This window comes from Desulfovibrio sp. JC022 (assembly GCF_010470665.1).
In the GTDB taxonomy this organism is placed as follows: domain Bacteria; phylum Desulfobacterota; class Desulfovibrionia; order Desulfovibrionales; family Desulfovibrionaceae; genus Maridesulfovibrio.
On sequence record NZ_VOPZ01000015.1, the window covers coordinates 1 to 57,671 of the forward strand.

Here is a 57,671-nt window from a genome sequence, read left to right on the forward strand (position 1 = left end):
GACTTTACGACCACCTTCGGCCTCTTTCAGGATTTTAATAATTTGGCTTTCACTGAATTTGGATTTCCGCATCGAAACAACCTCCTTCATGGCTGTCTTTATCAGAAATCTCTACTTTGCGCTGGGACTAATATACGGGAGGGCTACAAAATCATCACGAATTTGATCGCCAGTATACTTTAATATTTTATTATAGTTTTTTTCTGCTTCATTAATATCACCTAATACACAACAAACATTAGCAATATTACCGCTTGAAATTAGTACCCATTTAAGATCTTCTCTACCAATTCCAATATCTCTAACATTATTATAAGCTAATTTTGCTCCAGCATGATCCCCCAAACGTAACAATAAATGCCCTAACCTATTCCACCCCTCAGCACTATTAGGATCAAGTTCTACAGACTTTTGATAATATTTCAAAGCCTCTTTAGGATTATTCATATAATTCAACGCACCTAAACGTCTATATGCTTGGGCGGCTTTAACATAACTCTCGTTACCAGCTTCAACATTCTTCTTAGCTTCTTCGTTAAAGAAAGCCTTAGCTAAATCAGTATTACCCTTTGCAAGTTCGGCTTCAGCTTGTGCAGCGTAATCAGTCTCTTTCTGTGTCTCTTGCGGCTCACGCAAACCATCAATAACGTCTTTGAGTGCTGTGATTTCTTCGTCTTTAGATAAGATAGTTCGCTGTGCCTCTTTTAAATCTTTTCTTTGATCTTCGTAGACTTTTTCAGCAAGTTTTTGCGAATCTTCCCGTTCAGGAACATTTACGTTTACTTCAACATTCTGCGAAGGACTGTCATTATTTTTCTTTTTAAATTTACCTAGAATATGTGTAACCACAGGATATGCAGCAAGCACTACACCCAAAAAAGATAGCTTAACTGTAAGCCCCAAGCCCCAAAACCAAGCAACACCCGGCACAGCCATAGCAGCATCAAGTATCTGAGTAGAATTAAGCAAGAAAACCTCCCCAATATATAAAAAGCACAACACCAATTATTCCAATCCCATTTTCTAAAATGATTAACGATACGAATACGATCCGTCAATACAGAATGACAATTTCCACCACATCATAAAAAATCCCCCGCAACCATCAGGCTGCGGGGGACTTCTTCAATCTATATTTCCGAATAATTATTTTCTAATTCTGGGAAATCCGGTCAGGATACTCAGCACTGCTACTACTGCAAGGATGAAGCAGTAATGCATGTTGCCGATGATCTCCAGCGGGGAAAGCCCGGAGATGGACCCGGCGAGCAGAATCTGTGCGCCGTAAGGAATAAGCCCCTGCACTATGCAGGAAAAAATATCCAGCAGACTTGCGCTGCGGCGCGGATCAACATTGTGGCTTTCGGCAATTTCCTTGGCCATGCCCCCGGTGAGGATGATGGCTACGGTGTTGTTTGCGGTGCAAAGGTCGGACATTACGGAAAGTGCACTGATGCTGAACTCACCGGCCTTGGTGGACTTAGTACCCTTGGTCAGCTTGGCGATGAAGTTGATAATATAAGTGATACCGCCGTGGAACTTGATAAGCTCTCCAAGACCACCCACCAGCAGGGAAAGTACAAGGATTTCCTGCATACCAGTGAAACCTTTGTAGATATCCTGAGAGAAAGTGAGCAGGTTGAAGCTGTCCATGGAAGCAAAACCGACAGCCCCGGTGAAAACAATACCAGCACCGAGAACGACAAACACATTCACGCCAAGCACAGCCATGATCAAAATGGTGATGTAAGGCAAGACCTTAAGCAGACTGTAACCGCCATCAGCTACTACCTGACCGCCTTCTCCGGCAAAATAAAGAATAATGACTGTGAATATTGCCGCCGGTAGCGCAATGAGAAAGTTCATCTTGAACTTATCACTCATCTTACAGCCCTGTGTCCGGGTCGCTGCGATGGTGGTGTCGGAAATCATGGACAGGTTATCACCGAACATGGCCCCGCCTACAACTGCGCCCATAAGCACAGCGGAAGGGATATCAGTTTTCCCGGCAACACCGACCGCAATAGGTGCGATGGCGGCAATGGTTCCCATGGAAGTACCCATGGCAGTAGCGATGAAAGCAGCAATTACGAACAGTCCCGGCAGAACCATGGAAGCTGGAACAATGGACAGACCGAGGTTAACAGTAGATTCTACCCCGCCGATGGATTTGGCAACAGAAGCGAATCCGCCGGCCAGCAGGTAAATCATACACATGGTGACGATACCCGGCTCACCCGCGCCACGCAGGAAAATATTAATTTTGTCGTTAAGCTTGTCCTTGCCCATCCAGATCGCCCAAGCAATAGCGGGCAGAATGGCAACCGTGGCGGAAAGCTGGTAGAAAGCCATGCTGGTTCCGTTCATGGTCAGGAAAAATCCGGTTCCAATAAAAATCACCAAAAATAGACCTAGTGGCGCTAAGGCCAAACCGTTTGCTTCCTGTTTCATACTACTATATTCCTATATAAAGAGTTAGACATATAGTCCGGACAAAAAAATATTCGTCTAGCGGCACTTCTGTTCGGACTAATTTAAGAAAATCAACGTAAGTGACCACTTATTATTCAAAATAAGTAATATTTGCGCTAAACTTTCCGTTTTTGCGTTACTGCGAGAAATTTAATGCTCACCTTTTGGCTGTTCTGTCAATAAAAACCGGACAGCTTTTCTTAAAGTTACACTTAAAGAAAAAGCTCCTTATGCACCAACCTGGCACAAAAGGAGCTTTTTAATCAAACAATACAAAAAAATTAGTACTCAATTTCCACAGCGGAAGAAGCGCGGATGGCGCGGGCTTTCGCGTCTTCCACATCATCACCGAGGGCAAGGGCTACGCCGAGGCGACGCACGCCGTCGCATTCACCCTTTCCGAAGAGGAGTACTTTGGTATCAGCTTCCTCAAGAGCCTTGTCCACATTGGCAAAAGCCGGAGCCTCGGACTTTCCGTTGGAAAGAATTACGCTGGAAGCCGCAGGACCGTACTGGCGAATCGCCGGCACAGGCAGGCCGAGAATAGCGCGCACATGCAGGGCAAATTCACTCAAATCCTGAGAAATTACGGTCACAAGTCCGGTATCATGAGGACGCGGTGAAACTTCGCTGAAAATGACTTCCTCACCTTTGACGAACAGCTCCACGCCGAAAATACCCCTACCACCAAGAGCGTCAGTAATTCTAAGAGCGTAATCCTGTGCATTGGCAAGAGCTGCATCAGTCATGGGCTGGGGCTGCCATGATTCACGGTAATCACCGTCATCCTGACGGTGCCCGATGGGTGCGCAGTAAGAAGTGCCCCCGACATGGCGCACGGTAAGCAGTGTGATTTCATAGTCGAAATCAACAAAGCTTTCTACGATAATGCGCCCTTCCCCGGTCCGTCCGCCGGACTGGGAATAATCCCAAGCATGATCAATGTCCGCTTCAGATTTCACAGTACTCTGCCCTTTGCCGGAGGAACTCATAACCGGTTTGATTACGCAGGGGATACCGATTTCTTTCAACGCTTCAAGGTATTCTTCCTTGGTATCGGCAAATTTGTAAGGGGAAGTTTTCAGACCGACTTCCTCAGCAGCAAGACGGCGAATCCCCTCGCGATCCATAGTCAAACGGGTAGCGCGGGCAGTAGGGACAACATTGAAGCCTTCTTTCTCCAGCTCAAGAAGAGTCTCGGTGGCGATGGCTTCAATTTCCGGCACGATGAAATCAGGCTTTTCAGTTTCGACAACACGGCGAAGTTCCGCAGCATCAAGCATGGAAATCACATAACTACGATGCGCGACCTGCATAGCCGGGGTATTTTCATACCTGTCCACGACAATGACTTCAACGCCTAGACGCTGGGCTTCGATGACAACCTCTTTACCAAGTTCACCGCCGCCAAGCAGCATCATTTTGCGGGAAGAAGCGGTTCCGGCAGTACCGAGAGTGACCATAAATATTACTCCGTAAGGTATTTTGTCTTGTGGGAAATTTATTCTGTGTGGGTGCGTTTTTAGTCTCATAAGGTGGGCAAAATTTCAAGGAATTAGATGCGCCCTTCTCCTTGTCATCAATACTCCCCTGTTGTATTTTTATCTTCTGTACTGACCAGCCCTTAAAAGGAGTATCCTTACTAATATGGACAAGAAAAAAGTAATCCTCGCCGCCAGCGGTGCCAGCGGAACCATGTATGCGGTAAAATTGGCCCAGCATCTAGGCTCTCTGGATAATATTGAATTGCATCTGATTATTTCCGATGCCGCCCTGAAGGTGATGGAGCTTGAAACCGAATTCAAACCTGAAAACCTGACCGGACATGCAAATTTCGTATACAGGCAGGACAATATAGCTGCTCCCCCGGCCAGCGGATCATGGCAACATGCAGGGATGATCGTCTGCCCCTGTTCCATGGCTTCACTTGCAGCGATTGCACAGGGGTTGGGCAACAACCTGATCCACCGGGCCGCAGATGTCTGCCTTAAGGAACGGCGCAAGCTGATTCTGGTCACCCGAGAAACCCCGCTGAACCTGATCCATATCCGCAACATGGAAACAGTAACTCTTGCCGGAGCCACTGTAATGCCTGCGTCACCGGGATTCTACCATGCTCCCAAAAGCATTGAGGATATGGCAGCGCACATGGCAGGAAGGGTCCTTGAACAAATGGGAATTTCACACGATTTATACCGCCCGTGGGGCGAAGAATCAGCGAGGTAAGCTATGAAACACGTATTCATTTGGAACGGTCATTCAAATTTCACCATCCAGTCTGACGATAAGACCGTAGTCATCGACCCCTTTTTCGAAGGTAACCCCAAAGCTTCCACCACATGGGAATCCATCAGCAAAGCAGATGTCGTGCTTGTAACCCACGACCACGGAGACCACATTGGTCAGGCGGTGGAAATCTGCAAAGCTACCGGAGCCACGCTGGTCTGCATTTTTGATCTACTGGAAAAGATGATTGAGCAGGGTGTGGATCAGGAAAAGCTAATCGGTATGAATATTGGTGGAACGGTTTCCGTTGCTGGAATCAAGATCAAGATGGTTCAGGCTATGCATTCCTCAACAACCGGGGCACCAGCCGGATATATCCTCACATACGAAGATAATTTCTGTGTCTACTTTGCCGGGGATACCGGACTTTTCGCCAGCATGGAGCTCTTCGGCAAGCTGCACGATATTGATGTTGCCCTGTTGCCCACCGGAGGATGGTTCACCATGGATTCAAAAGATGCGGCCTACGCCTGCAAGCTTCTGAATTGCAAAACCGCCATCCCCATGCATTTCGGCACCTTCCCAATTCTGGAGCAGGATACTGTAAATTTTAAAGAAGCATGCGCCGAGCTGGCACCGGAATGCAAAGTAGTTGAATTGGAAATAGGAGAAGAACAAGAAATTTAAACATCCCTAAAAGCATCAAAAATCTGCTGAGCGCGCTTCTTGCCGATCCCCTGAACATTAGAGAGGTCTTCTACGGAGGCCTCTTTCATCTTCAGCACTGAGCCGAACTCATCCCAGAGCAACCGAGCTGTCTTGGGACCGATTCCGGGCAAGGAAAGCACTTCACTCTGCAAAACCTTCTTCTTGCGTGACTTGCGCTGCCTGCCGATGACAAAACGGTGCGCTTCATCACGGATTCGTTGCAAATAAAGGAGTTCCGGGCTTCCCCCTTTAAGCGGCAGATGATTCTTTCGTCCGGGCCTGAAAATACGATCATCCAATTCACCGGCCTTACGGGTCGGTCCCTTGGCGATGGAAGCCAGATGCGGGATAGGCTCAGAATGCGTCCAGTTCTCGGCAAAAGCCTTCTCTACGGATGCAAGCTGCCCCTTACCCCCATCTATTAATATAAGGTCCGCCCATGGAGGGCCGGAATCAATGCGCTTGATCACCCAGTGAAATAAAGCGGCATAATCATCAGACGAATGCTCCAGTTCCGGGAAAGCATAGTTGCGATACTGGGATTTTTCGGGTTTGCCTTCCTCGTAAACCACCATACCAACTCGCATGCCCTCCCCGCCTAGATGAGATGCATCAATGCATTCAATGCGCTGCGGCGGACCTGAGAGCTTTAGTTTTCCGGCAAGCAGGTCGAGAATATTGTCATTCTCTTTCTCTTTGAGTCCAAGAGCAGCATTCTTGCGGGCGATTTCCAGCAGCCGTTTTTCCTCACCGCTGTGTGGGGTTACGATCCGCACCGTGGCTTTGCTGCGCTCACTGAGCAGTTCAGCCGCCCCTTGCATATCAAATTCAAAGGGCACAAAAAGTTTCGGGGGAATAAATTTTGTTGATGAATAAAACTGGGAAACAAAGCTGTTCAGAATTTCCTCGCCATCTTCAAGGCTTAGCCCCGGCCAAAAGAAATTCTTTTTATCGAGCAGCCGCCCTTTTCTAATGAAGAGCAATCCCAATCCGACGCCCTGCGTAGATTCCGCCAGAGCGATTACGTCAATATCCGACCGCTCATTAAGCACCACGGATTGTTTCTCTACAGTCTTCTGAATGGCCTTGATCTGATCACGGAATTTAGCGGCATTCTCAAAATCAAGCGTATCCGAAGCTTCCTCCATCTGACGACGCAATGAACCTATCAAATCTCCCGCTTTGCCGGAAAGAAGCATCTCCACCTGATGAACCAGCCCCATATAATCCTGCCGTGGAACAACATTCACGCAGGGGCCAAGACATTGCCCAATGTCATGATACAAACATGGCCGGACCCGGTTACGAAAAGCTGAATCAGAACATTTGCGCAGGGGGAAAACTTTGCCCAGCACCTTCCATGTCTCGCGGGCAAAATAACTGGAGGTATACGGACCGAAATATACTGATCCGTCACGCACAACCTTGCGGGTCATGCGCAGCCGGGGATATTCGGATTTCTTATCCAGCTGGAAAAGCACGTACTGCTTATCATCACGCAGGACTACATTGTAGCGCGGACGATGCTTTTTGATCAGGCTGGCCTCAAGCAGCAGTGCTTCCTTCTCGGTCCCGGTAACGAGAGTATCAATGGAATGGATTTTTGAAACCAGCACCCGGGTCTTAGGCGTATGCTTGTGCATGGCCCGAAAATATGAAGCTAATCTTTTGCGCAGCTCCCGCGCCTTCCCTACATATATAATACGTCCCGATGAATCTTTCATCAGATACACACCGGGCAATGCCGGAAAATCAACGCTGTTGAATTCAAAACCCATTGATACTGCAACCTTGTTTGAACTGACCTGAAAGTGGATATCCAGAACTAACCCCGGCCCTACCCCATGTCAAATTCAGAATCGGGCAAAAAATGATTCTCGCCGAGTAGTTAGAACATTCCGTGAACAGCTAGACAGAACCGTAAAGACAAGCGTCAGGTATTGGTTAACAACATTCAGCAATTGAAGGAAAATTCATGAAAAAATTAACACTACTCGCAGTTCTGTCATGTATGATTCTAGGGCTGGCCGGAACAGCTTCCGCAGTAGATTTGGAAGGTAAAGGACAGTTCATATTCAGCATGAACCTGATGGACAACAGCGATTTCCTTGCTGCGGACAAAGATGGAGACCAGGAAGATGACCTGAACTTCTGGTTCCGTGCCCGTACTGAATTCCGCTTCATCGCCAACGAAAACCTTTGGGCTGTACTGTACACCCAGTATAAAACCCGTATCGGTTCTGACAACAACAGGAACGTAGACGGCAACGATGGCGGAGACGGCTCACAATTAACTGTTAAACGTGCGTATCTTCAGTATCGCTTTCCGGGTACGGAGATTATGACCACCGCTGGTTTGGCCCCGGTAGACCTGCCCGGAGCAGCGGCAGCAAGCATGGTCCTTGCCGGGACTGAGCGCGGCCTGTTCAGCGTATCAACCCCCATCACCGACCAAATTGCCATTGCTGCGGCTTACATCCGCAATACCGACCGTTTCCAGACTGATCCCGGCACAGATAACCAGAAAGATGAGCTGGATCTCTTTTATGCTGCACTGCCCATCACCATTGATGGAATCAGCGCGACTCCTTACTTCGCATACAGCATCGTGGGGCAGCATAGCTATGTAGACACACCGCTCGGCCTGCGCGCCCCTGCCGGAACAGCGTATACCAAAAATGCCAATGCTTGGTGGGTTGGCACATCCTTCTCCATGGATATGTTTGATCCCATCGTATTCAACGCCGACCTTGTATACGGCTCTGTTGATGCAGACGAATCCCGCAATGATCGCTCCGGTTTCGGCATGGACGCATCTCTGGCATATACCGGACTTGACTTTGTTCAGCCCAAATTGGTTTTTGCCTACACTACCGGTGAAGATGATGAAACCGACAACGGCTCCGAACGTCTGCCCACAATTGAAAACGATTTTGCATTCGGCACCTATTACTTCGGCGGTTCAGCCTTCACTTCATCCGACCTTGATAACGCCAACCAGCAGGGTTTCTGGACTGTAGGTCTTTCTCTCGAAAAAATATCCTTTTTCGAAAAACTCAGCCACGACATCCACGTGCTTTATATTCAAGGTACCAACGACAAAGATCTTATCAAAGACGGAACCAACGCGGCGGCGGTTAATGCCGGAGCCAGCGGCATTGATGCAGACGGTAACTTCCTGACCACCGAAGACTATGCAATTGAGATTGACGTAAACACGACCTATCAAATTTATGACGAGCTATCCGCAATTGTTGAATTCGGCTATATTAATATGAATCTCGATAAGGACACATGGGAAAATTACCCCTCTGCCCAAGGCCAGGCACGCAAGGGTGAAAATTCTGACGCTCTTAAACTTGCAGTAGGCCTCATCTACTCGTTCTAAACACAATCAAATAAATCCTGACGCAAGGGGGCTGGAAGTTAATCTTCCGGCCCCCTTCTTTTCGTAAACGCATGCTTGCTGATAAAAAAATGACACTTGGAGCAGGGAAAACAATACTTAGCCCTGCTGTAAAATTTTTTAAACCACCCGTGAACAAGGCCAAATCAAAACTGATCTCACAGTTTACCGCATAAATAAAAGGCTTGCACCTTATTCGAAAAAATCTAGAAAATATCTATACTTCAGTACCAGCTCTCAGGGTATAAAATTTTATACGGTAAAAAAAATTTTACCCTTGTCAAAAAAATGTAATTTTTCGCTTGCCATGAGATTCACGAAAAGCTAGAACTGTTCCTGAAGGTAGGCGTCAGGCAATCGTGCTTAAAATCATTTATTCAGCAAAAGGATAAAAACAATGAAAAAACTTGCTATTCTTGCAGTACTCGCATGCATGGTCTTCGGCTTTGCTGCTTCTGCATCTGCAGTTGATCTGGACGCTAAAGGCCAGTTCCAGTTCCAGATGAACCTGATTGACAATGCGGATTTCCTTAACGACAAGGACTCCACCACCGGCGTACGTGGCGACGACGACCTGAACTTCTGGTTCCGTGCTCGTACCGAATTCCGTTTCATCGCTAACGAAAACCTCTGGGCAGTTCTGTACACTCAGTACAAAACCCGCATTGGTTCCGCTAACAACGCTAACGAAGACGGCAACTCCGGTGCTACCGGTTCTCAGCTGACCGTTAAACGTGCTTACCTGCAGTACCGTTTCCCCGGTACCGAACTCCTGACCACCGCTGGTCTGGCTCCTGTTGACCTTCCCGGCGCAGCCGCAGGTAACATGGTTCTCGCTGGTACCGAACGTGGCCTGTTCATGATGGAAACCCCCATCACTGACCAGATCGCTGTTGCAGCTGCTTTCATCCGTAACACTGACCGTCTCCAGGACGACGGTGGCGTTAACAACCTGAAAGACGAACTGGACATCTTCTACGCTGCTCTGCCCATCACCATCGATGGTCTTGCTGCTACCCCTTACTTTGCATACGCAATCGTTGGTAACCAGGCTGCTGCTGGCGGCGCTGCTGTTGCTGGTCTTGCTGCTCCTGCAACTCTTGCACAGACCAAAAACGCTAACGCTTGGTGGCTCGGTACTTCCTTCTCCATGGATATGTTCGATCCCATCGTATTCAACGCTGACATCGTTTACGGTTCCGTTGATGCAGACGTAAAACAGAACGATCGTTCCGGTCTGTTCTTTGATGCTTCTCTTGCTTACACCGGTCTGGACTTCGTACAGCCCAAACTGGTATTCGCTTACGGTACTGGTGAAGACGACAAAACCGAAAACGGTTCCGAGCGTCTGCCCGTTATCGCTAACGACTGGGCTTTCGGTACCACCTACTTCGGTGGTTCCGCTCTGACTTCTGCTGACCTCGACAGCAACGAACAGACTGGTTTCTGGACCATCGGTCTCTCCCTCGAGAAGATCTCCTTCTTCGAAAAACTGAGCCACGACGTTCACTTCCTGTACATTCAGGGTACCAACGATTCCGATCTCATCGAGAACGGTAGCGCAGCTATCACCAACACCAACATCGCTGCTGACGGTAAATTCCTGACCACCAAGGACAATGCTTTCGAAGTTGACCTCAACACCAACTACCAGATCTATGACGAACTGGCAGCTATCGTTGAACTCGGCTACGTAAACATGAACCTTGACAAAGACGTTTGGGATGGTTCCCAGGTTACCGGTGCGGCTGCTCGCGCTGGTAAAGATGCTGACTGCTTCAAATTCGCAGTTGGTCTCGTCTACAAGTTCTAAGAAATCTTAGAAATTTAGCATAGCCTTGACGCCGGGGGCCGGAAGTTTGCAAACTTCCGGCCCTTTTTATTTTGCCTTACCTCCCTCCTATTCTGCTCGACTTTTGATAAGCATTGCGATAAGGGACAGACACATCAGAAATACTTCTCTTCGTAAGTATCATACTCACCAATCACATCTTAAGGACACTTCTATGCCTTGCAGAGATATCACCTATTCCGGACAGCAGGACTGGCCGGAAATCAAGAAATGGCTCGAACTTAGAGTCAACCCGGACAGTAAAGTTGACTCCATTGTCAAAGACATCCTCTCTAAAGTAAAATCCGAAGGCGATCAGGCTCTTGTGGATTACACCAAACAGTTCGATTGCCCGGACTTCACTCATTCCATGCTCAAGGTCAGTCGGGATCAGCGCGGGCTAGCCTATGCGGAAATCGAATCTCATGACCTCGAAATAATCGAGGAGGCTATCCGCAATATTAGAAATTTTCATCGTAAGCAGGTTGAGGAATCATGGTGGACCACCGGAGAAGACGGCACCATCCTCGGTCAACTGGTACGCCCGGTTGACCGTGTTGGCCTGTACGTGCCCGGCGGTCAGGGCGGTGAAACCCCGCTCATCTCGAGCATGATAATGAATGCCGTACCTGCACAGGTTGCCGGGGTTAAGGAAATCGCTGTAATCTCCCCTCCCCGTAAGGACGGAACCCTGAACCCGTATATCCTTGCCACTGCGCAAGAACTGGGTATTACCGAAATTTACGCCTCCGGATCTGCATGGGCTATCGGCGGTATTGCCTACGGAACCGACACCATCCCCCCCTGTGATGTTATCGCAGGACCGGGTAATATTTTTGTTGCGACCGCAAAAGGCCAGCTGGTTGGTGAAGTAGGCATCGATATGATTGCCGGCCCCAGTGAAGTTGCCATTCTCGCGGATGGAGATTCCGATCCGGCATGGATCGCAGCAGACCTGCTTTCACAGGCTGAGCACGACCCGCTCGCATCTTCCATCCTTGTTACCTGGGATGATGAGCTTGGCGTAAAAGTCAAATACGAACTTAAGAAACAGGCCGAACTCCTCCCCCGTGGTGAAATCGCCCTTAAATCTCTTGAGGACTGGGGCGCAATTGTCAAAGTTCCCAATCTTGAAGCCGGAATTGATTTTGTAAACAAAATGGCTCCAGAGCACTTGGAGCTGGCTTTTGAAGAACCATGGGGAGCTATCGGCCAGATCAAACACGCCGGTGCCATTTTCATGGGCCACTTCACCCCTGAACCTGTAGGGGACTATTTTGCTGGCCCCAACCATGTTCTGCCCACTGTAGGGACAGCAAGATTTTCATCTGCTCTCTCAGTGGAGACGTTTACTAAAAAGACAAGTCTGATCTATACTGATCAGAATTATATCAACCGCCACGGCGGTAAAATTGCGAGACTGGCAAGGCTTGAGGGATTAGAAGCTCACGCCCGTTCTGTCGAAACAAGATTAAAATAAGAGGATACGCGGATGTCCAAGCATGTTGTTGAAACTGATATCAAGGAACTGAAACTTCTTTCACGCGGCAAAGTTCGCGATATTTATGAAGTGGATGATGACAAGCTTCTGCTGGTTACCACCGACAGAATCTCCGCTTATGACGTCATCATGCCCAACCCCATTGATGACAAGGGTAAGATCTTGAACCAGATCACACTCTTCTGGATGGACATGTTCAAAGACATCGTTCCCAATCATTTGATCGCCTCAAAGGTGGACGATTATCCTGAAGTGCTCCACAAGTACCGTGATCAGCTGGAAGGACGTTCCGTACTGGTCAAAAAAGCCAAACCTCTGCCCATCGAGTGCATTGTGCGCGGCTACATAACCGGTTCCGGCTGGAAAGATTACCAGAACACCGGCGAAGTCTGCGGCCACAAGCTGCCCGAGGGACTCAAAGAATCTGAAATGCTGGAACAGCCGCTCTTCACGCCCTCCACCAAAGCGGAGCTGGGTGAACATGATGAGAATATTTCCGTAGAAAAAGCTACTGAAATGCTCGGCAAAGAACTTTTTGACAAAGTCCAGGAAGCTACTCTTTCCATCTACAAGCGTGGACGTGACTATGCTCGTGAAAAAGGTATTATCATTGCGGACACAAAATTTGAATTTGGTATTTATGACGGCGAACTGATCATTATTGATGAAGTGTTGACTCCGGATTCATCCCGTTTCTGGCCTGTTGAAGGCTACGAAGCAGGCAAATCCCAGCCCAGCTTCGACAAGCAGTTCCTGCGTGACTGGTTGACTGAAATCAAATTCAACAAGCAGCCTCCGGCTCCAGAAGTCCCTGAAGAAATCGCAACCAAAACCCGCGATAAATACATGGAAGCCTTCACCCTCTTGACTGAATCAGAACTTGACGCTTAATAGATTTAAAAATTAAGTAGCAAAATAAGGAGATCTCAATGCTTCTGAAAGGTAAAAAAGCACTGATTTTCGGTGTTGCTAACAAAAAAAGCATTGCTTACGGCATCGCCAAGCAGTTCAAAGAACAGGGAGCCGAACTGGCTTTCAGCTATGTTAATGATGCCATCAAGAAACGTGTCGAACCCATTAGCGAAGAACTGGGCGGCGCATTCACTTTCCAGTGTGACGTACAGAGCGATGAAAGTATCGCTGCTTCCGTAGCAGAAGTGAAAGAGATGTGGGGAGACTTTGATATCCTCATCCACTCAGTTGCTTTCGCTAACCGCGATGACCTTAAGAAAAGATACATCGAAACTTCCCGCGACGGTTTCCACCTCGCCATGGATGTATCTGCCTACTCTCTGGTCAGCCTCTGTAACGCCTACGAAGACATGATCAAGCCCGGCGGTTCCGTCATGGCTATGACCTATCTCGGATCAAGCAGAGTCATCACCAATTACAATGTAATGGGTGTAGCCAAAGCGACTCTTGAGGCCAGCGTTCGTTACCTTGCCGTAGATCTCGGCGAGAAAAATGTCCGTATCAATGCCATCAGCGCAGGACCTATCAAGACCCTTGCAGCTTCCGGCATTTCCAGCTTCAAAGACATTTTCAGACACATTGAAGAGCGCGCACCGCTCAAACGCAATGTAACCACTGAAGATGTTGGTAAAACTGCTGTTTACTACGCATCCGACCTTTCCGCCGGTGTTACCGGGGAAACTCACTTCGTAGATTGCGGTTACAATATTCTCGGAATTTAATTCCATCGGTTCTTGAATCCTATTGCCGGAAGCTTTTTTAAGGCTTCCGGCTTTTCTTTTTTTACGATATATTCTCTTTCTTGCTTGACAGAAGTGAGCCCAGGGAATAATGATCCTTTTTTGCCTTGCCCTTATATAGGAAAGGGCCACAGACCATAAGGAGGTTTTATAAATGCTCAGAAAGTATGAAGCACTGTTGCTTTTGAGCCCTGAACTTGCGAGCGACAGCCGCAAGGAACTCGTTGAAGGACTCATCGCAATCATCGACCGCGAAGGCGGCAAAATGGATGAGATCGACGATTGGGGTTCCCGCCAGCTGGCTTACCCTGTCCAGAACCAGACTCGTGGATACTATGTCCGCCTCGTATTCGACGCACCCGGCCCGCTGGTTGCTGAACTCGAGCGCAACATTCGTATCACCGATGGAATCTTCAAGTTCGTTACTGTCAAACTTGATGAAACCGTAAAGGCAGAGGAGGCTTAATCATGGCGTTCAAAAGAAAATTCACACCCAAAAGAAAGTTCTGCCGCTTTTGCGCGGATAAGAACCTTCCTCTCGATTATAAACGTCCTGACATTCTCAAGGACTTCGTAACCGAGCGCGGCAAAATTATTGCCCGCAGAATCACCGGTACATGCGCTAAGCATCAGCGTCGTCTGACCACTGAAATCAAACGTTCCAGACAGATGGCACTCATGCACTACACTACTGTGCATAGCACCGATGTTAAGAAAAAGAGTATCTAGGGGGACTACATGAAACTTATTTTACGTGCCGATGTAGACGCTCTTGGTAGTCTTGGTGACATTGTTACCGTTAAAGCTGGTTATGGCCGTAACTACCTGATTCCTCAGGGACTGGCTATGCCCGCTTCCGAAGCTAACCTCAAGCAGTTCGACCTTGAGAAAAGAAAGCTTCAGGAAATGGCTGACAATCTCCGCACTCAGGCAGAAGGTCTCAGAGACAGACTGGCTGAAGTTGAAGTTAACATTGAAGTTCGTGTCGGTGAAGGCGAAAAACTGTACGGTTCCGTAACCGCAGTTAACATCGCTGACGCTCTCGCAGAAATGGATTTCGACATCGACCGCAGAAAAATCCTGCTGTCCGATCCTATCCGTTCCCTCGGTGAGTACGACATCGAAATTAAACTCCACCCCGAAGTTCGCGGTGAAGTTAAACTGGTAGTAGCCAAAGTTGGCGGACCGGTTGAAGAAGAGCCCGCAGAAGAGGTTGAAGCACCCGCTGAAACCGAAGCACCCGTAGCGGAAGCAGATGCAGAAGCAGAAGCAGAAGCGTAAATCAGGCTCAGACTACAATTCGGGCGGAGCGTCTAACGACGCTTCGTCCGATCTTTTGCGTAAGGTCCCTCCCCATAACCTCGAAGCCGAACAGGCTGTGCTTGGCGGAGTCTTTTTAAGCAACACCATTTTCAACGACCTTGTTGATATCGTCAAATCAGACGCATTCTACTCCCCTGCCCATCAGGAAATTTTCCGGGCCTTTGAAGATCTCTACGGTCGAAATGCGCCCATCGATCTGATTACTGTCAGTGAATATCTCACCGCTAAAGGTACTATCGATTCAGTAGGTGGCCCTGTATATCTAGCTGAACTTGCCAACTCTGTTGTAAGTTCCGCAAATGCTCTGCATCATGCTGAAATTGTAGCGGAAAAAGGTATCCAGCGCAGTCTGATCGATACCGCTGCCAACATCATCAATGAAAGCTTTGAAGCTCAAGACGTCAAGGAACTGCTGGATCACTCCGAGCAGGCTATCTTTGATATCACTGACTCCAAAAAGACTACCACCATCAAAGGTAGTAAAGCTCTCATTCAGGAAGTATTTCAGGATCTTGAAAATAGAGTCGCCCAAAAGTCATTAGTTACCGGCATAACTACCACATATCACAAATTCGATGAGATGACTGCGGGGCTGCAAAACTCCGATCTGATAATTATCGCCGGACGTCCCAGTATGGGTAAAACCGCGTTTGCTTTGAACGTGGCCATGCGTGCCGCGCTGCATTCCGGAGTTACCACCGCTGTCTTTTCCCTTGAAATGGCAATGGGACAGCTGATGACCCGTATGCTTGCCTGTCACGGCAAAGTCGACCTTTCCCGACTCAGAACCGGACAGTTGGACGACGAGGACTGGGCCAAACTCTATGACGCTGCTCAGGACTTGACAGAAGCACCCATTTTTATTGATGATACACCCGCTATTTCTACCATGGAACTGCGCGCAAGATGCAGGCGCCTTAAATCCCAGCACAACCTTGGGCTGGTGATGGTAGATTACCTGCAACTTATGCGCTCAAGTGCGCGTGTTGACTCTCGTGAACAGGAAATTTCCGATATTTCACGGACACTCAAAGCACTGGCTAAAGAACTGAATATTCCAGTCATCGCCCTGTCGCAGCTTAACCGTAAAGTTGAAGAACGTACTGACAAACGTCCCATGATGTCTGACCTGCGTGAATCCGGTGCTATTGAGCAGGATGCTGACATTATTCTCTTCCTTTACCGCGAAGATTTCTACAACAAAAAAGAAGACAAACCTATCACCAATACTGCGGAAGTTATCATCGGTAAGCAGCGTAACGGCCCTACGGGTATTGTTGAGTTGGCCTTCTTCGGTCCTTATACAGCATTTGAAAACCTTGCTGCCGATCCATATCCGTCAGAATATGACGATGAATAATCGGATATTATTTATGACGTGATGCACTGAAAACATCTACACGGAGAAAATTAATGTATTTTCATGAAGCCGAAACCCTTGAGAGGGGCAAACTGGAAGAACTTCAAGTTCAAAGACTGAAAAAAACCATCGAGCTGGCTGCAAATTCTCCGTATTATAGTGAAGTTTTCAAAAAAAACAGCATCGATCCATCTATCATCAAAACAGCTGGTGATGTAACCAAGCTTCCCTTTACCACCAAAGACGACCTGCGCTCCCAGTACCCTTACGGATTGCTGACCCAGTCGCTGGATAATTTCGTGCGTCTGCACGCTTCCTCCGGTACCACCGGAACCCCCACCGCAGTCCTCTACACCCAGAAGGACCTTGATACATGGGCCGACCTCATGGCCCGCTCCATGTACGCAGTAGGTGTGCGTAAAAGCGACGTACTTCAAAATATGTCCGGTTACGGCCTGTTCACCGGGGGGCTCGGTATCCATTACGGTTCCGAACGTCTCGGTTGTTTGACCGTACCTGCCGGTGCCGGTAATACCAAACGCCAGATCAAGCTTATTCGCGATTTCAATGTAACCGCCCTGCACATCATCCCCTCTTTCGCTCTCTACTTTGCGGCTAAAGTCCGTGAAGAAGGCTACAATCCAGCTGAAATGCCTTGGAAGGTAGCCCTGATCGGTGCGGAGCCACATACTGAGCATACCCGCCGTAAAATCGAAGAACTGATGCACATCAAAGCTTACAACTCCTACGGGCTGTCTGAAATGAACGGTCCGGGTGTAGCTTTTGAATGTATAGAGCAGGACGGCATGCATGTCTGGGAAGATGCTTACATCGCCGAAATCATCAACCCCGAAACCGGGGAACACGTTGCTGAAGGGGAAGTGGGCGAATTGGTCATGACCACCCTGACCCGCGAAGGTATGCCTATTATCCGTTACCGCACTCGCGACTTAACCCGATTTATTCCCGGCCAGTGCAAATGTGGACGTACTTCACGCCGCATTGACCGCATCATGGGCCGCGCTGATGACATGCTCATTCTCAAAGGTGTGAACATCTATCCCATGCAGATTGAAAAGATCATCATGGGCATCCCCGAAGTGGGCCAGAACTACCTGATTGAGCTGTACAAAGAAGGTCTCATGGATCAGATCAGGGTCAAGGTGGAAATCAAGGAAGAATATTTCATCGAAGACATGCGCGCGCTTCAGGGCATTCAGAAGAAGATTGCCGGAATGCTCCGCGATGAAATCCTCATAACCCCCAGAGTCGAACTGGTTCAGCACAATTCCATTCCCAAAGCTGAAGGAAAGGCTGTACGTGTTGTAGATCTCAGGGATGAGGAATAGAATATGATTACTGCATTGGCAGTGCTGGTTATCCTGCTTATGCTGTGCTCGCTGGCACTGCATATATTCGGGCTTCCGGCAAACTGGTTGATTCTGGCTCTTGTAGCGGGATGGAAATTTTATCAGCCTGAAACAATGACTTGGAACTTCATCATAATTCTGGGAGTCATCGCCCTTGTTGGCGAACTCCTTGAATTCGGTGCCCAGTATTTCGGCGGTAAAAAGTACGGTGCAACCGGACGCGGCAATATCGGAGCATTCATCGGAGCCATCGGCGGAGCAATCTTCGGAGCACCGTTCTTTTTCGGTCTCGGTGCTTTGCCCGGTGCTTTGCTAGGCTCCTTCGGAGGCTGCCTTGTACTGGAACTTACCCACGGCAGATCTTTTGACGAAGCCAGGCATTCCGCATGGGGCGCATTTTGGGGCAAAGCCTTCGGTATGGCCCTCAAAATCAGCCTCGGTGTCTGGATGTTTGCCATGAGTGTACCGAAAATCTGGCCCAGTTAAGGAATTTGATGCGCTTCGCGTTTTTGATAATTTGATTTCGCCTCCGGCGGCCAAAGGGGATAATCCCCTTTGGAATCCCTATTAGTTTTAAAGAGGATGAACCATGAGTTTTGCTAATAAGTTTCCTGAATATCGCGGTAAAATGGAATATCACTGTCTGGGTTGTAATGCCCGCTATGACATTAACGAACTTCATTACACCTGCCCTGAATGCGGTTCTGTTTTCATCCTCGAAGACCTGACTTTCGACGAACTCAAAAAAAACAGCGGCAAAGAGTGGCGCGAAATATTTGATGCCCGTTGCGGGACTAAAAACGACAGCCTGCGCGGTATCTTCCGCTTCTACGAACTTTTCGCCCCGGTCATGGACGAAGAAGAAATCCTTTACCTCGGTGAAGGCAACACCCCTATTGTTGCATCAAGTCCGGCCCTCAATGAAGTAACTGGAATCAAGACCGCCTACAAAAACGACGGTCAGAACCCCAGTGCTTCCTTTAAAGATCGTGGCATGGCCTGTGCTTTCAGCTACATCAACGCGCTGATGAACAAAAACAGCTGGGATGAAATCCTGACCGTTTGTGCTTCTACAGGCGACACTTCCGCAGCGGCAGCTCTTTATGCCTCCTACATGAAAGAAGGCGTTAAATCCGTTGTTATCCTGCCGCAGGGCAAAGTTACTCCGCAGCAGCTGGCTCAGCCTCTCGGTAGCGGCGCAAAAGTACTGGAAGTTCCCGGCGTATTTGATGACTGCATGAAGGTTGTGGAAAATCTGGCTGACAACTACCGTGTGGCCCTGCTCAACTCAAAGAACTCATGGAGAATTCTGGGACAGGAATCATACGCATTTGAGGTTGCCCAGTGGTACGATTGGGATCTCAAAGACAAATGCATCTTCGTGCCCATCGGAAACGCAGGCAACATTACTGCCATCATGGCCGGTTTCCTTAAGCTTTATGAGCTGGAAATCATTACCGAGCTGCCCCGCGTATTCGGTGTACAGTCCGCTCATGCCGATCCGGTTTACCGCTATTACTCCGTAGAAGAGGAAAGCGAACGCGAATACAAGCCCGTAAAAGTACAGCCTTCTGTTGCTCAGGCGGCAATGATTGGAAACCCTGTTTCTTTCCCGCGTGTAAAACATTTTGCAGAAAAATTCGAAGCCATCGGTGGCAAAAAAGCATTTCAGGTGATTCAGGTCAGCGAACAGATGATCATGGATTCCATGCTGCTGGCCAACTCCCACGGACACATCGCCTGTACTCAGGGTGGCGAATGCTTTGCCGGACTTATCCGGGCAAAAGAGCTGGGCCTTATCAGCGAAAACGAGAGTGCTGTGCTTGATTCTACTGCACACCAACTCAAATTTGTGGGCTTTCAGGACATGTACTACCAAAATGATTTTCCTGTTGAATATGAAGTGACTCCGGATGCCAGCCGCGCCAACAAGCCGGAGCTTGTTATTGAAGGTGCAGAAAAAGAAAAGATGTCCGAAGCTGATTACATTTCTAAAGCAGCGGAAAATGTCGTTTCCATGCTCGGTCTGGAGAAAAGATAAGTGGCGAAAAAGGAACGCGCGGATCAAATGCTTTTTGCTCAGGGACTCTCTGAGAGCCGTGAGCAGGCCAAGCGCATGATTATGGCCGGACAGGCCCACTATCTTAAAGACGGGCAAAAAATCCCTGTTTCAAAACCGGGAATGCAGCTCGACCCCGATCTGGAGATCGTAGTCAAAGGCCGCGACCGTTTTGTCAGCCGTGGCGGCTACAAACTTCTTACTGCTATTGAGGAACTGGGCCTTGATCCGAAAGGTAAGGTAGCACTTGATGCCGGAGCTTCCACCGGAGGTTTTACTGATTGCATGCTCCAATTTGGAGCTGTACGGGTCTATGCCGCTGACGTGGGTTACGGACAGCTGCACTGGAAATTGCAAAAGGATGAACGAGTTACGAACCTTGAGCGCATTAACCTGCGCCATGCTGAAGAAGACCTGATTCCTGAGAAAGTTGATCTGGTTGTCTGTGACGTATCCTTCATTTCCTTAACTAAGATACTTCCTGCGCTTGTGCGTTTTCTTAAGGGAAGCGGTGAAATTGTCTGCCTGATCAAACCGCAATTTGAGGTCGGCCCAGGCCAGACAGACAAAGGCGTTGTTCGCGATGAGGATCTCAGACAGCAGGCAGTTGATATGATAGTTAATTTCGCTTCATCCGAGTTAGGATTGCATCTGAAAGGACTTGTCCCTTCAAGCATTAAGGGACCGAAGGGAAATCAGGAATACCTCGCGTATTTTGTTCGCTGATTATTTAAATCTATAGATTATTGTAAAGGCAGTCGCTTTCAAGTGACTGCCTTTTTTATGTTAGTCACGCTAACTGATTGGGCAGCCAAGCCAATCAATAATGCATTGGACAAATATCAACATTAAAACTGTTTTAAACAGCCAGTCTTCATTATTCCTTTTACCTTGTTTCTATTCATTTCCACTGTTGTTTATGTAAAAATACAACTATTGCACATTGCAAAATAAACATCATACATACTTTTTGACACTAATAGCTGCTTTACAACAAACAAACATACACAGATGTATGCAAAACAAGACCACTTCAACCTTATATTATTTCTACAACAATTTACATTTGCGTCAATTTTACTTTACTTAATTTAACATTCAAGATAGTCAGTATATGCATTTTCTTGAGGGGATGGCTTTATCTTAGCAAAGTCATTAAGCATTTTCAGCATTTTTTGAAGGAGTGTATATGAGGACTAGATTTACAGCATGTTTCAGCGTGCTGATCATTTTAATGGGACTGGCAATAGCCCCCGGATTCAGCAATAAAGCTGAAGCGGCAGGGTTTGCGATCTACGAATGGGGAGCTCGCGGCAACGCACTGGGCGGCGCAATGATCGCCAAAGCAGACGACCCGTCTGCCATTGCATGGAACCCTGCGGGTATTACCCAGCTGGAGGGTACACACATACAGGCCGGTGTAGCCATGATCTCTCCCATGATGGATCTGAGCACCACCTATAATGGTGTTTCCACTAAATCCAGTGGTACGAAAAACGTATTTTTTCCGCCCAACGCATACATCACACACCAGATCAACGACAATGTCTGGCTGGGCGTAGGTACCTTTACCCGCTTTGGTCTTGGAACTGAATTTGATGAAAAATGGAACGGTAGATACGCTTCCTATAATACAGCGATTGAAAGTTACTCTTTCAACCCCAACCTTGCATACAAAATCAACGAATACGTATCAATTGCAGGTGGACTTGAATTCATGAAGGTCCGTGCCGACCTCAGAAAGAAGCTCGATGCATCCGCGGCAAAAAACCCTACCACTTACAATACCGACGTAGACCAGCGCATTCTAGTTAACGGCTTCACCCCCGGCGCGAACGCTGCTATCCACATCACACCCAATGAAGAGTGGTCCATCGGCCTTTCATGGCGCAGCAAGATGAGTCATTCAGCATCAGGGTCCGCAAGCTATGTGGTATCTCCCGGAGCTGCTGCTCTTGCTCCCGGATCTTTCACTGATTCAGACATTAAAATGAGCATGAAAACTCCGCATATGTTTTTTAGTGGAATCGAATACAAGCCGCTTAAAAACCTTAACTTCGAATTCGACGCAATTTTTTCCATGTGGAGTGACTACAGTCATATTACATATGAATTTGAAAAAATCACCGCAGTCGGTCAAAATACTGTAATCGCAGACAAAAAATGGAATGACGTCTGGAGATTCCAGGTTGGTGTTGAATATCTGCCCATTGAAGACCTCGCTCTCAGAGTCGGTTACTTCTACGACCAGAGCCCCATCCCCGATGGTTACATCGACTACATGCTGCCTACCAGTGACCGTCAGAACCTTTCTTTCGGTATCGGCTGGAAGTATGAAAAATTCAAAATCGACGCTGCTTACAACTATCTCTGGATGAAAGACCGCACTATCGAAGCAAGACCTACCGAAGGTATTCTCGATACTGAAATCAGCAATTCCCGCACCCACATTGTGAGTTTGGATATGGGATTTGAATTCTAAATCCTGACAAATACAGCAAAGTAAAAAGGCCCGCTCCATTTGGAGCGAGCCTCAGATTGATGACAAAGTCCTCGCCTTTTGGTGAGGACTTTTTTATATTATTTGCATGTTAAAAAAGCCCGAGCAAAAGCAAGTCACTGTTGAGCTGGTCACAATTGAAGAACTGGTTCCTAAAAGCCATTTACTTCGAAAAATAAACAAATTTATCGACTTCGCATTCATTCGAGAGAAGACCAAGCATCTTTACTGTGACAACAATGGTCGTCCAGCAATTGATCCTGAAGTTCTCTTTAAGATGCTTTTTATCGGGTATATATTTGGAATTCGTAGCGAAAGACAGCTTGTCAAAGAAATACAAGTTAATATGGCTTATCGCTGGTTTCTTGGATTTGGCATCAAGGATAAAATTCCAGATGCATCAACGATAAGTCAAAATAGAAGAAGACGATTTAACGGAACTACAATTGCTCAGGATATATTTGATAATATCGTTTTTCAGGCTATGAAACGAAAGATGGTTGATGGTAAAACACTTTATACAGACTCTACTCATCTAAAAGCCAACGCTAACAAGAATAAATTCATCGACAAGATCGTTTGCAAAAGAACTCAATCGTATTTAACAGAGCTTGATGAAGCCGTGGAGGAAGACCGAAAAGCCCACGAAAAAAAGCCTTTAAAGCCTAAGCCAGCCTCAACTCCCATCAAAAGAGTCAAAGAAAGCACGACAGATCCCGATGCTGGCTACATGTTCAGGGACGGAAAGCCCAAGGGATTTCACATGCTGGCCCACCGCACAGTCGACGGTAAATTTAACATAATTACTGATAGTTATATAACAACAGGGGCAATAAATGATAGTGTGCCTTACTTGGACAGATTGGATCGGCAGATTAAACGTTTTGAATTTGACGTAAAAGCAGTTGGACTCGATGCAGGATATTTTACTTCACACATTTGCAAGGGTTTGGAAGATAGAGATATTTTTGGTGCGATAAGCTACCGCAGACCCAACAAACGCAAAGTTTTTTTAGCGAAACGATTCTACAAATATGACCATGAAAAAGATTGCTATGTGTGCCCTGCCGGACATGAACTTCAGTACAGAACAACGAACAGGGAAGGCTTTCGTCAGTATGCATCCTGTCCAAATATTTGCGTAAAATGTGAATTGTTAGCTAAGTGTACGTCCAATCAAAAACACGTAAAAGTTGTAACCCGTCACGTCTGGGAAGATTCAAAAGAAAAAATGATAGAGAACCGTCTCAGCCCGCGCGGCAGAAGGCTATACAAACGCCGAAAAGAAACAGTTGAGCGTAGTTTTGCCGATGCAAAAGAGCTGCACGGGCATCGCTATGCGCGGATGCGTGGGCTTTCGAAAGTTCAGGAGCAAAGTCTTCTGTGCGCAGCTTGCCAAAACATGAAGAAAATGGCGCTCATCCTGAGCGCAACACACTTGTTTTTAGACATTTTTTATATATCTACCATTCAAAAGAGCATTCGAAGCTTTTTGAGGCTTGATTCTAGCTTTTAACAACTGAATTTGAACTTTTCAAACTAAATCGAACTGGAACGGAAATAATAAACCCCGCTTTCCGAAAAAAGCGGGGTTAGTCATCAATCTGAGGCCCGCTCCATATGGAGCGGGCCTTTTTTTTACTTCGTTTAGCCCCCCCAAAAAATCCCCCCCATTCATGACGACTCATTATAAATTATCACCTCTTGATGTTAATCGACCTACCCTACATTTTTTCTACAAATTTTAAACAAATTCGACTAAACGGGAGTCGATTTTTGTTTTGCTTAATAAAATTATACTGAAGTGCCCTATAGATGACGGATAGTCTCTGAGAGGTTAAAGTCAGCTCATGGAGAGACAGTCATGAGTAACCGAAAGTATTCAGAAGAATTTAAGAAGTCCGCCGTTAAGCTCGTCACCGAGTTGGGCTATTCATACAACGAAGCTGCGGAGCAACTTGGATGTAGTTCCTGGTCGATCCGGCAATGGGCTAAAAAGTATGGCAAAATAAAAGACGTGCCACCGGAATTTGAGCATATTTCTGCTGCTGATGAGATGAAAAAGATTCGGGAAGAAAACGCCCGACTCCGCATGGAGAATGAAATTTTAAAAAAGGCAGCGGCGTACTTTGCCAAGGAGTCCCTATAAGGTACGCGTGGATCGCTAGACAAGAAGGACTCTATCCAATCGTTTCATTGTGCCGCGTTTTGTCTGTCAGCAGAAGTGGTTATTATGACTGGCAAAAACGGTTGCCAAGCGAACAGCAGAAAAGACGGGATAAAATCCGGCAAGCGGCCAGCACGTCTTACCGAGAAAGTGACGGAGTGTATGGATACCGAAAGGTGCACGAGGACGTAATCGAAGCTATCGGCTTTTACTGTTGTCCAGAAACCGTAAGGCGCGTCCTTGCCGCTGAAGGGATGAAATATCAAACAGTGCGTAAGCACCGTAACCCGAAAGCACACCGGGATGAGCACTACGCACCGAACCTGTTGTCGCGGGAGTTCACTGCCAGTGCTACAAATGAAAAATGGGTTTCGGATATTACGTACATCCCTACAGGCGAAGGATGGCTCTATCTGGCAATTGTGCAGGACATTTTTTCTAGAAAAATAGTCGGCTGGTCCATGTCCCACCGAGTCGACGCAGATCTGGCGTGTAGCGCACTGGATATGGCGATCAGCAACCGACGTCCTACGGGAGAGGTGCTTTTCCACTCAGACCGAGGGAGTCAGTACACCAGCTCCTCTTTTTCATCGGCTCTTCACAGGCACGGCTGTGTAACCAGTATGAGTCGTCGAGGAAACTGTTGGGATAATGCTGTCGCAGAAAACTTTTTTAGCAAGTTGAAAAGGGAGCGGGTAAACCGTAACCGTCAGAAGAGCCCCACCTTTTCAAAATATTCTGATTGGGTATGCTCAGGATGCGTTCTTTGAAATAGCCTGTGGCAATAAGGCTTTGAGATCGTCTTCACCCTTGGCCTGGGGCAGCCGTTCAAACACATGAAGTAGGTATTCATAAGGATTCAGGTCACAAGCCTTGGCAGTCTCTATGAGAGAATAAATGGTGGAACTGGCTTTTGCGCCTCGGGGAGAACCGGAGAAGAGCCAATTCTTTCGGCCTACGACGAAGGGGCGAATTGCGTTTTCAGCTACGTTGTTATCCGGCTGTAGACGACCGTCCTTAAGGTAAACTTCTATCTTTTCCCACTGGCCGAGGGCATAGGTGATAGCTTTCCCAAGAAGACTCTGGGGAGGTGTTGTTTTCGCGCGGGAGTCGAGCTGCTCCTTAATCTTGTCCACAATCGGCTTGGCCTGCTCCTGACGCATGACCAGAACCGCATCGGGATCAAGCTGCTGTTCCCGTGCTTTCTTTTCCAGCCTGTAAAGCTTCCCGATAAGATTCAAAATCGTCTGGGCGGTTCCCGACTTCTTCTTGGAGCCGGTTTTGATTATATCATGAAATTTGCGCCGCACATGGACCAGACAGCCGACATGCTTGATTCCTTCGCGCTCACCCAGGGCTTTGTAGCCGATATAGCCATCAGTTTGCAGGAAGCCGTTAAAATCGCCGACGATTTCTTCGGCCACCTTCCCGCCCCTGCCGGGGTCATAATGGAAGAGCACGGCGGGATGCTCAGGATCACCGCCACGGGCCACCCACATGTATGATTTCGAAGTATTCTTTCTTCCAGGTTCCTTCAGGACCTGCACCGTGGTCTCATCCATGTTGATGATCGGTCCGGAGCGGATTTGCTCGTAAAGTAACTCCAATAAAGGGCTACACGCTTCAGCCGCCCGCAATGTCCAACCGGACATTGTCGCCCGGGAAAGATCCACTCCAAGCCGTTTAAACATGTTCGATTGCCTGTAAAACGGCAGCCCGTCGACGAATTTGTTGGTCAGAATATAAGCCAGCAGTCCGGGAGTGACTATGCCTTGCGGGATCAGTTGGGCTGGCATGGGAGCTGTTTTGATGGTAGGGCCATCATCTTCTACACCCTCGCAGGAACGACAGGCATATTTGGGCCGGATATGACGGATGACTTAGATTTTCTGCGGAATGATGTCCAGCTTCTCGCTGACCTCTTCTCCGATACGCGTTAAAGCGCAGCCACAGGGGCAAATATTGTCCTCTTCAGGAATGTCATGAACGACTTCTACCCGAGGGTATGCTTCGGAGATAGGGCGACGTCCATTTTTTGTGATCCAGATTTCCGGCAACAGTCCTGACAGATAGAATATCATCTCTTTGAGCTGCAACAAGTAGAGCTATTGCTCCGCCGCCGGAATACCCGACAAGATGTATTTTCTGTGCCTTGGCCTGCTGCTTCACCTGCGAAATGGCTTCATCGATGGCTTGAACATTTTTTTTGCTGAATCGCCCAGAGGTCCAACAGGACACATCGCAATTTCTCGCCTCTGTACCGCCTACAAACTGACAAGGACGGGCCAGATATACAACGGAAAGAGCCGGGTCCAATGCGGCCAGCATAAACCCGAGCGGGTTATGCGGAGTAGGGTCAAACGAAACTCTGGATCGAGTTCTCCATGCCTGTCCGTCTCCTTCGATGTATATTGTCAGGTTTTCAGCCCCAGGCTCAATACGGGAATATGTGACCAGATCAAAATCTATTGTTCTGATTTTTTCATATTGAAAGTCAGTGCCCTGCACCAAAAGCTGCATTCTTTCAGTTGGATTGAGGGTGGAGGCGCACGAAGTGCTTAGCAATAAGAAAAAAAGAAACACCAGATAATTAAAAATCGCTCTTGCGTTAAAACATCCCATACACTACGCCCTAATTCTTGTTGAAAAGTTAGTTCATCCTTTTACTGTTGTTTATCATCCCCTTTTGCTTATCCCATTACTCAACTCTCTAAAAATTAGCAAAACGACAACAGAATAGCTGCAAAGCTGCACTCAACCTGACCATAAAACCTCACTGTCTCAAACACCAAAACAAAAAGCCCCACAACGTGCTAACACACTGTGAGGCTTTACTTTTTCATGGAGCCAACGATCGGAATTGAACCGACGGCCTGCTGGTTACGAAAAAGATGAAGCGGACTAATCTTAAAAGTAATTCTCCCTACTCACCTTTCCACCCCAAAGAAACCATAATCTAATAGAAAAGAACGGGGGTTAAACTCCTGAAATAACAGAAACTAAATTCAATTTCGTATCCAAAGACTTTATTATATCTCATCCTTCCTCCACTTCAAAGCCAGCCCGGAAATAACCAGCAGAACAACATCTCTGACGATGGTCATCTGCATGTCGGATGCACTTGAAATATCAGTGGAAAAACAGCCGCAAGCCACATCTATGCCCCGGTAAAGATTGGCGGAGAGAGCAGCTATGAAGACCAGCAGCATTGCCACAAGAATTGCTACAGCTGTGTCGATGAACACGCCGCAGACCAGCATAGCTCCGCAGACAAATTCCAGCCATGGCAAAAAGAAAGCCACGGGGCCGATCATCATTTCCGGCAGGATCTGATAATTCTTGATGATCTCAGCGAAAGCTAACGGATCAACAATCTTATCCAGACTGGCGACAATAAAAACAATCCCGAGAATAATGCGAGGTAATGCTCTAAATTCCATTAGTTTGCCTCCAAATCCATTCCGGCTCCGATCCAGCCGTCTATGCCTTCAGTATACACTGAAACATCCTTAATACCCTTCTCGACCAGTTTCTTAGCTACAATCAAGCTCTTACCGCATGAAAGCCCGTCACAATAGATGATTACCGGGCGGCTTTGATCAATCATCGCTGCCTGCACCGCCAGTTCATCCCCTTCCATGTTAACGGTAATATTTAGCGCACCGGGAATATGCCCCATGTCGAACTCCATACTGCTGCGGGCATCCACGAAAGAATACTTACCCGCTGTAAAGTCCTGCAACAGGTCCACAGTGCCAACCTCTCCAATCTCAGGAGGCTGAGGATGACTTAATTCCGCAAGGGTGTGCGGCTTGGGACGAGCCGTATTGAAAGCTACAGCCAATCCGCCAGACAAAAGACATATGAGCAATGCCTTAACCAGGAAAGATGCAAAAGTACCGAACTTCATCAGAAAACGCCTGAGTTTGAAATAATATTCATATCCCGCAGGATTCTTATTAACAATTGGAAAAGATTGCACGGTTTCAAATCGAAATGCAAGAGCAGGCTGGGTTTATGGCAATAAAAAAGGGTGTGTTCATTTAGAACACACCCTTCTTTCAGCGAGACCGGACACCCGGGATAAACCGTTACCGCTGCTTCCTTTCGGACCTGACGGGGTTCACAGCGCACCCGCCATCCGGCCTCTCTGTCAAAGATTTCGTCGTTGCGACGAGGAGAAATAACTATTTATTCCGGCAGACTTTGTCAAGCCTTATTGCTAGAAATTTAAACTTATTTTAAAAAAACTTTAAATAACGCCCGACTACCCTCCAATCCAAACACTTTCATAAAAATATTACACTTTATCTCACTACCTGTTTCTGTTTAACTGAACAAACTCAACCGCACAAGTTAATCTCAATTCGGGAGAATAGAATGGACGCTAAAAACATTAAAGATGTCGAAGGTATTAAAGTTCAACAGATTGGCTACAAAGGTGAAAACCATGAAGTAAAAGGCGTAACCATCCGCTGGCTCTCCAAATCCGGTAAAGACGCAAATGGACAGCCGGAATACGGCCTGCGCCACTTCACAGTAGAACCCGGCGGTGAAATCCCGACCCACAACCATTTCTATCTCCAGACCGTATATGTAGAAAAAGGCCAGTTCGAATGTTTTGCCTGCAACCCTGAAACAGACGAAGTCACTGAGAGCAAAATATGCGGTCCCGGAGACTTTGTCTTTTCCGACTGCATGGAACCACACGGCATGCGCAACATCAGCGACACTGAAGAAGCTACTTTCCTATGTTGCATCGGCTGTGTCTACGAAAAATAGCCAGCCTAATGATTCAAGCAAAAAGCCCGCTATCAAATAATGATAACGGGCTTTTCGTTTAATGTCGGTGTTGATCCAAATTTGCCGGTTTGAATCAGATGTTAGAGTGTCAATCCTAAAAACTGCTTGCCATAACTATACATCATGATGCTTTTTTAGCAAACTCAATTCTGTAATTAATTATGTCATCTACGGTCAGCACAGGCATGTCGTGTTTCCGGCCGAATTCAACAATCTCCGGCAGCCTTGCCATAGTTCCATCCGGGTTGGTCAGTTCACAGAGAACACCGCAGGGATTAAGGCCCGCGAGGGTCATCATATCCACAGTAGCTTCGGTGTGCCCTTCTCTCTCCAGAACACCACCGGAGCGGGCGCGCAAAGGAAACACATGTCCGGGTCTATGCAGATCCGCAGACTGTGCTCCATCGGCAATGGCGGCTTTGACCGTGGTCACACGGTCAGCTGCGGAAACGCCGGTAGTAACACCCTTGGCAGCTTCGATGGTTACGGTGAATCCAGTCTGATAACGACTGGAATTGGCTTCGACCATCATGGGCAGATCAAGCTGCTCTATTTTTTCTTCGGTCAGGCAAAGACAGACGATTCCGCTGCATTCACGGATCATCATGGCCATCTGCTCATCGCTGAGCTTTTCCGCAGAAAAAATGAGATCGCCTTCATTCTCGCGACTTTCATTGTCAGTCACAAGAATTCCACGACCTTCACGTAAAGCCTGAAGACCTTTCTCTACCCTCTCAACAGGGGTACCATACTGGGACAATAGATTCTGATTCATGGTAAATCTCCAATATTAAGTTACCAGAATCAGGGCGATAGAATAGACAGCTGTCCATATAAGAACAGCGCGCAAGTGTAGGGAAGACCACATGCGTGGGAACTGTCTCACTCTCTTTCATCCGGACTTTAACCGTCGGCTCCGGAGTCACACCGGATCTGCTGACCCTTTTCACCGATTGAAAAGGCGCTCGCGGGCTGTCTTTAAAATTAAAGAATCACCGCCGGTGGGGAATTTCACCCCGCCCTGAGAATTAAGATAGCTTTTTCTACTGAAAAAACCGTCTCTTAGTCAAGGGCAAAAAAGAACCCCGCTCCAGATGGAGCGGGGTTCTTAAATATCATGTAGAAAAGATATTCTATTTGAAGCTGTCTTCAAAAAGCTTTTCAATGGCTTTTTTACCGGACTCTTCCAAGAAGCGGGTTCCGGTAGCGGTGAAATGCCTGTGTGTGATTTTAGGATCAGCACACTCAGCCCACTTTTCTTTTTCCCAGCAGAACCAGCAATTCTTGTCCTGAGAAAAGACGAACAAAGGCTTATTGCATATTTTTGCAAACTCAGCACCCCAACCGGTTCCACCTTTTACGGTACCATCATCAAGGATATTACCAATGATGAAGATTTCATGCCCGCTGTTAACCTGCCAGCAGATTGATTGCAGCACCTTACGAAAGATAGGTGCACGGGTGAAGTTACGGTTCATCAATTTGGATACATAAGTGAGACTGACATCTTTGCTTTCAAGTTCCTTTTCAGTAAGAACACGCAGGCCACGCTGACGGGCATTCTGGTGACCTTCAAAACTGTAGTTAACTTCCTGCAAACCATACTTTTCAGCATTCACTCCGAACTCGCTTTCTGTGCCGGAAGCACCGCCACTATATAAAATGAACTCTTTAGGATTACTCATTTCTTCCTCCAGTGTTAGCTTGTCTAGATTCGTGAAAACGACTGATACATAAAAATGATCAAGTCCACAATCAGGATTTTCGGTAGAACTACAATTTGCACCTGACTTGTTGCATACGATAAAATTTTGAACTTATCTACATAAAACAATGATTTTCACGGATTAAGAAATGTTCCAATCTTTCTTAAGTAACTGTTTGTTTGAAAATTGATGTACAGAAAGAAATTTCGCCTATCGCTATGTTCAAACAATATAATTCAGCTCTTTTCTATTCTGAAAAGGAGGATATGCATTAAATATTAATGTACAAACACAAACGAATCACTTGTTACAAAATTCACAGAGTTCGATACAAACTTTATACACCTACAAAAACAGGACAAACCTGTCACTCATCACATAAATCAAATCACGTGATTTTTTTTCTCACCAATGCGGCCTAGACAAAACCTAAAAATAGTGTATTATCGTCTTTGTTGATTCGGGCTGGAAAATCTCAAGACGAAAGTAGCTACGGCCAAACCGTATAGGAGGTTTTTATGAACAAACACAGCAGCATCGGAGAAAAACCGGAAGCTTTGAAAAAAATGGAAAAGAACGATCCTCACAAATATCGTTCTGTCAGCGGTCACATCGCTGCCATGGTCAAATCTCTGGACGAACAGGAAAAGAACAACTCTTCCGATCCCAAAGCGGAAGAAGATCAGGACTAAGTCCTGCACCTCAATCTCTGACTCAATCTCACAAGTTGTCAACAAATCCGCAACTCTCTAACGCGTCTGACTAGTTTGAATCAAGCCAGGCGGAAATACTGTTGACAAAATCGCCGGATAAGCAATCGATCCACTTTTGGTCTGTCCCCTCTCTGCCCGTAGCCGGGCAGTCTTCATCAATCATGACGATTTGATGGGGGGCAGACTGGAATCCGGTCAGCATCACCGGTACCACCCTCTTCCAGTCGACACTGACACCGCGAAAACCGATGAAAGTCGGTAAACCGTCAGCCAGAACAGACGCGAGCCTTTCTGGAAATAGACGTCCATCAGGATGATCTATGGTCAGGATGACAAATTTAAAAAGCCCCGCAGGCAAATCCATGCGGGGCATTTTTTTTGCCCCGTAACCTCTGGCCCAGACACCTATCCGCTCAGGCTTAACCTTGGAATGCCCCTGCAATGCATCATAAGCTTTACGCAACTCATCAGAACTCAAATTTTCTGCGCACAAAACAACCACATTCCGTCCACAAAGATGGCGCGCAACCTCGGCAAACTGCCCGTATGGAATATCAAGACCGTAACGAACCAGCACCACAGCCGGAAACTTTCCCTTTGCCGCAGGCACAAACAATTCGCAATGCTCTGCATCATCCTCAACTTCATAAGCATCCACACGCCCTTTTACCGGATATTCAGCAGGCTCACCATCAGGCAGCCACATGAAGCGGTGTATCCAGTGTTCATCACCGGGCAAGAAGACCACCGAACCCTGAACAGGTTCATCTTCATCAAAAGAAGGACCGTAGGTGTAGATGAAATCGCCATATTCAGATTTTTTCAATTTACGCAGCAACCCACTTTTACGATCATGCAGAATCAGCCGCCCGTACTCGGCACGAGCATCAAGAATGACCACCTGTCGCCCAGTGGATGTTTCATAATGTCCGCGAAAATCATCCTCACCAAATTCATAAGCCGCCAAGGACGAAAGAGACCGAGCCTCCGACCCACGCTTGAGCACCATAGTTGAGTTCCCAACGGTAATGCCCTTGCCCTGCCGCAGAATCACAGCATCAGGACTAACAGAATTACCGATTCCCATATCAGGATATGATTTGGCGGTCTTTTTCTCGCTAGCACTGTATGCCTCCCTTAAAGGAGATCTCTCAGCAGGGAAATTTTCGCGAGACGCTGACTTTGGAATACTCTTTTGCGCAAGACGCTTTGTCGAAACATCAGGCCGGGGAGACTTCTTTATTTTTATCGGCTTATTTTTAACTTGGGTTTCAAGTTTGGGCTCAACCTTTTTCGCAAATAACTTTATTTCCCCCCTCTGCTCCTTCTCAACAAACGAAACAAGTTCAATACCAAGACCATTTCGAATTTGATCATGAGGGAGTTTCACAAAATCGATGAAGAAAAGCACAGCCAAAACGTGCAAAAGAATTGAAAACAAAGCCGCAAGGTAACGCAAAGATCCTCCATGGTCTTGAAATCAACTTTATTCCTGAATAAATATTTTTTCAACACCTGAACCATTTTTTTATTTTATTCCAAGGTGATATATTTTTATTTTCTTTACAACTGAACAAGCGACCAAATAATATTAAAGTAATAATTTGAAATTATGGTTGACACTTACGGAGATTCCACATAGACCTCTCTTCACTTGAGTCGGGATGTAGCGCAGCCTGGGAGCGCACTTGAATGGGGTTCAAGGGGTCGGAGGTTCAAATCCTCTCATCCCGACCACAAGAAGGAACCCCGAAAAGCCACTGAGCAATCAGTGGCTTTTTTCTTTTTAAGCCAAAGCCATCAACCTAATCAGTTTATTCGAAAAGCCGCTGAGTCGATCAGCGGCTTTTTTATTTCTGAACAAACACGCCATATATAAATACATATATATTATTGACTAAATCCATAAAAAACATCTAAAGCTATAGTAAATAGGAGAGGTCAATTGAATTTAAAGAACAACACAGAAAAAAAAGACATACTAAAGGTATTCTCACAAACTATCGATTTAATGAAAAATATTGCCATCATAGCCACATTGGCTGCAATTTTCATCAATAGCGACCTTATAGAAACCTACATATACTCAGAACGTGTCAAGCTGCTGAAAACACTACCCTTCGTAAAAATGACCAACGATGGCTACGAACATTACTTCCACACTCACAAACCCGACTGGATCGCAATATATAAAACGACTCTCACATTTTGCAATGAATCAAAACAAGAAACAATTACTGTACAGAATAAAACAAGCATTGAAAAAGCTGAAGTAATTAAAATTTTAAACAATATTGGAGGGCTAAACGGGAGTGGTGTAAAAAAAACAAAAGTATTTGTTACATTTGAAACAAGCCTTGGACAAATCGATGGCAGCATGAATCCATACATATTCGAATACAAAATCAACTCAAGGGGGGGATATGATTCGCCAATGTTTTATAGGGACGGTGTGTTCAATATTATTAATTTTTAGTTCTATTGCCAATGCGACAGTAACTCTCCAAAACAAGGATTCACTAATTTTAAAACCACAGAAAGCAACCACAGACTCAATACCCGAAATTCTCTATATTCCGACCAGCTACTATAACAAGCTCAAAACAAAAGATGTCGTAATCACAAAACCTTACCAAATCCAATTGCAAGGTTTATTCACATCTAAACATGAACGCGATCAATATTCATTTCGTGGCCCAAAAGGGATAGACATAACCCGAGAAATATTTGAGGCAAACAACAACTATAAAGAATACGAACATATTGTCACGAAGGATCAATACCCTGACCATATAGAATTTCAGGTCGCACCAAGCAAAAGACAAAAAGACAATTTCACATTAGACATCAAAATACCGTTGGTAAGCAAATATGTAACAATAGACCAAAACAAAGACATGCTTTTCAAGTTTCGCATTTACAACAATGTTTCAGAGAGAAAAGGAGACCATATTGCGTTTCTCATAAAACCTTGCGCACCTTTTTTTGATGACATAACAATCGACAACCACGAAACTATAAAATTAAAACTCGATTTTAAATCAAATATAAAATACACTATTGAATCACCCACAAAACGTTATACATACAAACCATCAAATTTAGAAAGCTTCGAATTTGATTTATCTCCACAACTGAGAAAGGCAAAAGGCACTAATGAAAATGCCGAGTGCATTGTTATGATGACACCCGTATTTGACAACACATTTTCACCTCAACACATAAAAGACGACATTTGCAGTATATCCGTAGGACACAGCCGAGACACAAACAATGAAAGCAATAATAAAAAATTCAATGAAAGCAAAAAGAACATACATAAATCTAAAAGAGACACTGCACCCAAGACTTCTGCAAATGAAACCAAAAAAACACCTGCAAAGCCACATTCTCCTCTCGAAACTCAAAGACCACCCGACCCCAAAGAAACTCCCAAAACGTATACACAAAACTTAATAAAAGGTATTTATGCATACCAAGACACTAAGAACCTTTATATAAAAGTTGGACGAGGACAAACATTTGATTATATAGCAGATAAAATACACAATGTTTATGGAATCAGCAAAAAACAAATCATGAGCCTCATTATTACGAACAATATTAACAACAAAACATTTGCCAACCAGGTTCCTGAAAAGAAAAGTAGAAGCCGGAAATGGATCAAAGTAGGCAAAAAAAGATATGATCCAACTAAACTTCAAGTTAACTTAAAGTTCTACATACCTCTGGAACAACTACTTGAATAATCCGAACGCAAAAAAGCCGTGGACAATTCCACGGCTTTTTTGCGTTCAAATATATATTCACTCAACCTACTCAGGCACAGCAACCTTACGCACAGTAATCTGGTAGTTCTCAGGAATGCCGTCCCCGGCCCTGTTAAACATAGGATCAAGCACAAGATATGCTTCCTGTCCGCCATCAGCGCACTGTTTGAGCATAATATCTTTCGGTTCAATTTCCAGGTCAGTATGAAATGTTACAATCCTGCGCATGGAAACAACAGCCTTAAGCCCTTCAACACGCTTACCGTCTGCCTTAACAAGGACCACGTCATCTTTAGCCATTCCGGGTAAAATCATTATATTTTCCTCATTTTTGATAAGTAAAAGAACCGCGCTATCATAGGCTTGTGGGGTGGAATGTCAAATGCAAGACTATGCTAACAACTTCTCTTAAAAACGTGTTTCAATACCAATGCGGTACCTGCCCCATACAGCAGGAAACCATGACAACTTACATCTTACGCTAAAGGACAGTGATTGCACATTTCATAAAAAATCCCCTGCTGCATCAGCAACAGGGGACTTTTAAAATTTCCTATCTAAACAAACAGCTACGAAACCTTACACCCATTTCCAACAGGCGCGGAAACGCTAAGCAGCTGCATCTCTTCGCCGTTACGCACCGCGAGGATCATGCCCTGAGACACTTCTCCACGCAACTTGCGAGGCTTGAGGTTTACAACCACAACAACCTGACGGCCTTCCAGATCTTCCGGTTTGAAGAATTCAGCCAATCCGGCCACGACCTGACGGGGCTCATCTTCGCCGGTATCAATCTTGACCAGCAACAATTTGTCTGCATCAGGATGTTTGGCTACGGAAAGCACGGTACCAACACGCATATCCACTTTCTGGAAATCAGGAAACTCGATAACTCCGGGAATCTCTTCCTTGACCTGCTTGGACTGCTTCTTGGATTTCTTTGCTTCCTTTTTCTTGGGAGCAGGTTCTTCCTTGGACAGCTCAACACGCGGAAAGAGATTGGACTTCTTGGCTACTTCTGAGCCGGGATCAAGCAGTCCCCAAACGTCAATTTCGCCCTGCAAGTTGACCTTTTCAGGGGCGAATTTAATGCCAAGCTGTGCAAGCATCTGTTCACTGGCATCAGGCATGACCGGCCAGAGATGGACCGCTATTTTACGCATGTTCTCAAGCAGAACATACATAACAGTACCGAGCCGTGACATGTTCTCTTCTTTGTAAAGAGCCCAAGGCTGGGTGGTATCAATATATTTATTCAGACCGCGCACAAGTTCCCAGAGTCCTTCGAGTCCACGGGAAAATTTAGCGTCCATAAAATTATTCTGGAATTCAGCCATGGCCTTACGACCGAGACTCTTGATTTCGCAATCCTCATCAGCTTCATCACCCTGAGCAGGAACCTTACCCTCAAAATATTTGTGGGTCATGGACAGGGTCCGGCTGAAAAGGTTGCCGAGATCGTTAGCAAGATCAGCATTGAGACGGCCCACAAGAGCTTCCTCGGAAAAGCTGGAATCATTACCGAAAACCATTTCACGCAACAGGAAATAACGGAATGCGTTAACACCGTATTTCTCGGCCATTTCCAGCGGGGAAACAACGTTACCAAGAGATTTGGACATCTTGGTGTCTTTGATCAGCCAATAACCATGCACATTAAGATGCTGGTAAGGCTCAATCTCGGCAGCTTTAAGCATTGTAGGCCAGAAAACTGCGTGGGGCTTGAGGATATCCTTGGCAACAAGATGATTGGCTTTGGGCCAGAATTTTTCAAATTTCTCGCCATCAGGATATTCAAGTGCTGTAATGTAGTTGATGAGAGCATCAAACCACACGTAGGTCACGAAATCCTTATCAAAAGGAAGCTCAATCCCCCACTCAAGACGACTCTTGGGACGAGAAATACAAAGGTCTTCAAGAGCACCGGACTTAAGCAGGCTCAGGACCTCATTGCGATACCTTTCGGGGCGGATAAAATCGGGATTGGCATTGATATGCCCAATGAGCCAGTCCTGATATTTGGACATTTTGAAGAAGTAGTTCTTCTCTGCAATATATTTGGGAACGGTTTCATGCTGCGGGCATTTCCCGTCAACAAGTTCCTTTTCGGTATAAAATCTTTCACACCCGAAGCAGTAATGACCGCCATACTCACCGAAGTAAATATCACCTTTGTCATAAACTTTTTGCAGAACCTCCTGAACGCACTTGATGTGCCTGTCCTGGGTGGTTCTGATGAAATCGTCGTTCTCAATCTGCAAACCGGGCCACAGGCCGCTGAACAGAGAGCTTATCTCGTCGACGTATTCACGGGGTGTCTGACCGCCTTTTTCAGCGGCCTGCACAATCTTATCACCGTGTTCGTCTGTTCCGGTGAGAAAGAAAGTTTCATCTCCCAGCAGCTTGTGAAACCTGTTCATGGAATCAGCAAGAATTGTTGTATAAGCATGGCCGAGATGCGGCTTAGCATTAACATAATAGATGGGAGTTGTAATAAAAAACGAATCCAAAATCAGTCACTCCTGTTAAGGTGATAACAATCGGATTTAGTAAAGATTATATAAAACGGCCACTGCCGCATGCAAAATCCGAAGTGAATATAGCGTAAAAAACCTAACAGCCGGATGAGAACACATACATTTTCAACCGGCCGCAAGATTGATTACACTTCACGGGCAGAACGCATATAGCGAAGAACCCGAATATAAGCAAATATTTCTATTCTTACGAATTAATCGCTTTTATTCTTCCGTGGACCGGAAGGCTTGCGCTTACGCCTACGCCTTGAAGGACGACGACGCGAAGACTTTTTGGGCTTACCGGAATCATCATTTTCACCGGATTTAGCTGGAGCGGATGGCTGTTTATCCTGCTCTGGCTTATTTTGTTCCGGCCTTCCCTGAGGACGCTCCCTGCCTCTGGGAGGACGCCTGCGGCGATCCTGCTGCTTGGAATCATCCTTACGACGCTCCTGCCTTGCTTCAGGCTTGTCCACTGAAGTTCTGGTCTCATCACCCTTTTCCCGTTCTGCGTTAGCACGCTCCGGTCTAGGACGATCGGACTTAGGTCGTTCTGACTTAGGCCGCTCGCTTCTTGAACGGTCAGAACGCCCTCTTTCAGGCCTTGAACGATCAGAACGTCCACGGTCAGAACGAGACCTTTGCGGCCTTGCGCTGCCACCGTCACGATCACCCCAGCTTTTATCCCTATCCTCAGAACAGGCTCTGCGAGGTTCATCAGAACGGAAATCAGAATCCCCTCTCCGATCATGCCCGGCAGCCTTAATCGTATCCGGCCAGTCATCAAGAGGAATCTCAATCTCATCCCCATGTTCCGGCAGAACAGTCAGGGTATTCCTGAAAAAATTGGTGCGGGTTACGCGGACAGTGCCGTGTACAGTATTGTATTTTTTACCGGTCTTAGGGCTTTTACGATGGAATTCCTCGTAATTTTCCTGCTCAAAGGAAAGGCAGCAAAGCAATCTGCCGCAAATCCCCGAAATCTTGGTCGGATTAAGAAAAAGATTCTGCTCTTTAGCCATCCTGATAGTTACAGGCATAAACTTACGCATAAAGCGACGGCAGCAACAAATCTGACCGCAGTTCCCGATAGCTCCCAGCATCTGGGTTTCATGGCGCACACCTATCTGGCGCAGCTCAATACGGGTCCTGTATTCCTTAACCAGATCTTTAACCAGTTCACGGAAATCAATCCTGCCCGGAGCGGTAAAGTAAAAAATCATCTTACTGCGGTCAAAAAAGACCTCAACATCCACAAGCTTCATCTCAAGCTTCTGACGCTCGATGCAATCCTTGCAGAACCTATGCGCGGTACGGGAAAGATCCTTGTTTTCGGCCTCAGCCTCAAGATCTTCCTCACCTGCAAGGCGGTAGATGGTTTTAATTGAATCTTCGGTTACATCTTCCGGCAGATCCTGCTGCACAACGAAGACCTTTCCTAGCCCCATGCCCTGCTCAGTCTTCACAATGACTGAATGTCCTTCACGGACAACAAACGGGCCGGACGAAAAATAGTATATCTGTCCGAAATCGTTAAATTTAACACCTAAAATCTGTGACATTATTAAAAAACCTTATATAAAACCGCATTTGACGGCGGATAAAACTTGATATGAAGCAGACACAATAGACCACTTCCAAAGGAACTTCAATTCCGTTTTCTATCTCTAATAGGCTTGAATAAAACAATTTTTAATATTTAGCAAAAAAAATCCGCAGCAAATGCCGCGGATTCAGCCCGGAAATAAGGGCAAAAGTATTAAAACAGGACTTTATTCATGTCCTGAAAATTTAAAAAAACAAGCTAAACCGAAAAACCTAGATTTTTAAGCTCATTCACAAGCTTGATCTCTTCAATAGGCTTGACCAGATACGAAGTAGCCCCGCCAAGAAAGAAAGCATCGTGTGTTTCCTTACGGTCATCAAGCATGGTGGTCACGATAACTTTAACCGCACCATCTTCCTCGACCTTGAAATCCTTCTCAATGGACCTGATTTCACGTAAAGCCTGCTGTCCGTCCATTTCCGGCATAACGAGATCCAGACAAACCAGATCATAAGCATTACCGGACTCAAGCCCCTTCTTAAATGCAAAAACAGCCTCTTCACCGTTAACGGCAATATCGCACTGTGCATATGGCTTCATGATCTCATGCAACATATTGCGGCAATAAAAATCATCATCAACAATCAGCACCCGCATGCAGACAAACCTCCATTCATCATAGGCATCACACAAAGACTTCTGTCAATGGGTAGACTCTGTCACTTTTGCACATGAAAATCAAGTTTCCTGTGCAACAATAACAAGAAAAATGTATTTTAAATCAAGGGGCAGTTACTACCTCTCCTGCATTATTCCATTCTACGGTAAGTATCCCGTATGCAGAAGTCGTATACATACATATCTGTCTTTTATCCAGTTCACGCACAACTTTTTTTGAAACAAAATTAAAGCGATTTAAAAAACCGCAAGCGGCAAGGACAAACTCCGGGGCGACACGCTCATACAATTCAGGTGAATATGACCCGGCACTGCCATGATGCGGCAGGATCAGAACTTTGGAATCAAGCTCATTTCCACTCTTAAGCACAGCCCGCACCCCCTTACTATCCAGATCACCTGAAATGGAAAGCAGGGGATGCCCATTCCAGAGTAAACGCAAATAAAGAGAGCGGTCATTGCGGCTACCTTCAAAACGGGAAGACGGATGCAAAATCTGCATAACCAGCCCCGGCTCAAGAACAACCTCATCTCCGCCGCGGAGAACTTGCGGAACTATGTCCTTTTCTTTAAATGCCGCAACAAATCGTTCCCCCACCCGACCACTGGGAATATCTCCATTGGAATAAAAACTGCCCACGGCAAACTTTTCAAACAGAAAAGCAAGCCCTCCGGCATGATCCCGGTCACCATGGGTCATGAAAACGTTATCCACCCGCGGGAGATGCCCATAAGCCAGCCACGGCCCGACAATGGATCGTCCCATATCAAAAGTCCTGCCGAAACCGCCGCCACCGTCCACAACAGTGCGAGTTCCAGCAGGTCCGCTGATAACCACGCACTGGGATTGCCCGGTATCAAGAATATCCATACGCACCCGATCCGGTCCGAATTCCCCTGAAACACGCAGTCCGAACAGCATAACAATCGGAATAAGCAACAATTGCGCCCGCTTTATTTTACCGTGCCAACAAAGAAGCGCCGCTCCCAGAACGAGATAGTAAATCAGCAGCCCTTCCCAGTGAGGACGGTAGAAAGCATATTCAGGCAGCAATCCGGCACTCACTGCCTCCCGCACCAATTGCAACAACCAATCAAAGACCTTTGCGCCCCACATAAACAAAGCCTGCGAGAGTTCCGGGCTAAAATAAGACGCCACCAGCCCACCCACTCCGCAAACAGGCAGAATGACCGAACCAAGAACAGGCACAAAAAGAATATTGAAAATAAAATTGGGGGTGAGCACCCCGAAATTCCAGATTGTAATCGGCAGCAAGGCAATATTGGCCGACAGACTGACATAAAAGATAGCCAGCACGAACCGGGTCATTTTAATAAATAAATTGTGACCGGAAGGCATCAACCGCGCAAACAACGGATAAAGCAGAGCAATTCCGCTCACTGCCAGCACAGATAGCTGAAAGCCCAAGTCAAAAACACTGAGCGGAGAGAATGCCAGAATCACAACAACAGCCAGAAAAAGGCCATCCAAAAGCACCCTGCCCCGGCTGCAAAACATGAGCAATCCCCAGAAACCGAACATGCACACTGCCCGCATGAGTGATGGACTGAATTGCCCCAACCAGAGATAAAGCAATACCGGAAGAACAGAAAAAAGAACGCCCAGCCGCATCCGGGGCACCCGCAGATAAATACGGGGAGAAACAGCTCCGGCCAGCCACGCCAGACCAAATCCCATTGCCACAATGAACCCGACATGAAGCCCGGACAAGGCCAGAATGTGCGAAACTCCGGCCCGGCGGATAAGTTCAACACTGTTGCGGGAAAGATAGAAGCGGTCCCCGGTCAGCAGCGCCGGAAAGATTGCCCCGCCATCTGTGGGAGGTCCGTTTTTAAGAATATGTTCACGCAGGGAAGCCCGTAATTTCTGCAAGCCCTGCGGCTCATACGGCACCAAACCACCATTTTTAATCACCCCTCGGGTGTAGGTTCGGTAACGGATATTCTTGATGCGGCAATAAAAATCGTAATCCCAAAGTCCGCTGTTGCGGAATCCATGAACAGGCTTAACCCGCACATAAAGCGATACCGACTGCCCAACAAAGGGGAATTTATCCGGCTTATCCCATGTCCAATTCAAATACCCGGAAAGCGAAGTATATCCCGTTTCGCTCTGACAAGTGACATCTTCAAGCAGGATTTTTAGACGATTTCCCGGAGCACCTTTGATGCTGTGGATTATTCCGCTAAGCTGCACCTTTTCGCGGGCTGTCATCCACTCTTCCATTGGCCCCGGACCGGGCGGCAGGACAAAAGAACCATACCAATTGCCAAAACCGAACAGAATCAAAAGTAGAACTGCGGCACCTTTCTCAGGCCGAAAAATATTAATAATAAAAAAATAGACCAATAGAGCGGTCAAGGAAGGAAGCATCCATTTTATGGACAGGATGCCAAAAACAAAGGCGGGAACTAGAATCTGCCAGAAAAACAGGCCCGGTAGTCCGGGCCTGTTTTCAATAATCAAATTATCCGCAACCTGATTCATGATGCGGGAGGAAACCTATTCTTTCTCGCGCCAGACCCTTGCGCCGACAGCGGAAAGTTTGTCTTCCAACTTCTCATACCCGCGATCAAGATGATAAATACGCTGAACATCAGTACGCCCGGAAGCTGCCAATCCGGCAACAACCAAAGAAGCACTGGCCCGCAGATCGGAAGCCATAACCGGGGCACCGGTCATTCTTTCAACACCGCGGATCATGGCAGTACGACCTTTAAGCTTGATGTTCGCACCCATACGCACCAGTTCCTGCACATGCATGAAGCGGTTTTCGAAAATCTTTTCTTCAATAGTTCCGGCACCGGTGGAAAGACACATCAAAGTCATGAGCTGAGCCTGCATGTCAGTAGGAAAACCGGGATAAGGCTGGGTGGTGATATCCACGCCGGAGATAAGGCCGTTGGTACGGCGCACGCGGACTCCGCCTTCCTCTTCCTCAAGAAAAACGCCCATCTTGCGCAACTTATAGACAACAGACTCAAGTTCTTGAAAGGGACAATCCTCGATCAGAAGCTCGCCGTCAGTCATTGCTGCGGCAACCATGTAGGTTCCGGCCTCAATGCGATCCGGCATGACCTTGTAATCACAACCTTTAAGCGAAGGCACACCCTGAACAGTGATGATGCTGGTCCCGTGCCCGGAAATTTTAGCTCCGCAGGCAATAAGAAATTTGGCAAGATCGACAACTTCAGGCTCACGGGCAGCGTTCTCAATAATGGTCTCCCCTTCCGCAATGGAAGCAGCCATGAGTACATTTTCAGTACCGCCCACAGTGGGGAAATCAAAATGAATGTGCGCACCTTTAAGCTTGTCACATTTTCCGTGGATATAGCCGGAATCAAGATCAAAAGTGGCACCCATCTGCTCAAATGCGGTCAGGTGCAGATCAACAGGACGTGCGCCGATGGCACAGCCGCCGGGAAGCGCAACCTTGGCCTCACCCTTCAGGGCCAGCAGCGGACCGAGACAGAGCACGGAAGCACGCATGGTCTTAACCAGATCGTACGGAGCTTCAATCTTAAGATCCTTTACCTCGCTGCATACAGTATTCCCTTCAAATGAAGTTTCGCACCCGAGAATATCGAGCAGCTTGAGCGTAGTATGAATATCCCGCAAACGGGGGACATTGCTGAGACAAATCGGCCCCTCTGGCAGGATGCAAGCCAGCAGAATAGGCAGGGCTGCGTTCTTGGAACCGCTGACCCGAATCGGGCCATTCAGGGAAACTCCACCTTCAATAACTAATTTATCCATCTTAATTCCTTATATTTATCAGGTATGAAGCCACCATCGTCAATTTCTTAAAATTAACATCTGGTGACCGGGTGAAAAGACATTGCCTTTCCGCGACCCCTGATTGCTTTCAGTATCAAAAATAACAAAATGTTTGTGGCACAAAATATCTCTTTAGTGAAGACCGCGTATAACCTATTTTTCTATTAAGACCAAAACTGGTTTTATAAACAAGTTAATCATATCTTTTACTTGCGGGATTTAAAGATTACAAAAAAAATGACCTTTTTTTCAAAAACTTCTTGACCATCGCACCCAGCTTAGTTAAACACTCCTCTCACACGACGCGGTGGGTGTAGCTCAGTTGGTAGAGCACTTGGTTGTGGCCCAAGTGGCCGAGGGTTCAAATCCCTTCACTCACCCCATTTGACATTTCAAGGGATCAGGAATCCCTGACCCCTTTCTTAAGGTGGGTGTAGCTCAGTTGGTAGAGCACTTGGTTGTGGCCCAAGTGGCCGAGGGTTCAAATCCCTTCACTCACCCCATATTTTCAGGACCGGATTTATCCGGTCCTTTTTTTTGGCCTTTGCAACATTCCAGCCGCTCAACACTTGGGAATAAAAGCACAAAGTTTTCTTTCAAAACCCCATTGACATGAAATAACAGCGGCATTATCTGATTCTTTTTTCCGCGCGTGACCCAGCCTCTGGCCAATTCTTTTTTTCAATCATGACCACCGACTGAGCCCCACGGAGACACCACCAAAAACAAGGAGGTTTCTCAATGGACACTTACGTCTGTTCAAAACTAAACCGTTTCATCCCGACCAGCTTTAAGTTCATTAAATCCGGCTGTTCACCCGCCACCATCAGGCAGGATATTGCAGCAGGAATTACTGTCGGGATCGTTGCCCTGCCGCTGGCTATGGCCTTCGCTATAGCTTCAGGAGCAAGCCCCGCAACAGGACTGTTTACCGCCATCATTGCCGGATTCATCATTTCAGGACTGGGAGGCACCCGCTTCCAGATAGGCGGCCCCACCGGGGCATTCGTCATCATCATATCCGGAATTATCGCCCGCCACGGCTATGAAGGTTTAATCCTCGCCACTGCCATGGCCGGAATAATTTTACTGATCATGGGCTGTCTCGGACTCGGTAAACTGCTGCAATATATCCCTTACCCGGTCACAACCGGATTTACTTCCGGCATCGGTATTTTAATTTTCTCTACCCAGATCAAAGACTTTCTCGGCCTGCGTATTGATCAACTTCCGGCGGATTTCCTGCCCCGGATAAAAGCCTGCGCAGAGGCACTGCCGACTGTAAATCCAAGTACTTTAGGGCTGGGCATGCTGACCGTAATTTCAATGCTGCTGGTTAGAAGATTCATCCCCCGAGTTCCAGCTCCGTTTGTAGGCATTGCTTTGGCAAGCACGCTCACATGGATAATGGGCCTTCAGACAGAAACTATCGGCAGCAGGTTCGGAGGAATCCCCACAATCCTGCCTGACCCGGTTTCATTTAACGGCCTTGACCTTATGCAACTCAAAGCCCTGATCCCGGAAGCCCTGACCATAGCAATTCTTGCCGGGATCGAATCACTTCTCAGTGCAACCGTGGCAGACGGCATGAGCGGTGACCGCCACAACTCATCCAATGAACTCATTGCTCAGGGACTTGCAAACATCGGTTCAGCACTCTTCGGCGGATTACCCGCAACAGGAGCAATTGCAAGAACCGCCACAAATATCCGCGCCGGGGCACACTCCCCCTTAGCGGGCATTACTCATGCACTGACCCTGATTCTGTTCATTAAGGTCTGCGCTCCGCTAGCCTCCATGATTCCGCTGGCCAGTCTTGCCGGGGTACTCATGCTGGTAGCCTGGGATATGAGCGAGGTGCACCGCATCAAACGTTTGCTATTCGCCCCTAAGTCGGACTCACTGGTTATGCTTATCGCTCTGCTATTAACTGTTTTTGTCGATCTTACCGTAGCAGTGGAAGTTGGTGTGGTCATGGCTGCTATGCTGTTCATGAAGCGCATGAGCCAATTAACAGACATCCACAGCCTCGATACCGGATTGCCTGAAGATGATATTATCGACCGTACTAACGGACATGAAAAAGTAGTTGTCTATGAAATTAGCGGCCCCATGTTTTTCGGCATGGCCCAGAGATTCGTGGATGTTATGAGTTTTACCCGCAAGAAACCGGAAATCATCGTGTTCTGCATGCGCCTTGTTCCGACCATGGACGCCACAGGGATTGAAGCCCTTGAGACCGTAATCCGCCGGGCACATGCGCAAAATATAAAAATACTTCTCTCGGGAGTAAATCCGCGAATCAGCAAAATCATGACCCGTCTGGGGACGGATAAATTAGTCGGGTCTGAAAATATCTTCCCGGATTTTTCCACTGCGGTCGCCAAAACGGTTCTTCACGTTGATGAAGATTCAGGATTACCCCGCTGCACTTCAGCAAAAGAACTATCTACAACAACTTAAAAATGACGCAAAAAAGCCCGGACTCTCGCGAATCCGGGCTTTCAATTTTCTATTCAATTCACTTAACTCTGCTTACGCAACCTGCGCTTATCACCCACTCGAATGGTGACCTTTTCTTTGTCCATATATTCAAGCAATGGAATGGAAAACTTACGTGACAACCCGACCAAAGTCTTAAAATCCTGCGGGCCAAGCTCTTCATTTTCTGCAAAGTACCCTTCAAGGGTCTTCTGCAAGCCATCAACCGCGGACTTAGCGAAATACATATCGTCCTTGATTCTGACCAGCAGACCTTCATCCTGCAAGAGCTTGTAAACCGGTGCAGCCTCTTTAAAAACCAGATCAAGCGAATCAAGTACATCTTTCAGGTTCGGAGGGGTCAGACCGCCCTTTTCGTAAGTATTCATCAGGGTATCGCGCAACTTCTGCTGATCCGAAGCTAAGGAAACCTTGTGTCCGGGCAAATGCAGAATTTCCTGCGCTGCTACGATTTCCTTTTTCTTGAGCAGACGTTCCACGATTGAGTGAAAAAGTTTTTCCGGCAATCCCTTACCGTACGTGGACCCGATCTCCCCGCGCGAAACGCCCGGTTTCATGGGTTCATTCTTATGAAAGTCCTCAAGGTGATGAATCAGTCCTTGTACCAGATTTTCATAGTGTGTGCCGGAAACATAACTGCGGGTTTCCTTATCATACAAGAAAACCTTCTGCTGTCCGCCCATAGTCTGGAGCATTTTCTCCAGCGGTTTGGATGCCACGTTGCTCAGTATAGAAAGTTCCTGAAATGTAAGCCCAGCTCTGCCCGCCAATTCAAGCTGAGTCAGCACTAACTCTTCCGGTTCGGCACCGATTAGCGTTTCCAGACGCTTAACATCATCGGAAAAACGCTTAACCTTACGACCCAGCGGGTTGATGATGCTACCCCCGGCGATGGTCCGCAACGGAGAAAAAGAACGCAAAACAACGCGATCGCCATAAACCCCGGTCATAGGTTTATCAAAACGAATCTGGCAGACAGCTCGTTCACCCTTTTCCAGTTTTTCGCGATCAAGGAAATAAACCTTAGCCATCACTTCTTTGGAGCCATGATGGAAATGAATTTCCTTACGATGCTTCAAGCTTTTCGGGGAAGAAGGCAGGCAGGTTAGTTCTACATCCCATACAGTGGACGGGAAAAGGGTTCCCGGACGGCCCAGCACTTCACCGCGATCAATTTCCTCAACCTCCACACCGTGCAAGTTGATAGCTGTCCTGCGCCCTGCCGGGGCGGTTTCCACAGATGATCCATGCGATTGCAGGCTACGCACTTTGGTCTCGGTCATCTTCGGATAAAGCACCACGTCATCGCCCACGGAAAGCTGCCCGGAAATCAAGGTTCCGGTCACAACCGTACCGTGTCCTTTCATGGTAAACACGCGATCCACAGGCAGACGCGCAAGGTCGGTTCTACGTTTCGGAGCAAAACCTTTCATGAAATTCGCGATTTCACCGCGCAATTCATCAAGCCCCTGCCCGGTATGCGAAGAAACAGCATGGATCGGGGCCTCAGCCAGAAAGCTCGGCGCTAGAAATTCCCGCACATCTTCCTGAACCATCTCCATCCAGTCTTCATCAACAGTGTCAGCTTTGGTCAGGACCACGAAACCCTTTTCAATGCCAAGCAGAGTGCAGATTTCCAGATGTTCACGGGTCTGGGGCATTACACCCTCATCAGCGGCAATGACCAGCAGCACGAAATCAATCCCAGCTGCCCCGGCAACCATGTTTTTCACGAATTTTTCATGGCCCGGAACATCGATGATGCTCAAATGTTCATCACCGCCGAGGTCAAGGCTGGCAAAGCCAAGCTCAATGGTGATGCCGCGTTTCTTTTCCTCTGCCAGACGGTCGCAGTCCGTCCCGGTCAGTGCTTTAATCAGGCTGGTCTTACCATGGTCAATATGACCGGCAGTTCCCATTACTACGGGCATTAGTGCTCCTTTGGGATGCCTCCGGCGGCTGGGGAGGCCCAAACAAAAGGTTTTGGGAGTGTCCAGAGAACCCTTTTGCAAAAGGGTTCTCTGGACCTCGGAGAGCCGCCGGAGGCATAATCTTTCAATTCTTAAAGCGCAAAGCGCATCAAACTAATTCTTCAAAAAAGTACGAAATGCCAATTCAGTAGCATACAAATCAGCCTTGCTGGTCAGCTCGAACGGGCTGTGCATGGAAAGCACAGGAGGACCGAAATCGATCACATCCATGCCGTAGAGGGCGAGAAATTTGGCAACAGTACCGCCTCCTCCAAGATCAACCTTGCCGAGTTCAGCCATCTGCCACGGCGCGCCTGCTTCGTTAAGGATATTGCGCAACCAGGCCACAAATTCGGGATGAGCATCGTTTGCACCGACCTTACCGCGATGCCCGGTAAATTTGCAAAAGCAGGGACCGTAGCCGAGATAAGCTGAGTTAAGCTTCTCGTGAGCGTCCTGATAATCAGGGTCGATTGCCGCATGAACGTCAGTGGAAAGAGCCTTACCGGCCATCATAACGCGCGACATTTTAGCGTTGGGCTCCCAAGCTTCGATCAGGTCTTCGAGGCAATATTCAAAAAAGAGTGACTTGGCTCCGGTGGAACCTTCAGAACCGACCTCTTCCTTATCGTAAAAAAGTACAATCTGAGCATGCTCAGGCTCGGGAGCATTGAGGAATGCTTCCAGCGCGAGAAACACGCAAGAACGGTCATCCTGTCCGTAACCGCCAACAACAGACTTATCGAGTCCGACGTAACGGGCCGGACCAGCGGGCACGATATGCATTTCCGCGCTGAACAGGTCTTCTTCAACGATATCGTATTTTTCGTTGAGCAGCTCCAGCACCTTACGCTTCGTGGAAGGTTTGCCGTTATCTTCTTCCCCGTCTTCATCATCCTTGGCAAAAGACAGGGAATGGCCCATCAAAATATTCAGCTTTTCAGCTTCAAAAGCATCGCTGACCTTTTTGGTAACCTGCTTTTGGGCAAGGTGCGGCAGCAGATCGAGAATGGAAAGGACCGGATCATCTATGTCTTCACCGATCACAACGTCAACTTTGCTACCATCTGCTTTAACCACTACCCCATGCAACGAAAGAGGACGCGCCAACCACTGGTATTTCCGGATACCGCCATAGTAGTGGGTCTTAGCCATGGACATACCAAGATCTTCGTACAAGGGATGCTGTTTCAGATCGATACGGGGGGTATCGGCATGCGCGCCCACCAGACGGAATCCTTCAGAAAGTGGCTTTTTACCCTTACGGGCAATAAAAATTGTCTTATCGCGGAAGGAACGGAAGCACTGGTCCGCGCCGAGGTAATCTTCAAATCCGGCTTCCGTAAGTTTTTCTTCAACGTATTTAATCGTCTCACGTTCGGTCTTGCAGCGGGTCAAAAAATCGATGTAACGGGCTGCGAGGTCATCCATACCCTGCTGGTGCTCTTCGTCTTTGAAAATTTCCCAGCAGCTTTTCGGTTCATGTTCAAGTTGTTTATTCATGTATAATTATCCTTTCAAAATCTGAGATATTGCGTCAGCGCAGAGTTTGTATTCTTCGCGGGTAAGAGTTCTTGGATCAAGGCAGAATGCGTCTTCTTCGATCCGGCCTACGAGCGGAGGTTCGGTTGAGAGCAGACCTTCTTTTAATTCTTCAACCGTCACTTTAATATTTGGAACAACAGTTACCAGAAAAGTTTTCAAATCCTGTTCCGGAAATGCTCCGCCACCTACACGGGAAACACCCTCGCGCACGCCAATCTTTGCAGTTTCGCCCAGTTCGCGACGCAGTGCGCGAGTTAAAGATTGAGCCTGCTTCTTAAGATTTTCCGGTTTCTCGGTGATCATGCGCACAGTGGGAACTTCACGCTTGGCTGTCTCGGGATCGAGGTAAAGCCGCAAAGTCGCTTCAAGGGCGGCAAGGGTCATCTTATCAATGCGCACCGCACGGTTGAGCGGATTCTTCTTGATCATATCGATAAACTTCTTCTTACCGACAATGATCCCCGCCTGCGGTCCGCCCAGCACTTTGTCGCCGGAAAATGAAACTACATCCACATCCTCAGCCACAACTTCCTGCACTGTGGGTTCACGCATAAGCCCCAGCCCGGAAAAATTGGTCAGGTTTCCGCTGCCGAGGTCCTCATAAACCGGAAGATCATGCTTACATCCCAATTCAGCAAGTTCACCACCGGAGACTTCCTTAGTAAAACCGATGACCCGGAAATTAGAGGTATGCACCTTCATTAGCAACGCAGTCTCTTCATTGATAGCATTCTCGTAATCGTGCAGGTGGGTGCGGTTGGTGGCCCCCACTTCACGCAAAAAAGCCCCGCTCTTGGTCATCACATCCGGGATACGAAACGACCCGCCGATCTCAACCAACTGCCCACGTGAGACAATCGCCTCACGCCCTTTAGCAAGAGTTTCAAGGGTGATCAGCACCGCCGAAGCATTATTATTGACCACCAAAGCGGCTTCAGCTCCGGTAATCTCGCAGATCAGCTTTTCCACGTGGCTGTAACGGCTGCCCCGCTCTCCGGTCTTAAGATCAAACTCAAGATTGGAATAACACCCGCAGGCCTCGGTCACGGCCTTAACTGCGGACTGCGCCAACAAAGAACGCCCGAGGTTGGTATGCACAACCACCCCGGTTCCGTTGAGCACCCGCCTAAAGTGTGGTTTGGCCCCGGCCCGAACATGACAGGTCAAACGCGGAAAAAGAGTTTCCGGGGAAAGCTGTTTTTCCTCGGTAATAATCCCGCCCTTGATTTCCTCACGGCAGACATCGAGAAAGCCGTTAACCAGATCACGGGAAAGGGTCCTCGGCAGTCCATCAATGACGCCCTCATCTTCAAGACGAGTCAGGACGGAATCAACAGACGGAAGATACTTAAATAAGTTGGACAAATTATTCTCCAAAATCTACTTTTCTAAAAATTCTGGGTATCTTGTATAAAAAGCTGCCAGCAAATACAAGGACCCACAGATTAGAACTGTTTTATCACCGGAATTAAGCATTGAAAGAGCTTCGTCAATGCCCTTGGCAGGTTTTGCCCGCTCTCCAAGGACCTTGGCAAGCTCATTGAAAGGATACGCCCGCTCGTTGTTCTCAATACCACAAGCTATGACCGGGCCATCGGTCAAACGCAAAAGGGTTTCCTTCACCGGATCAAGATTTTTGTCCTTCATGCAGGAAAAGATAATCGCATCCGGCCTTAGCCCAGACCGTGCCAGCTCGGCTTCAAGTGCCTCAAATGCATGAGTGTTGTGCGCCCCGTCAAGAATACAAGTCCTATCAGATTTAATAACCTGTAGCCGTCCAGCAATAAACGCCTTTTGCACTCCGCCACGAACCTTATCAGCATTAACCGCAATACCAGACCTGCCGCAGAACAACCGCCACGCACATGCCGCAAGTTGCGCATTCTGCTTCTGATGTGCCCCGGCAAGAGACGGACTCAGATCCGCAACAACTTCCTGTTCATCAACCCAATAAAGCTTACATCCCAATTCCTTGGCCCGTGACTCAAGAACCGCCATAGCTTCAGGAACCTGTATGGCTGAGATTGCAGTTCCATTTTCACGCATGGCATCAGCTTTATCTGCTGCAATAAGATCAATAGTTGCCCCAAGCACCTTCTCATGATCAAGCCCGATAGGGGTAAATACGGTCAAATCAGGATCAACCGTATTGGTAGCATCAAAACGCCCGCCCAGACCGGCTTCCATCACAGCCAGATCGACTCCGTTATTCTTGAAAGCCACCAACGCCATGCAAGTCAGCAATTCAAAATAGGTAAGCCCTACATCCGGGGCAATCTCCATAACCTGATTAGCAACCTCGCACCACTCTTCCTCAGAAAGCATCACCCCATTAATGGTTATCCGCTCACGGGGAGTAACAAAATGAGGAGAAGTAAATGTCCCGACTTTAAGCCCGTGTTCGCAGCCGATGGAGGTTAAATAGGATGAGGTGGAACCTTTTCCGTTGGTACCCACCACATGAATAACCGGAAAGCAGGATTTACCGCCCCAATTACGCACAAACTCTTCCATTCTGCCGAGACTCAGATCCATATGAAAAAGGCCCAGATCATCCAAATAAGTACTAAAATCTATAAAATTTTTAAATTTCAAAACATTTTCCTGTTTTTTTACTTGACCGTCGAGTAAGGTTTGTATAGATATCCATTTCTCGAGCGGGGCAGTAGCTCAGTTGGATAGAGCAACGGCCTTCTAAGCCGTTGGCCGAGGGTTCGAATCCTTCCTGCCCCGCCATGATATTTCAAGGGTTTATCTTCTTCGGAAGGTAAACCCTTTTCTTTTTGGTTTTCCTTCCCCCACACTATCCCCCACAGTTGGGATGAAAATTGATGCAAATCCATAAAAAAGCCCTCGTTCGTTTGAGGGCTGGAAATACACGGCTACCTGACAGAGTTCAAGGGTAAAACTTTTCCTTGTTCGATGCACAGGCCTGTTCTCTTGCGAAGCTTTTTATAGTAATTCAATTCGTCTTGAATTTCATATTCGTCATATCCATCACTTATTAATTCACACAATTTTTTTTCCTTAACTTTAACCCCAAACCAATCTTGCAAACATAATTTTTTACATGCATCTAAAAATGAAAACTTATCTTTCTCCGGTACAAAATTTATTTCGTCCCATAGAAACAATCCGATCATACGAGCTCTATTCTCAGACCGATATTTCGCATGCTCACCATTCTGCCTAACAACTCGCCCCCTCTTTGCTCCTTCAAATGCTTCTTCTGCAAAGGTCTTGACGGGCTTAAAGCACTGATTTCCCCTTAATATTCCTGAATAGAACTCCCTTTCAGGGAATACCTCATTAGAAATCAAAATATTGTTAATTAAATTTGAATCCGCTAAAGAAAACAATTCGTATGGATATAAACCGTATTTCTCCACAAGCTCAAAACAAAACACTGAATCTATAGTATAATTTTTCCAGCCTAGATTAACATTTTCTGCTATAGCCATAAAATAAGGAGCTGAACCATCATCATGAAGCCCCCTTGCTAAACCAACATACTCAACTTGATGTGAACAAAAAACTTTAAATTTACAACACGCCCCTCCGCACCCCATATCCTTGAAGACAAAAGGCCAATCTCCATAATTATCCCTTTTACTCTTTCTCCATAAACATTTACCACATGGGGTTAAAATTGAATTATCCAATAACTTAAAGGTCTTATTCATTTCCTCAAATAATCGCTGAACTTTCTTGGCATATTCATTGTCCGCTGAAATATCTTGAATAAATCTCCTCTTAGTATATTCATATCCCCAAAAATTAATTTCAGCTTCTTTCTTTAAAAAAATATTTATCTTGGATTGTACATCAAAAACGCTTTCTATAGCCTTACGAAGCGACACTATCAATTTATTAACTTCTCGCTTTGCAGCTTTCCCCTTAACAAAACTCTGACCATTTAAATTTTTAATATCTCCACCAAGTAATAAATCTAAAAATATCATACACTCTGGAGATTCATGAAACTTGGCATCTTCCTCATTAATTAAGACTTCTAGCCCATCATCCACATGCCACCTACGCACTTGATTCTGTGTCAAAGCTAAATATGCGAAAGAAAGACAGAACTGTTCATCATCACTAAATTCAGTACGAACTTCGCCGAAAAATTCAATTCCACCTGACTTATAATATTTGCGTATTATTCCTATAAACTTTCTGACCTTACGAATATCTTCAGATGAAAAAAACTGTACGGCTTCCAGCTTCCGCATGACGGCATCCGTACCAATAGCCTTTCCGTCCTTTAGAAAGCTCCCCCCCATCAAGTGGTACAACGCATCTCGCCTGCCTCTCGTATAAGTTTTTTTTGACGGCCCAAATCTCACTATTTACCCTTATATCAAATGGTTAAGTATAAAATAATTATTTTTGAATTTAATCAATTTATACATGAATTTTGAATTCGCCTAGAAAAGTCCCATGCGCAAATAAAAACCATGAAGGTCGACCTTCCCCATGAGGAAAGCATGGAAACAGAACATTACATTACTGAACAGCAGGTTGCAAAGATAACGGCTCTATCGCTCTCGAAGCTCAGAAGCGACCGCCATCTCTGCAAAGGGCTTCCTTACCACAAGGTCGGACGCACCGTCCGCTACAAGGTAAGCGACATCGAAAAATTCATGGCAGACTGTCGTGTTGAGCCTATCGCACACAGCTAGCAGGTAAGAACAGCACCCTGCCTTTCACACAGACCGGTTCAGGGAATGGTAGAAATTTTACCATTCCTTTGCCGCAACCCTAAAATAGGATGACATATGCCCAAAAGAGAATTCACGGGAAAATATATTAATTTTGTTGGCCAACACAACATAACCGACATCTGCACACCGTCCCCAAAAGACAAGTTAGCCGTGCTTGAATTATACTGCGAGCTTACCTGTATGCGGAATACCCCGCTAGAAAAGCTAGGGATACATGCACGGAAAGCGGAATTTTCCTGCTTCGATCTCAATGCCCATTCTATGCAGGCACCTGAGTTCAAATTCACAACCACTAATCTTGGTCCGTATTCAATGATATACTGGAATTTTGGGTGTGACGAAGATCATTCCCGCAACCATGGTTGGGTAAATATGTATGCCCGATCTCACAACATATCTATTAAAAAGACAATCCGGGAAATAGCTGACACTTTCCAGATCGACATCCACAATCCGCACCTTGCACAGATGGAAAAATCTTGGAAAATGAAACAATGCACGCATTCAAAGTCCACATCCTGTAAAGAGCATTTCAAGCTCCCCCTTGTAAAGCTGGGGTGGAAACTTCTCAAAACCTTCGATTTCAAAGGGCCTCAAGGCTTCCCTCTGTTTAAGGTTGCAGAACTCAAAACCCCGAACAGAAAAAACGTATTGCTCCCGTTAACCTACTGGAAATCAGATAAACAGCGTTATTCTCCCAAACAGAGCTCTCGCCATCTTAAACCTTGGCCTGAGCTTAACTTCGGGTGCTATGCAAAGCCATACCCCTTATCAGGGCAGGATCTTATGGAAAAATTCCCTGATGCAAAAATAATTATCACCGAGGACTTAGCACTGGCTTTTGCCCTGAATGACAAGTTCCTTACCGCCGAAGACCCCGAATATATCGCAACAACGTGGTTTGGCGGCAAGGAAGCTTTGAACGAAGTCGACTATTCCCCACTGGAAGATCGTGAGGTCATATACCAGCCCAGAGCTGACCACGTCAGTTACTTGAACGCGGAAAAGATCAAAAAGAAGTGCCAGAACGAAGAATGCGCCTCTTTCGAAATATCCAAGGCGGTATTGTTTATGGAGGATTTTCTGAACCAGATCACTAAAGACCAGCTTGCGGTAGTTAGCGACCCGTTTGAAAGTTTTCTAATCGACTACGGCCAGAACATTTTAAAGACGCCTTCCGCAAATCTTGCTGTGGCTCTTGATCATGGCTGGCAGATAAGGGAGTACCAAAAGTGGCTGTGCGAGGTCGGGTTGAAAACCGAAAAGAAAACAGATGAAGTAGGTGCTGAACAGCTCTTTAAATCTAGCCAATGCCCTGTAAAACCCAGCACCGCAAGCAATAGCGGCCATAAGACTCTGGACGCTTTAATAAGCCCGGAAAATATCACTCTTGCTGTTGGGGAGACAGACAGCGGCAAAAGCTTATACGCTTTGAGTTTAGCTGTAGCAATCAACAATGGAATCAGCATGTTTGATTTTAATGTCAACAAACAACGAGCTATCTATTACATGGATGCGGAAAACTCCGCTCAGAGGTTAGAAGAGCGTATGCTTCAAATCTTAAATGCTTATAACGTCAAAACCCCCAACGACGAATTCCATACTTTCTCTGGCGTAGACGACCAGAACAACCATGAACATGGTGACATGGATCTTCTAAATAAAGAATGGCAAAGCACACTGCTATCAATCTTGCCGCATGGGTGTGTTTTGATTGTTGACAACCTGCTGACTCTGGCGAAAAGAGCTTCTACCCACCAAAACAGTTTTGAAGAATTGGTACAATTTTTCCGTGAACTGGGCAGAAGAGATATAAGCACAATACTCATTCACCATAATGGAAAATCAGGAAAAGAACTCGGAACCTCTGCTGCAAAATCTCTGTGCCATAATGTCATTACCATGCATAAACGCAACCAAAAATCCCTAAGTCCGGGAACAAACATGGAAGTGACCTTTGCCAAATGCAAAAGCTACCCTGAACTGACTGACCAGTCTTTTTACGCACACTTGCCTTATGACACAAATAATCCACTAAATGGTAAGCCGTGGGTTTACAACTCTGCCGAAAACGGCCCCCAAGCTGAGGCCAAAAACGATGCATCCAAAATGCCTCCGGGATTGTCCGAATTGGAGCAATCTATTATTATGGTTTTGAAGCAAAGCGATGTACCTCTCAAAAGAGCAGCCATTGCAAAAGAAATTGATTGTAAAAGTGATAAGCTCAAGAATCCCCTGAAAAGGCTGGCTGAAAGCAAGCTCATTGAGGAGCACGGCGAGACTCCACAGGGTAGGAAATACTCGGCTAACGGCTAGTTCTGCACGAGAGTCAAGGATGACCCAAGATTTGTTTTTCTTGGATCATTCTTGGCTGAATGCAACCAAGATCTTGGGTAAAAGCCAAAATGCACACCGCAAAAATCAAATAATACTGGGACTTAAGCTTGTTGCGTTTTTCTTGGCTCCCAAGTTGAGAGGGTGTGCGAATGCCGCAGCTCTGATTGGCCCATGAGTATAACAAATTCAAACTGTAAAGCGGATGCTGGGATGACTCAGTGTCCGCTTTTTTAATTTTTTAAACAGCGAACAAATATTTAACTACCACAAGTGTGTTTACTAAGTGTTGCTTTCATGGTTTACTATGCGATATGTCGCTACTTAACATCAATATACCTTCTGAAGGCTCGCAAACCATAATGCGCAATATCCGGGAGCAAAGGCTGAGCCGTAACTGGACTCAAAAAGCGTTATCGGAGAAGTC

At 46.8% G+C, this 57,671-nt stretch carries 50 protein-coding genes, 4 tRNA genes, 1 other RNA gene and 1 riboswitch (1 of these 56 running past the window's edge); of the genes, 31 read left to right on the forward strand and 24 right to left on the reverse strand.

All coding sequences use genetic code 11. The features are described from left to right. Positions 1-111: 111 nt before the first annotated feature. From FMS18_RS18985 to purT, 3 genes are all read right to left on the reverse strand, one after another. A complete protein-coding gene (locus FMS18_RS18985; protein WP_163296245.1) occupies positions 112-969 on the reverse strand; it encodes a tetratricopeptide repeat protein in 858 nt (285 codons plus the stop codon). Positions 970-1,146: 177 nt separating this feature from the next. After that, positions 1,147-2,451, reverse strand: a complete 1,305-nt coding sequence (locus FMS18_RS18990; protein ID WP_163296246.1) for a Na+/H+ antiporter NhaC family protein — start codon at positions 2,449-2,451, stop codon at positions 1,147-1,149. A 302-nt stretch (positions 2,452-2,753) separates the two neighbouring features. Beyond that, positions 2,754-3,935, reverse strand: coding sequence for a formate-dependent phosphoribosylglycinamide formyltransferase (gene purT / locus FMS18_RS18995; RefSeq protein WP_163296247.1), 1,182 nt, complete (start codon positions 3,933-3,935; stop codon positions 2,754-2,756). Positions 3,936-4,119: 184 nt separating this feature from the next. On the opposite strand from purT, the gene FMS18_RS19000 reads away from it, so the two are divergent. Both FMS18_RS19000 and FMS18_RS19005 read left to right on the forward strand, forming a co-directional pair. Beyond that, positions 4,120-4,698 (forward strand): UbiX family flavin prenyltransferase, encoded by a 579-nt coding sequence (locus tag FMS18_RS19000; protein WP_163296248.1) that lies wholly within the window; start codon positions 4,120-4,122, stop codon positions 4,696-4,698. 3 nt (positions 4,699-4,701) lie between these two features. Next, the gene (locus tag FMS18_RS19005) at positions 4,702-5,385 is read left to right on the forward strand and encodes a metal-dependent hydrolase (protein ID WP_163296249.1); all 684 of its coding nucleotides are present in this window, start codon (positions 4,702-4,704) and stop codon (positions 5,383-5,385) included. Here the strand turns inward: FMS18_RS19005 and uvrC are convergent. Further along, positions 5,382-7,184, reverse strand: a complete 1,803-nt coding sequence (gene uvrC / locus FMS18_RS19010) for an excinuclease ABC subunit UvrC (RefSeq protein WP_163296250.1) — start codon at positions 7,182-7,184, stop codon at positions 5,382-5,384. The two genes, FMS18_RS19005 and uvrC, sit on opposite strands and share 4 nt — an antisense overlap. Before the next feature lie 197 nt (positions 7,185-7,381). Between uvrC and FMS18_RS19015 the strand changes: the two genes are divergently transcribed. The 17 genes from FMS18_RS19015 to FMS18_RS19095 all read left to right on the forward strand — a co-directional run bounded on the left by FMS18_RS19015 (position 7,382) and on the right by FMS18_RS19095 (position 25,405). Continuing rightward, the gene (locus tag FMS18_RS19015; protein ID WP_163296251.1) at positions 7,382-8,794 is read left to right on the forward strand and encodes an outer membrane homotrimeric porin; all 1,413 of its coding nucleotides are present in this window, start codon (positions 7,382-7,384) and stop codon (positions 8,792-8,794) included. Positions 8,795-9,209: 415 nt separating this feature from the next. Next, on the forward strand, positions 9,210-10,625 hold the full coding sequence (locus tag FMS18_RS19020; protein ID WP_163296252.1) for an outer membrane homotrimeric porin: 1,416 nt from the start codon (positions 9,210-9,212) through the stop codon (positions 10,623-10,625). Positions 10,626-10,818: 193 nt separating this feature from the next. Then, complete coding sequence (gene hisD / locus FMS18_RS19025; RefSeq protein ID WP_163296253.1) at positions 10,819-12,123, forward strand: histidinol dehydrogenase; 1,305 nt, start codon at positions 10,819-10,821, stop codon at positions 12,121-12,123. A 12-nt stretch (positions 12,124-12,135) separates the two neighbouring features. Continuing rightward, entirely contained in the window at positions 12,136-13,035 is a 900-nt protein-coding gene (locus tag FMS18_RS19030; RefSeq protein WP_163296254.1) for a phosphoribosylaminoimidazolesuccinocarboxamide synthase, read from the forward strand. Between the two features lie 38 nt (positions 13,036-13,073). After that, the gene (locus tag FMS18_RS19035; protein WP_163296255.1) at positions 13,074-13,838 is read left to right on the forward strand and encodes an enoyl-ACP reductase; all 765 of its coding nucleotides are present in this window, start codon (positions 13,074-13,076) and stop codon (positions 13,836-13,838) included. A gap of 172 nt (positions 13,839-14,010) precedes the next feature. Further along, positions 14,011-14,322 (forward strand): 30S ribosomal protein S6, encoded by a 312-nt coding sequence (gene rpsF / locus FMS18_RS19040; protein ID WP_163296256.1) that lies wholly within the window; start codon positions 14,011-14,013, stop codon positions 14,320-14,322. A 2-nt stretch (positions 14,323-14,324) separates the two neighbouring features. Next, positions 14,325-14,585 carry a 30S ribosomal protein S18 gene (gene rpsR, locus FMS18_RS19045; RefSeq protein ID WP_015851900.1) on the forward strand — a complete coding sequence of 87 codons (261 nt, stop codon included), beginning with the start codon at positions 14,325-14,327 and terminating at the stop codon, positions 14,583-14,585. A 9-nt stretch (positions 14,586-14,594) separates the two neighbouring features. After that, on the forward strand, positions 14,595-15,137 hold the full coding sequence (gene rplI, locus FMS18_RS19050; RefSeq protein ID WP_163296257.1) for a 50S ribosomal protein L9: 543 nt from the start codon (positions 14,595-14,597) through the stop codon (positions 15,135-15,137). After that, positions 15,112-16,539: a replicative DNA helicase gene (gene dnaB / locus FMS18_RS19055; RefSeq protein ID WP_163296258.1), complete on the forward strand. Its 1,428-nt coding sequence runs from the start codon at positions 15,112-15,114 to the stop codon at positions 16,537-16,539. The genes rplI and dnaB overlap by 26 nt, the downstream gene beginning before the upstream one ends. 53 nt (positions 16,540-16,592) lie before the next feature. Beyond that, positions 16,593-17,888, forward strand: a complete 1,296-nt coding sequence (locus tag FMS18_RS19060) for a phenylacetate--CoA ligase family protein (RefSeq protein ID WP_163296259.1) — start codon at positions 16,593-16,595, stop codon at positions 17,886-17,888. A gap of 3 nt (positions 17,889-17,891) precedes the next feature. Beyond that, positions 17,892-18,395, forward strand: a complete 504-nt coding sequence (locus FMS18_RS19065; RefSeq protein ID WP_163296260.1) for a DUF456 domain-containing protein — start codon at positions 17,892-17,894, stop codon at positions 18,393-18,395. A 103-nt stretch (positions 18,396-18,498) separates the two neighbouring features. Continuing rightward, positions 18,499-19,950, forward strand: coding sequence for a threonine synthase (gene thrC, locus FMS18_RS19070; protein ID WP_163296261.1), 1,452 nt, complete (start codon positions 18,499-18,501; stop codon positions 19,948-19,950). Beyond that, positions 19,951-20,694: a TlyA family RNA methyltransferase gene (locus FMS18_RS19075; RefSeq protein ID WP_163296262.1), complete on the forward strand. Its 744-nt coding sequence runs from the start codon at positions 19,951-19,953 to the stop codon at positions 20,692-20,694. A 463-nt stretch (positions 20,695-21,157) separates the two neighbouring features. Next, positions 21,158-22,450, forward strand: coding sequence for an OmpP1/FadL family transporter (locus FMS18_RS19080; protein ID WP_163296263.1), 1,293 nt, complete (start codon positions 21,158-21,160; stop codon positions 22,448-22,450). A 106-nt stretch (positions 22,451-22,556) separates the two neighbouring features. Further along, the gene (locus FMS18_RS19085; protein WP_239061109.1) at positions 22,557-23,984 is read left to right on the forward strand and encodes an IS1182 family transposase; all 1,428 of its coding nucleotides are present in this window, start codon (positions 22,557-22,559) and stop codon (positions 23,982-23,984) included. 348 nt (positions 23,985-24,332) lie between these two features. Continuing rightward, positions 24,333-24,617 (forward strand): transposase, encoded by a 285-nt coding sequence (locus FMS18_RS19090; protein WP_163296264.1) that lies wholly within the window; start codon positions 24,333-24,335, stop codon positions 24,615-24,617. An 11-nt stretch (positions 24,618-24,628) separates the two neighbouring features. Further along, a complete protein-coding gene (locus FMS18_RS19095; RefSeq protein ID WP_368854187.1) occupies positions 24,629-25,405 on the forward strand; it encodes an IS3 family transposase in 777 nt (258 codons plus the stop codon). On the opposite strand, the gene FMS18_RS19100 is transcribed toward FMS18_RS19095, so the two are convergent. The 6 genes from FMS18_RS19100 to ffs form a co-directional block, all read right to left on the reverse strand. Further along, positions 25,388-26,512: an IS66 family transposase gene (locus tag FMS18_RS19100; protein ID WP_163296290.1), complete on the reverse strand. Its 1,125-nt coding sequence runs from the start codon at positions 26,510-26,512 to the stop codon at positions 25,388-25,390. The genes FMS18_RS19095 and FMS18_RS19100 overlap by 18 nt on opposite strands. A 3-nt stretch (positions 26,513-26,515) precedes the next feature. Further along, positions 26,516-26,692, reverse strand: coding sequence for an IS66 family transposase zinc-finger binding domain-containing protein (locus FMS18_RS19105; RefSeq protein ID WP_239061113.1), 177 nt, complete (start codon positions 26,690-26,692; stop codon positions 26,516-26,518). Beyond that, complete coding sequence (locus FMS18_RS20785; RefSeq protein ID WP_239061114.1) at positions 26,616-27,257, reverse strand: alpha/beta hydrolase; 642 nt, start codon at positions 27,255-27,257, stop codon at positions 26,616-26,618. Before FMS18_RS20785 ends, FMS18_RS19105 begins: the two co-directional genes overlap by 77 nt. Positions 27,258-27,664: 407 nt before the next feature. After that, positions 27,665-28,075, reverse strand: a complete 411-nt coding sequence (locus FMS18_RS19110; RefSeq protein WP_163296266.1) for a MauE/DoxX family redox-associated membrane protein — start codon at positions 28,073-28,075, stop codon at positions 27,665-27,667. Further along, entirely contained in the window at positions 28,075-28,545 is a 471-nt protein-coding gene (locus FMS18_RS19115; protein ID WP_163296267.1) for a rhodanese-like domain-containing protein, read from the reverse strand. The genes FMS18_RS19110 and FMS18_RS19115 overlap by 1 nt, the downstream gene beginning before the upstream one ends. Positions 28,546-28,693: 148 nt before the next feature. Next, an RNA gene (gene ffs / locus FMS18_RS19120) (signal recognition particle sRNA small type) lies at positions 28,694-28,789 on the reverse strand. 226 nt (positions 28,790-29,015) lie between these two features. On the opposite strand from ffs, the gene FMS18_RS19125 reads away from it, so the two are divergent. Then, positions 29,016-29,417, forward strand: coding sequence for a cupin domain-containing protein (locus FMS18_RS19125; protein ID WP_163296268.1), 402 nt, complete (start codon positions 29,016-29,018; stop codon positions 29,415-29,417). Positions 29,418-29,559: 142 nt separating this feature from the next. On the opposite strand, the gene ribB is transcribed toward FMS18_RS19125, so the two are convergent. Next, positions 29,560-30,213: a 3,4-dihydroxy-2-butanone-4-phosphate synthase gene (gene ribB, locus FMS18_RS19130; protein WP_163296269.1), complete on the reverse strand. Its 654-nt coding sequence runs from the start codon at positions 30,211-30,213 to the stop codon at positions 29,560-29,562. A 105-nt stretch (positions 30,214-30,318) separates the two neighbouring features. Beyond that, positions 30,319-30,471, reverse strand: a riboswitch (FMN riboswitch). A gap of 100 nt (positions 30,472-30,571) precedes the next feature. Continuing rightward, positions 30,572-31,123 carry a hypothetical protein gene (locus tag FMS18_RS19135; protein WP_163296270.1) on the reverse strand — a complete coding sequence of 184 codons (552 nt, stop codon included), beginning with the start codon at positions 31,121-31,123 and terminating at the stop codon, positions 30,572-30,574. Between the two features lie 539 nt (positions 31,124-31,662). Here FMS18_RS19135 and FMS18_RS20510 point away from each other — a divergent pair. After that, positions 31,663-31,836, forward strand: a complete 174-nt coding sequence (locus FMS18_RS20510) for a hypothetical protein (RefSeq protein ID WP_203544707.1) — start codon at positions 31,663-31,665, stop codon at positions 31,834-31,836. Positions 31,837-31,906: 70 nt separating this feature from the next. Here FMS18_RS20510 and FMS18_RS19140 read toward each other — a convergent pair whose 3' ends face one another. Further along, complete coding sequence (locus FMS18_RS19140) at positions 31,907-32,944, reverse strand: S9 family peptidase (protein WP_239061110.1); 1,038 nt, start codon at positions 32,942-32,944, stop codon at positions 31,907-31,909. A 573-nt stretch (positions 32,945-33,517) separates the two neighbouring features. Between FMS18_RS19140 and FMS18_RS19145 the strand changes: the two genes are divergently transcribed. From FMS18_RS19145 to FMS18_RS19155, 3 genes are all read left to right on the forward strand, one after another. Further along, positions 33,518-33,594 (forward strand) — tRNA-Pro (locus tag FMS18_RS19145). Positions 33,595-33,802: 208 nt separating this feature from the next. Then, positions 33,803-34,333: a hypothetical protein gene (locus FMS18_RS19150; protein WP_163296272.1), complete on the forward strand. Its 531-nt coding sequence runs from the start codon at positions 33,803-33,805 to the stop codon at positions 34,331-34,333. After that, positions 34,281-35,606: a hypothetical protein gene (locus FMS18_RS19155; RefSeq protein WP_163296273.1), complete on the forward strand. Its 1,326-nt coding sequence runs from the start codon at positions 34,281-34,283 to the stop codon at positions 35,604-35,606. Before FMS18_RS19150 ends, FMS18_RS19155 begins: the two co-directional genes overlap by 53 nt. 66 nt (positions 35,607-35,672) lie before the next feature. On the opposite strand, the gene FMS18_RS19160 is transcribed toward FMS18_RS19155, so the two are convergent. The 6 genes from FMS18_RS19160 to murA all read right to left on the reverse strand — a co-directional run bounded on the left by FMS18_RS19160 (position 35,673) and on the right by murA (position 44,148). Beyond that, positions 35,673-35,942, reverse strand: a complete 270-nt coding sequence (locus FMS18_RS19160; protein WP_163296274.1) for a hypothetical protein — start codon at positions 35,940-35,942, stop codon at positions 35,673-35,675. 254 nt (positions 35,943-36,196) lie between these two features. Further along, the gene (gene metG / locus FMS18_RS19165; protein WP_163296275.1) at positions 36,197-38,137 is read right to left on the reverse strand and encodes a methionine--tRNA ligase; all 1,941 of its coding nucleotides are present in this window, start codon (positions 38,135-38,137) and stop codon (positions 36,197-36,199) included. 221 nt (positions 38,138-38,358) lie between these two features. Continuing rightward, positions 38,359-39,708 (reverse strand): regulatory iron-sulfur-containing complex subunit RicT, encoded by a 1,350-nt coding sequence (gene ricT / locus FMS18_RS19170; RefSeq protein ID WP_163296276.1) that lies wholly within the window; start codon positions 39,706-39,708, stop codon positions 38,359-38,361. A gap of 242 nt (positions 39,709-39,950) precedes the next feature. After that, the gene (locus FMS18_RS19175; RefSeq protein ID WP_163296277.1) at positions 39,951-40,349 is read right to left on the reverse strand and encodes a response regulator; all 399 of its coding nucleotides are present in this window, start codon (positions 40,347-40,349) and stop codon (positions 39,951-39,953) included. Positions 40,350-40,473: 124 nt separating this feature from the next. After that, positions 40,474-42,879, reverse strand: a complete 2,406-nt coding sequence (locus FMS18_RS19180) for a DNA internalization-related competence protein ComEC/Rec2 (protein WP_163296278.1) — start codon at positions 42,877-42,879, stop codon at positions 40,474-40,476. A 15-nt stretch (positions 42,880-42,894) separates the two neighbouring features. Further along, positions 42,895-44,148 carry a UDP-N-acetylglucosamine 1-carboxyvinyltransferase gene (gene murA / locus FMS18_RS19185; RefSeq protein ID WP_163296279.1) on the reverse strand — a complete coding sequence of 418 codons (1,254 nt, stop codon included), beginning with the start codon at positions 44,146-44,148 and terminating at the stop codon, positions 42,895-42,897. Between the two features lie 328 nt (positions 44,149-44,476). Here murA and FMS18_RS19190 point away from each other — a divergent pair. The 3 genes from FMS18_RS19190 to FMS18_RS19200 all read left to right on the forward strand — a co-directional run bounded on the left by FMS18_RS19190 (position 44,477) and on the right by FMS18_RS19200 (position 46,632). After that, positions 44,477-44,552: transfer RNA gene (locus tag FMS18_RS19190), tRNA-His, on the forward strand. 44 nt (positions 44,553-44,596) lie between these two features. Further along, a tRNA-His gene (locus FMS18_RS19195) sits at positions 44,597-44,672 on the forward strand. A 238-nt stretch (positions 44,673-44,910) separates the two neighbouring features. After that, positions 44,911-46,632: a SulP family inorganic anion transporter gene (locus FMS18_RS19200; RefSeq protein WP_163296280.1), complete on the forward strand. Its 1,722-nt coding sequence runs from the start codon at positions 44,911-44,913 to the stop codon at positions 46,630-46,632. Between the two features lie 62 nt (positions 46,633-46,694). Here the strand turns inward: FMS18_RS19200 and selB are convergent, their stop codons facing one another. The 4 genes from selB to FMS18_RS19220 form a co-directional block, all read right to left on the reverse strand. Next, complete coding sequence (gene selB / locus FMS18_RS19205; protein ID WP_163296281.1) at positions 46,695-48,602, reverse strand: selenocysteine-specific translation elongation factor; 1,908 nt, start codon at positions 48,600-48,602, stop codon at positions 46,695-46,697. Positions 48,603-48,755: 153 nt separating this feature from the next. Beyond that, positions 48,756-50,144, reverse strand: coding sequence for an aminopeptidase (locus FMS18_RS19210; RefSeq protein ID WP_163296282.1), 1,389 nt, complete (start codon positions 50,142-50,144; stop codon positions 48,756-48,758). A 6-nt stretch (positions 50,145-50,150) separates the two neighbouring features. Continuing rightward, positions 50,151-51,551, reverse strand: a complete 1,401-nt coding sequence (selA, locus tag FMS18_RS19215; protein WP_163296283.1) for an L-seryl-tRNA(Sec) selenium transferase — start codon at positions 51,549-51,551, stop codon at positions 50,151-50,153. A 15-nt stretch (positions 51,552-51,566) separates the two neighbouring features. Next, positions 51,567-52,781 (reverse strand): folylpolyglutamate synthase/dihydrofolate synthase family protein, encoded by a 1,215-nt coding sequence (locus tag FMS18_RS19220; RefSeq protein WP_239061111.1) that lies wholly within the window; start codon positions 52,779-52,781, stop codon positions 51,567-51,569. 64 nt (positions 52,782-52,845) lie between these two features. Here FMS18_RS19220 and FMS18_RS19225 point away from each other — a divergent pair. Beyond that, positions 52,846-52,922 (forward strand) — tRNA-Arg (locus FMS18_RS19225). Between the two features lie 146 nt (positions 52,923-53,068). Here the strand turns inward: FMS18_RS19225 and FMS18_RS19230 are convergent. Beyond that, positions 53,069-54,418: a hypothetical protein gene (locus FMS18_RS19230; RefSeq protein WP_163296284.1), complete on the reverse strand. Its 1,350-nt coding sequence runs from the start codon at positions 54,416-54,418 to the stop codon at positions 53,069-53,071. Between the two features lie 255 nt (positions 54,419-54,673). Here FMS18_RS19230 and FMS18_RS19235 point away from each other — a divergent pair, with 255 nt between their 5' ends. The 3 genes from FMS18_RS19235 to FMS18_RS21105 form a co-directional block, all read left to right on the forward strand. Then, the gene (locus FMS18_RS19235; RefSeq protein WP_163296285.1) at positions 54,674-54,868 is read left to right on the forward strand and encodes a helix-turn-helix domain-containing protein; all 195 of its coding nucleotides are present in this window, start codon (positions 54,674-54,676) and stop codon (positions 54,866-54,868) included. An 828-nt stretch (positions 54,869-55,696) separates the two neighbouring features. Continuing rightward, entirely contained in the window at positions 55,697-57,226 is a 1,530-nt protein-coding gene (locus FMS18_RS19240; protein ID WP_163296286.1) for an AAA family ATPase, read from the forward strand. 380 nt (positions 57,227-57,606) lie between these two features. Further along, positions 57,607-57,671: the start of a helix-turn-helix transcriptional regulator gene (locus FMS18_RS21105; RefSeq protein ID WP_163296287.1), read on the forward strand. It continues 202 nt past the right edge of the window; only the first 65 of its 267 coding nucleotides appear in the window; the start codon lies at positions 57,607-57,609; the stop codon falls past the right edge of the window.

Excerpts from the sequence above, each read along its gene's own strand:
- FMS18_RS18990 (WP_163296246.1), bottom strand. The coding sequence starts at position 2,451 with ATGAAACAGGAAGCAAACGGTTTGGCCTTAGCGCCACTAGGTCTATTT.
- purT (WP_163296247.1), bottom strand. The coding sequence starts at position 3,935 with ATGGTCACTCTCGGTACTGCCGGAACCGCTTCTTCCCGCAAAATGATG.
- FMS18_RS19000 (WP_163296248.1), top strand. The coding sequence starts at position 4,120 with ATGGACAAGAAAAAAGTAATCCTCGCCGCCAGCGGTGCCAGCGGAACC.
- FMS18_RS19005 (WP_163296249.1), top strand. The coding sequence starts at position 4,702 with ATGAAACACGTATTCATTTGGAACGGTCATTCAAATTTCACCATCCAG.
- uvrC (WP_163296250.1), bottom strand. The coding sequence starts at position 7,184 with ATGGGTTTTGAATTCAACAGCGTTGATTTTCCGGCATTGCCCGGTGTG.
- FMS18_RS19015 (WP_163296251.1), top strand. The coding sequence starts at position 7,382 with ATGAAAAAATTAACACTACTCGCAGTTCTGTCATGTATGATTCTAGGG.
- FMS18_RS19020 (WP_163296252.1), top strand. The coding sequence starts at position 9,210 with ATGAAAAAACTTGCTATTCTTGCAGTACTCGCATGCATGGTCTTCGGC.
- hisD (WP_163296253.1), top strand. The coding sequence starts at position 10,819 with ATGCCTTGCAGAGATATCACCTATTCCGGACAGCAGGACTGGCCGGAA.
- FMS18_RS19030 (WP_163296254.1), top strand. The coding sequence starts at position 12,136 with ATGTCCAAGCATGTTGTTGAAACTGATATCAAGGAACTGAAACTTCTT.
- FMS18_RS19035 (WP_163296255.1), top strand. The coding sequence starts at position 13,074 with ATGCTTCTGAAAGGTAAAAAAGCACTGATTTTCGGTGTTGCTAACAAA.
- rpsF (WP_163296256.1), top strand. The coding sequence starts at position 14,011 with ATGCTCAGAAAGTATGAAGCACTGTTGCTTTTGAGCCCTGAACTTGCG.
- rpsR (WP_015851900.1), top strand. The coding sequence starts at position 14,325 with ATGGCGTTCAAAAGAAAATTCACACCCAAAAGAAAGTTCTGCCGCTTT.
- rplI (WP_163296257.1), top strand. The coding sequence starts at position 14,595 with ATGAAACTTATTTTACGTGCCGATGTAGACGCTCTTGGTAGTCTTGGT.
- dnaB (WP_163296258.1), top strand. The coding sequence starts at position 15,112 with ATGCAGAAGCAGAAGCAGAAGCGTAAATCAGGCTCAGACTACAATTCG.
- FMS18_RS19060 (WP_163296259.1), top strand. The coding sequence starts at position 16,593 with ATGTATTTTCATGAAGCCGAAACCCTTGAGAGGGGCAAACTGGAAGAA.
- FMS18_RS19065 (WP_163296260.1), top strand. The coding sequence starts at position 17,892 with ATGATTACTGCATTGGCAGTGCTGGTTATCCTGCTTATGCTGTGCTCG.
- thrC (WP_163296261.1), top strand. The coding sequence starts at position 18,499 with ATGAGTTTTGCTAATAAGTTTCCTGAATATCGCGGTAAAATGGAATAT.
- FMS18_RS19080 (WP_163296263.1), top strand. The coding sequence starts at position 21,158 with ATGAGGACTAGATTTACAGCATGTTTCAGCGTGCTGATCATTTTAATG.
- FMS18_RS19085 (WP_239061109.1), top strand. The coding sequence starts at position 22,557 with ATGTTAAAAAAGCCCGAGCAAAAGCAAGTCACTGTTGAGCTGGTCACA.
- FMS18_RS19090 (WP_163296264.1), top strand. The coding sequence starts at position 24,333 with ATGAGTAACCGAAAGTATTCAGAAGAATTTAAGAAGTCCGCCGTTAAG.
- FMS18_RS20785 (WP_239061114.1), bottom strand. The coding sequence starts at position 27,257 with ATGGGATGTTTTAACGCAAGAGCGATTTTTAATTATCTGGTGTTTCTT.
- FMS18_RS19110 (WP_163296266.1), bottom strand. The coding sequence starts at position 28,075 with ATGGAATTTAGAGCATTACCTCGCATTATTCTCGGGATTGTTTTTATT.
- FMS18_RS19115 (WP_163296267.1), bottom strand. The coding sequence starts at position 28,545 with ATGAAGTTCGGTACTTTTGCATCTTTCCTGGTTAAGGCATTGCTCATA.
- FMS18_RS19125 (WP_163296268.1), top strand. The coding sequence starts at position 29,016 with ATGGACGCTAAAAACATTAAAGATGTCGAAGGTATTAAAGTTCAACAG.
- ribB (WP_163296269.1), bottom strand. The coding sequence starts at position 30,213 with ATGAATCAGAATCTATTGTCCCAGTATGGTACCCCTGTTGAGAGGGTA.
- FMS18_RS19135 (WP_163296270.1), bottom strand. The coding sequence starts at position 31,123 with ATGAGTAATCCTAAAGAGTTCATTTTATATAGTGGCGGTGCTTCCGGC.
- FMS18_RS20510 (WP_203544707.1), top strand. The coding sequence starts at position 31,663 with ATGAACAAACACAGCAGCATCGGAGAAAAACCGGAAGCTTTGAAAAAA.
- FMS18_RS19140 (WP_239061110.1), bottom strand. The coding sequence starts at position 32,944 with ATGGGAATCGGTAATTCTGTTAGTCCTGATGCTGTGATTCTGCGGCAG.
- FMS18_RS19155 (WP_163296273.1), top strand. The coding sequence starts at position 34,281 with ATGATTCGCCAATGTTTTATAGGGACGGTGTGTTCAATATTATTAATT.
- FMS18_RS19160 (WP_163296274.1), bottom strand. The coding sequence starts at position 35,942 with ATGATTTTACCCGGAATGGCTAAAGATGACGTGGTCCTTGTTAAGGCA.
- ricT (WP_163296276.1), bottom strand. The coding sequence starts at position 39,708 with ATGTCACAGATTTTAGGTGTTAAATTTAACGATTTCGGACAGATATAC.
- FMS18_RS19175 (WP_163296277.1), bottom strand. The coding sequence starts at position 40,349 with ATGCGGGTGCTGATTGTTGATGATGATTTTTATTGCCGCAATATGTTG.
- FMS18_RS19180 (WP_163296278.1), bottom strand. The coding sequence starts at position 42,879 with ATGAATCAGGTTGCGGATAATTTGATTATTGAAAACAGGCCCGGACTA.
- murA (WP_163296279.1), bottom strand. The coding sequence starts at position 44,148 with ATGGATAAATTAGTTATTGAAGGTGGAGTTTCCCTGAATGGCCCGATT.
- FMS18_RS19200 (WP_163296280.1), top strand. The coding sequence starts at position 44,911 with ATGGACACTTACGTCTGTTCAAAACTAAACCGTTTCATCCCGACCAGC.
- selB (WP_163296281.1), bottom strand. The coding sequence starts at position 48,602 with ATGCCCGTAGTAATGGGAACTGCCGGTCATATTGACCATGGTAAGACC.
- FMS18_RS19210 (WP_163296282.1), bottom strand. The coding sequence starts at position 50,144 with ATGAATAAACAACTTGAACATGAACCGAAAAGCTGCTGGGAAATTTTC.
- FMS18_RS19230 (WP_163296284.1), bottom strand. The coding sequence starts at position 54,418 with ATGCGGAAGCTGGAAGCCGTACAGTTTTTTTCATCTGAAGATATTCGT.
- FMS18_RS19235 (WP_163296285.1), top strand. The coding sequence starts at position 54,674 with ATGGAAACAGAACATTACATTACTGAACAGCAGGTTGCAAAGATAACG.
- FMS18_RS19240 (WP_163296286.1), top strand. The coding sequence starts at position 55,697 with ATGGAAAAATTCCCTGATGCAAAAATAATTATCACCGAGGACTTAGCA.